Here is a 57,671-nt window from a genome sequence, read left to right as displayed (position 1 = left end):
CATTTTTTGTCAAAACTTCAGATTTGAGCGTATTTATATCATAACTTATAAACCTGAATTCTGGATTAATCTAGGTTTGGAAGTAAGTATTTACAAGGGATAGAAGATACTCTATATAATTTTTAGCAAAAAAACAAGAGTATCCCCATGAAGAAAGATATTACTGCATTATTTTGTTTTGTCGATGATTTTTGTAAAATTAGCGAGCAGTGGATTAATAAATCATTTCTACCATTAATCTCTCAGGGTTTAATTCCCCGAAGCTCTGCTTCGTGATATCATAAGAAACAACTAAAACTTTTTTAGATACCTCGTAGCTCTGCTGCGAGGAGCATCATTAACTTATCTCGAGAGAGTTTTGCTTGCTTCAGCAATCTGGCAATACGTTGTTGTTGTCTATGTTCTAACTCACGTATGGCTAACTCCTGTAGATAATCTATATATGTTTTCTTTTCTTGCTCAAAGCTTTCTGCAACTGATTTATAGCACGATGCAAAAGTAGGTAAGCAAAGGTTCTTGAGTAAATTATTTAGCGGTTGCGGAGTTATTATCTGTTTACTCATGCAACCTCCATTGTTTTAAAGCAATGTAATTGATCATATTCAGACAGTATTGGTTGATTAATTTTTACTGAACAAACAGTTTGAGTCTGGCTATTTAGTAAATCTGTAATATGATCAATTATTGGCTCAATCTTCTTTTCTAATAGCACTTCTAATGCAGTAACTACATTCAATTCTCCATACATTGTTGCTAATTGTAATATTTTAAGATATATTTTATGCCCTTTATATGGATATATAGAGATAAGCTGGTCATATACCTGACGAAATATAGCACGTGGGAATAAAGCTTCATAATATTGATATTGAACAAATGCTCCAGGTTTACGTACTAAACTATCAATAATATGTCTATAATCAATAACTATAATGGACTAATGGTATGGACCTCCTGATATAGAGAATGAAAAGCAGTTGCTAATCTTCTAGGGTTAATATTTAACATATTAAAACAACAATTAAGGAGGTCCATATGGAGGTTACTACAATTGGTATAGATATTGCAAAAAGAATTTTTCAAATTCATGGTGTAGATAAAAATGGCAAGACAGTATTAAAGAAAAAATTGATGAGAGATCAGGTTTTGACATTTATGGCTAATTTACCACAATGTTTAGTAGGGATGGAAGCTTGTGGTGGTTCTAGTTATTGGGCAAGAGAAATAACTAAATTAGGGCATGAAGTAAAACTAATGGCACCGCAATTTGTCAAACCATATGTTAAAACTAATAAAAATGATCAAGCAGATGCTGAAGCGATATGTGAAGCCGTGACAAGACCTAATATGAGATTTGTTGCAATTAAAACTATAGAGCAACAAGAAATTTTATCAATACATAGGGTAAGAGAGAGATTGGTAAAAAATCGTACAGCACTTGCTAATGAAATTAGGGGGCTACTACATGAGTTTGGTTTTATTGTTCCTCAAGGCATTAATAAGGTTATCACAAAATTAATTGAGATTTTAGATGCAGGGAAATTAAGCCAGTTAAGTTATCAAACATTTAGTGAACTAAAAGAAGAATTCTTAGATAATAACAGAAAAATAAAAGAGATAGAAAAACGATTAACAATGATAGCAAGTAACCTAACTCAATATCAACGATTAAGAGCTATACCTGGTCTTGGTTTAATTACTGCTACTGCTTTAATAGCATCAATAGGTAATGCTACAAGTTTTGAGAATGGCAGGCAATTATCGGCATGGCTAGGATTAGTGCCAAGACAACATTCAAGTGGTGGGAAGGATAAGCTGCTGGGAATTAGCAAGCGAGGTGATGTATACTTACGCACTTTATTAATTCAAGGGGCTAGAGCTGTACTAAATGCCAAGATAAGATTTACATCGGAAGAACAGAAATCTAAAAAAGATTTTAGCCAATTTACGAAATGGATGTTTAATTTATCTGAGCGAAGTAGCCATAATAAAACGACAGTTGCCATAGCTAATAAGTTGGCAAGAGTGGTGTTTGCTGTACTAAGATCAGGAGATGATTATGTAGAGAGTAAAGTTTGTAGCTAAAGAGTGTGTAGCATAGCACTTATAAGTAAAATAAATGGTGATTTATATAATGAATAGGTAAAAGCAAAACAATATGTAAGAGATTCCAACCCGAAATATGCTTGAGATAATTAATATTGATGGTAAATAAGACAAACCTTAGCTTACAAAAAAACTGCGTTTTTCAGTGGCTCTTTTAGAAGCCGATGGACTGATAAGTATATAGTTTGTAAGCCAGCGAATTCCATCAGGGCTGTAGAATAAATTAGGTTGATTTATCAGCTATAAGCCGGATACATGACTGCATTTGTTTGTTTTTATTATTGATGTTATTTTTTTCTTGCATTCTACAGGAGGTCCATACATGAAAAAATTGGACAAAAAAATGAAGGAGTGTGTTTCCGCAATAAGTTAGAATAAATAGCAATAAACTTAAGAGGAAAGATGAAGAAAAATAAAGTAAAAATTTTCAGTGCTTCAGAAAAAACGGGGATAGTATTAGAATTAATAAAAGAGGAGTCGACACTTGGTCAGTTAGCTTCAAAATATGCAATAAGTGTTAAAACAATTCAAAATTGGAAAAAACAGTTGTTAGGTAATGCGGCATTAGCTTTTGAACCAGCTAAAGTTTTGAGTGAATATCAAGAACAAATAAATCATTTACAAGAGCAAAATGATGAACTTGCTAAAGCTCTTGGTAGAATCACAGTTGAGAGGGACTGGGCCGTGGGAAAGCTCAAAAGCTTGGATTTATCAAATAAAAAGAGTCTTGTACACTCCAAGCTAAATCAACTCTCAAAATCAAGACAGTGTGAACTATTAAAGATTAGTCGATCTACAGCCTACTATAAATCCAAGGAGATGAGTATAAATAAATTAAGTATTTTAAATAGAATAGATGAAATATATACAGATAATCCTGAATTTGGTTATCGCTATATTCATCAACAGTTACTAGAAGATGGTTTTATTGTCGGTAAAGATCGAGTACTGAAATATATGAGGATGATGGGTATAGAAGCTATTTACCCACATAAGAAAAAATCTACTTCTCGAAACGATAGTGAGCATAAGATCTATAGCTACTTACTTGATCAATATTGGACTAAATCTGGCTCAACAAAGCAAGTGTATGTGCCTAATGTGAATGAGGTTTGGAGTGGTGACATTACTTACATTAGAACTAATGGTGGCTTTATGTATATGGCAGCTATTATTGGCATAGCAAGGCCATATTGAGCTATAAACTGTCAAATTCTATGGATGCATCTCTTGTAACTGATGTCTTGAAACAAGCTCTCAGTAAGTATAACGCTCCACAGATATTTAATAGTGATCAAGGTAGCCAATATACCAGTTATGACCACATAAATATTCTCAAGGAGCATGATATCCAAATTTCAATGAATGGCAAAGGTAGAAGTATTGATAATATAGTAATAGAAAGGTTTTTTAGAACTTTAAAATATAATTGTATCTTTATTAATGATTTTAACAATGTTAAAGAGTTAAAAGAGGGGATTGATCATTATCTGAATAAATATAATTATCACAGATTTCATTCAAGTATTGGTTATAAAAAGCCTATGAATGTATATCTGAATTATATGCAAAATTATCAGCAAATTGCTGCCTGATAATCGAAAAATTAGGAAAACATACTACTCATTTTTTTGTCTTGATTTTTCATGTATGGACCTCCTGTAGAATGCAAGAAAAAAATAACATCAATAATAAAAACAAACAAATGCAGTCATGTATCCGGCTTATAGCTGATAAATCAACCTAATTTATTCTACAGCCCTGATGGAATTCGCTGGCTTACAAACTATATACTTATCATGTATGGACCTCCTGTAGAATGCAAGAAAAAAATAACATCAATAATAAAAACAAACAAATGCAGTCATGTATCCGGCTTATAGCTGATAAATCAACCTAATTTATTCTACAGCCCTGATGGAATTCGCTGGCTTACAAACTATATACTTATCAGTCCATCGGCTTCTAAAAGAGCCACTGAAAAACGCAGTTTTTTTGTAAGCTAAGGTTTGTCTTATTTACCATCAATATTAATTATCTCAAGCATATTTCGGGTTGGAATCTCTTACATATTGTTTTGCTTTTACCTATTCATTATATAAATCACCATTTATTTTACTTATAAGTGCTATGCTACACACTCTTTAGCTACAAACTTTACTCTCTACATAATCATCTCCTGATCTTAGTACAGCAAACACCACTCTTGCCAACTTATTAGCTATGGCAACTGTCGTTTTATTATGGCTACTTCGCTCAGATAAATTAAACATCCATTTCGTAAATTGGCTAAAATCTTTTTTAGATTTCTGTTCTTCCGATGTAAATCTTATCTTGGCATTTAGTACAGCTCTAGCCCCTTGAATTAATAAAGTGCGTAAGTATACATCACCTCGCTTGCTAATTCCCAGCAGCTTATCCTTCCCACCACTTGAATGTTGTCTTGGCACTAATCCTAGCCATGCCGATAATTGCCTGCCATTCTCAAAACTTGTAGCATTACCTATTGATGCTATTAAAGCAGTAGCAGTAATTAAACCAAGACCAGGTATAGCTCTTAATCGTTGATATTGAGTTAGGTTACTTGCTATCATTGTTAATCGTTTTTCTATCTCTTTTATTTTTCTGTTATTATCTAAGAATTCTTCTTTTAGTTCACTAAATGTTTGATAACTTAACTGGCTTAATTTCCCTGCATCTAAAATCTCAATTAATTTTGTGATAACCTTATTAATGCCTTGAGGAACAATAAAACCAAACTCATGTAGTAGCCCCCTAATTTCATTAGCAAGTGCTGTACGATTTTTTACCAATCTCTCTCTTACCCTATGTATTGATAAAATTTCTTGTTGCTCTATAGTTTTAATTGCAACAAATCTCATATTAGGTCTTGTCACGGCTTCACATATCGCTTCAGCATCTGCTTGATCATTTTTATTAGTTTTAACATATGGTTTGACAAATTGCGGTGCCATTAGTTTTACTTCATGCCCTAATTTAGTTATTTCTCTTGCCCAATAACTAGAACCACCACAAGCTTCCATCCCTACTAAACATTGTGGTAAATTAGCCATAAATGTCAAAACCTGATCTCTCATCAATTTTTTCTTTAATACTGTCTTGCCATTTTTATCTACACCATGAATTTGAAAAATTCTTTTTGCAATATCTATACCAATTGTAGTAACCTCCATATGGACCTCCTTAATTGTTGTTTTAATATGTTAAATATTAACCCTAGAAGATTAGCAACTGCTTTTCATTCTCTATATCAGGAGGTCCATACCATTAGTCCATCGGCTTCTAAAAGAGCCACTGAAAAACGCAGTTTTTTTGTAAGCTAAGGTTTGTCTTATTTACCATCAATATTAATTATCTCAAGCATATTTCGGGTTGGAATCTCTTACATATTGTTTTGCTTTTACCTATTCATTATATAAATCACCATTTATTTTACTTATAAGTGCTATGCTACACACTCTTTAGCTACAAACTTTACTCTCTACATAATCATCTCCTGATCTTAGTACAGCAAACACCACTCTTGCCAACTTATTAGCTATGGCAACTGTCGTTTTATTATGGCTACTTCGCTCAGATAAATTAAACATCCATTTCGTAAATTGGCTAAAATCTTTTTTAGATTTCTGTTCTTCCGATGTAAATCTTATCTTGGCATTTAGTACAGCTCTAGCCCCTTGAATTAATAAAGTGCGTAAGTATACATCACCTCGCTTGCTAATTCCCAGCAGCTTATCCTTCCCACCACTTGAATGTTGTCTTGGCACTAATCCTAGCCATGCCGATAATTGCCTGCCATTCTCAAAACTTGTAGCATTACCTATTGATGCTATTAAAGCAGTAGCAGTAATTAAACCAAGACCAGGTATAGCTCTTAATCGTTGATATTGAGTTAGGTTACTTGCTATCATTGTTAATCGTTTTTCTATCTCTTTTATTTTTCTGTTATTATCTAAGAATTCTTCTTTTAGTTCACTAAATGTTTGATAACTTAACTGGCTTAATTTCCCTGCATCTAAAATCTCAATTAATCTCTCAGGGTTTAATTCCCCGAAGCTCTGCTTCGTGATATCATAAGAAACAACTAAAACTTTTTTAGATACCTCGTAGCTCTGCTGCGAGGAGCATCATTTTTGTGATAACCTTATTAATGCCTTGAGGAACAATAAAACCAAACTCATGTAGTAGCCCCCTAATTTCATTAGCAAGTGCTGTACGATTTTTTACCAATCTCTCTCTTACCCTATGTATTGATAAAATTTCTTGTTGCTCTATAGTTTTAATTGCAACAAATCTCATATTAGGTCTTGTCACGGCTTCACATATCGCTTCAGCATCTGCTTGATCATTTTTATTAGTTTTAACATATGGTTTGACAAATTGCGGTGCCATTAGTTTTACTTCATGCCCTAATTTAGTTATTTCTCTTGCCCAATAACTAGAACCACCACAAGCTTCCATCCCTACTAAACATTGTGGTAAATTAGCCATAAATGTCAAAACCTGATCTCTCATCAATTTTTTCTTTAATACTGTCTTGCCATTTTTATCTACACCATGAATTTGAAAAATTCTTTTTGCAATATCTATACCAATTGTAGTAACCTCCATATGGACCTCCTTAATTGTTGTTTTAATATGTTAAATATTAACCCTAGAAGATTAGCAACTGCTTTTCATTCTCTATATCAGGAGGTCCATACCATTAGTCCACTATCATATTAGCATATTTGACAGAAAAGTATCATGGGAATTATAATGGGAAGCAATTACGCTGTTTGCAGAAAAGGTTGAAACAATGGAGAGCTGCACATGGTAAGGATAAGACAGTAATCTTTTTACAAAATATTCTTCCTGGCAAACAGAGTCAGTCTGATTGGACCAATATGAATCAATTGGGTATTTGTATTGGTGAGTCTTTTGCAATGATTGTGTAAATTTTTGTTGAGCCTATATTAGAAGTAATTAAAAATATAGGTAACAGAAATGCAAATAGAGAAGAATAAAAAAATAAATGAAGCAATAGATTTGCTGATAGAAGGTGGAGTAGATTTAAAAACAGTACTAAGTCAGAATGGATTAATTAAGGAATTAACCAAGGGTATTTTAGAGCGAGCACTGCATGCTGAGATGTCAGAACATTTAGGTTATAGCAAGTATGATAGAGCTGAAACTGAGAATGCGAGGAATGGTAGTTTTAGTAAGAATCTGATTAGTGAGAATGGTACTATAGAGCTAAATGTTCCAAGAGACAGACAAGGTAAATTTGAACCTATAATAGTCTCAAAGAAACAAACAAGAATAGATGGCTTAGACCAAAAGATAATATCCTTATATGCGAAGGGTATGAGTGTGTCTGATATTAAAACACAATTGCAAGAATTATATGGAGCTGAGATCAGTGAGAGCCTAATCAGCAGGATTACAGATGAAGTAATAGATGAGGTCAAGATTTGGCAGAGTAGACCTCTTGAATCAGTATACCCTATAGTATATTTTGACTGTTTAGTAGTGAAAGTAAGACAAGATAAACTTATTATTAATAAATCAGTATATGTAGCTTTAGGAATAGATTTATCTGGCAGAAAGGATATTTTAGGCTTATGGATAAGTGAGAATGAAGGAGCTAAATTTTGGCTTGGTAATTTTACTGAAATGAAGAATCGAGGAGTAAAAGATATCTTAATTGCTTGTAGTGATAATCTAACTGGTATGTCTGATGCTATTGCATCAGTATATCCGAAAACTGAACATCAAATTTGTATTGTCCATCAGATCAGGAATAGCCTCAAATATGTATCATATAAAGATAGAAAGCAATTAGCAGCGGATTTGAAACTAATCTATACTTCTGCTACTGAAAAAGAAGCAGAATTAGCTCTTGAGTCATTTGATCAAAAATGGAGTAAGCAATATCCGCATATAGCTAAATCTTGGTATAATAATTGGGATAATTTGATAATTTTCTTGCAATATCCAAAGGAGATTCGTAAGATTATTTACACTACAAATGCGATAGAATCGCTGAATAGCCAATTGAGAAAAGTTACTAAGAATAAACGCATCTTTCCAAATGATGACGCAGTATTTAAGGTTTTATATCTGACAATTGATTATATTACCAAAAAATGGTCTATGCCTATCCCCAATTGGAATGAAGGGTAAATTCCAGTATTAATTAAGCCAGATTTATATTTTCTTCCCATACCTCATTGGGTGTTTTATAACCGAGCACTTTTCTTGGTAAATTATTTAAAAAATCCTCAATTTCTTGTAATTGCTTTATTGTTAATTTTTTTATATCTAGTCTATCCGCCAAAAACACTTCAAATCCTGATCATTTGTAATGGGATAGAGTTTTGACAACAAATTGCTAAGATTTTCAATAAAAATTAATAAGTTATGTTAATTTTTACTGATACATTTCTGTGTTGGTCTAATTTTGATATGGAGCTATTGTTAACGATTTTTTATCGTTCATCTAGTTTTTGCATGATGATATTTTTGATTTATGTGGAGTTAGACACGATTTGTAAATGATTTGCAATGCATCGTAAATTCAAACCAATAGCAGAGATTATTGGATTGATAATATCTCCTATCATACCTTTCAAGAAGTTTCTACCCATCCGACCATATTGCTTTAAGTGACCTATTATTGGTTCTATGGCACTGCGTCTCTTGATCATAGACTTGTCCTCTTGTAACAACTTCTTCCGCGTTTTTGGGGTATATACCTTACTCTTCTCCTTTACATTGCTACCACTATACCCAAGATCAACAAATGATTTCTTTATCTTGATTCCAGTGACACTCTCTACTGCTTCAAAGCTCTGATGCAATGTATGACCATCATAAGGATTATTATGAAACGATTTTGCGGATAAAACAAAATTTCTACGACCACTTACTACTACCGCTACTTTATTGCCAAACTCATATGGCTTGTTGCGTTTTCCCTTTCCTATACACTCTACTTCAGGGGCATGAAAACTATATAATACTTTGTTATCTTCTTTATATTGCTTTTTAGCTTCTCTTTTTAAAACAGATTGGTTATGTATTTGTTTTATTTTTTGCAATACTTCTTGATTTTTGAGAGACAAGTTTAATTGCTTATTTTTGATCTCACGCTCACATACTCTAATCAAACGACCCAGTAATATTTTTAAATGCTTCATTATTTTCCAACGCTTCTTGGCTTTACTATGTTCTTTATATTTCCATAGCTTTACTATATCGCGTTTATAGGTTCTAGCGTATGTTTCATTCAAATGTATACCCAAACTGTTGCAAAGCTTTACTATGCTAAGCCTAGCTTTATCCATTAAATAAACATCGTGTGGGTGTTTGATATTCTTAATTTGTACAGTCGTATCAGCGATGATTAATTCCAAATCTTTTTTTTTAATTGTGTTAGTTTTTATCCCAACCCTGATCAACTCCGATAATATCTCATTATATCCAGCTTCACCTAATACACTACGAAACCGTCGTATACTAGTTTCCGAGATAGCTATGTCTTTTTCTATATATTCCCACCCGCAGAAATACTGCCAATACATATTCTCTTTTAGCTCTTCCTCTGATAATGAATCTGAAAAATTATACATTGCTTGTAGCATCGTTATGCCAAGCATCACTCTATGACATTTTCTATTTCTACCAAATTTCTTAATACAAACATTTTTTGATAACCACTCTTCGAGCCTAGACCAATTTATTAATTCTCTTAATTTATATAGCTTATTATTTGGGTTTAATTCTTCTTTTAATTTATAACCAAACAGTTTCCCTTGTTCTTGCGATTTGATAATGTTGTCTATTGGCATTGACTGAAATCCATAAGGTTTATGACCATATTTTATCATTTTCTTACGGATTGTTGTATTACTTCTTGTCTTAAAACCATATTATCTATAAGGCTTGTAGAGTTTTGGCGGACGGACTATCTAAAGATTTAGAGTATACTCTGTGCACCATTGAGTTAATCTTCTCTATCAATGGTTTTTGCCATGGAGAATAAGGATTGCAAAAATATACTTTTCGTTCAGATTTTGGCAATAGTTGTTCATGATTGGTAAATTCTTTGCCATTATCTAGTCTATCCGCCAAAAACACTTCAAATCCTGATCATTTGTAATGGGATAGAGTTTTGACAACAAATTGCTAAGATTTTCAATAAAAATTAATAAGTTATGTTAATTTTTACTGATACATTTCTGTGTTGGTCTAATTTTGATATGGAGCTATTGTTAACGATTTTTTATCGTTCATCTAGTTTTTGCATGATGATATTTTTGATTTATGTGGAGTTAGACACGATTTGTAAATGATTTGCAATGCATCGTAAATTCAAACCAATAGCAGAGATTATTGGATTGATAATATCTCCTATCATACCTTTCAAGAAGTTTCTACCCATCCGACCATATTGCTTTAAGTGACCTATTATTGGTTCTATGGCACTGCGTCTCTTGATCATAGACTTGTCCTCTTGTAACAACTTCTTCCGCGTTTTTGGGGTATATACGATAGTGGACTGAAAAATCAAGACAAAAAAATGAGTAGTATGTTTTCCTAATTTTTCGATTATCAGGCAGCAATTTGCTGATAATTTTGCATATAATTCAGATATACATTCATAGGCTTTTTATAACCAATACTTGAATGAAATCTGTGATAATTATATTTATTCAGATAATGATCAATCCCCTCTTTTAACTCTTTAACATTGTTAAAATCATTAATAAAGATACAATTATATTTTAAAGTTCTAAAAAACCTTTCTATTACTATATTATCAATACTTCTACCTTGGCCATTCATTGAAATTTGGATATCATGCTCCTTGAGAATATTTATGTGGTCATAACTGGTATATTGGCTACCTTGATCACTATTAAATATCTGTGGAGCGTTATACTTACTGAGAGCTTGTTTCAAGACATCAGTTACAAGAGATGCATCCATAGAATTTGACAGTTTATAGCTCAATATGGCCTTGCTATGCCAATCTATAATAGCTGCCATATACATAAAGCCACCATTAGTTCTAATGTAAGTAATGTCACCACTCCAAACCTCATTCACATTAGGCACATACACTTGCTTTGTTGAGCCAGATTTAGTCCAATATTGATCAAGTAAGTAGCTATAGATCTTATGCTCACTATCGTTTCGAGAAGTAGATTTTTTCTTATGTGGGTAAATAGCTTCTATACCCATCATCCTCATATATTTCAGTACTCGATCTTTACCGACAATAAAACCATCTTCTAGTAACTGTTGATGAATATAGCGATAACCAAATTCAGGATTATCTGTATATATTTCATCTATTCTATTTAAAATACTTAATTTATTTATACTCATCTCCTTGGATTTATAGTAGGCTGTAGATCGACTAATCTTTAATAGTTCACACTGTCTTGATTTTGAGAGTTGATTTAGCTTGGAGTGTACAAGACTCTTTTTATTTGATAAATCCAAGCTTTTGAGCTTTCCCACGGCCCAGTCCCTCTCAACTGTGATTCTACCAAGAGCTTTAGCAAGCTCATCATTTTGCTCTTGTAAATGATTTATTTGTTCTTGATATTCACTCAAAACTTTAGCTGGTTCAAAAGCTAATGCCGCATTACCTAAAAACTGTTTTTTCCAATTTTGAATTGTTTTAACACTTATTGCATATTTTGAAGCTAACTGACCAAGTGTCGACTCCTCTTTTATTAATTCTAATACTATCCCCGTTTTTTCTGAAGCACTGAAAATTTTTACTTTATTTTTCTTCATCTTTCCTCTTAAGTTTATTGCTATTTATTCTAACTTATTGCGGAAACACACTCCTTCATTTTTTTGTCCAATTTTTTTAGTCCATTATATACCTTACTCTTCTCCTTTACATTGCTACCACTATACCCAAGATCAACAAATGATTTCTTTATCTTGATTCCAGTGACACTCTCTACTGCTTCAAAGCTCTGATGCAATGTATGACCATCATAAGGATTATTATGAAACGATTTTGCGGATAAAACAAAATTTCTACGACCACTTACTACTACCGCTACTTTATTGCCAAACTCATATGGCTTGTTGCGTTTTCCCTTTCCTATACACTCTACTTCAGGGGCATGAAAACTATATAATACTTTGTTATCTTCTTTATATTGCTTTTTAGCTTCTCTTTTTAAAACAGATTGGTTATGTATTTGTTTTATTTTTTGCAATACTTCTTGATTTTTGAGAGACAAGTTTAATTGCTTATTTTTGATCTCACGCTCACATACTCTAATCAAACGACCCAGTAATATTTTTAAATGCTTCATTATTTTCCAACGCTTCTTGGCTTTACTATGTTCTTTATATTTCCATAGCTTTACTATATCGCGTTTATAGGTTCTAGCGTATGTTTCATTCAAATGTATACCCAAACTGTTGCAAAGCTTTACTATGCTAAGCCTAGCTTTATCCATTAAATAAACATCGTGTGGGTGTTTGATATTCTTAATTTGTACAGTCGTATCAGCGATGATTAATTCCAAATCTTTTTTTTTAATTGTGTTAGTTTTTATCCCAACCCTGATCAACTCCGATAATATCTCATTATATCCAGCTTCACCTAATACACTACGAAACCGTCGTATACTAGTTTCCGAGATAGCTATGTCTTTTTCTATATATTCCCACCCGCAGAAATACTGCCAATACATATTCTCTTTTAGCTCTTCCTCTGATAATGAATCTGAAAAATTATACATTGCTTGTAGCATCGTTATGCCAAGCATCACTCTATGACATTTTCTATTTCTACCAAATTTCTTAATACAAACATTTTTTGATAACCACTCTTCGAGCCTAGACCAATTTATTAATTCTCTTAATTTATATAGCTTATTATTTGGGTTTAATTCTTCTTTTAATTTATAACCAAACAGTTTCCCTTGTTCTTGCGATTTGATAATGTTGTCTATTGGCATTGACTGAAATCCATAAGGTTTATGACCATATTTTATCATTTTCTTACGGATTGTTGTATTACTTCTTGTCTTAAAACCATATTATCTATAAGGCTTGTAGAGTTTTGGCGGACGGACTATCTAACGTTATGCTTTTGATTATATGCGACAATTGTTTAAGTTTTTTATTCATGTTACCAATCACATCTTGTGTTCTTTTTGAACGGTTTAAAGTGAGAAACACTTTTTGTGTTCTGATATCCACAAGAGCGCCTATATTACGACTTTGATTACCTTTGTTAAAAGTTAAATCACCTTCTAAATGACCTATTGCTGCTATCTTTCTATTTATCTCTGGTCTTTCAGTAATGGAAACTCGATTTGGTATTGTAATTCTTTTGTTTCTGATTCTTGTACCATGATGCAACCTATTTTTCCTTTTTCTTGCTAAAGATATAGCTAACGCGAAAAGGTTTTTACCATAGTTTTTGTATTTACTCACATATTCACCAGATCTAAATCCTATTAAACATTGCTGGACTAACTTTAAAAACTGTTTACATAAAATTATTGATCAATGCCTAAGTTTTTCCTAATATGTGGTAGAAACATTTCCGTGTTAGCTATAAATATAATTTTTGCCTTTGTGCTATAGGAGATGTATAAATAAACTGGTATATACTCTCTGTAGAAATATTGACAGTATCTCGTGATAGTTTACGTCTACCTGAAATTATATCTGGTGAAATACCCTGTGTTAACTGCTTTATTATTTCTGCTCGTAAATTATTATCAATATCTAATTTTCTTTTTCTCTTACCTTGCCTTAAACTGCAAGCAAGTGTGTTAGCCCTATCTGGTCTATAATTATGCCTCATTCTCTTGAGTTCATAACATATAGTGCTTTTATCACGGCCAATCTTTGTCCCTATATATCGCGAGCTATAACCACTCTTATTCATTTCGTATATTTTAAATCTTTCATCTATCGTTAAATGAGCCATGATATATCTATATTTAATTAATTATAGAACTTTCCAAGTAATAAAACTAAATAACTCAGAACTCTTGGTTTTAGAGCTATAAAACGAGTATATGATGGAAGAGTTACAAAGTCTGATTTATATAATTGTAGATAGGACATATAAAAATATTTAAAGTTTTTACAAGGTGATTGATGGTATAAAAGCACTATTGTTAACAGCTCAGAATAGCTTATTTCAGGCTTTCTTGTAGGGTTTTTATTAATTAACCTGAATTCTGGATTAGCTAATTTTGAGATATAGCAGGTTTGTTAGGTTTCATACAGTATGCAATTAGGGCGGATAAGATATGTACAAAGGCATTCCAAATTGATCTATGTCTTGTATGTTCGATCTCGAAAGCACCCTTCAGCACACTAAATACTGTTTCGATAATTGAGCGTTTGCGTAATAATATTTTTTCAAATAATGGCATAAGTTTATTCTTCATTTTCTTCTTTATGCCAGTTACTAACTTGATTCCTTTGCTGTATAGATCATCAAAGAGCTCCTGTTTGATATAACCCTTATCGCCAAACAATAATCCCGTGATATGTTTGGTGATTATCGAAACCGGCGCTCTATCATCTACATTACCAGGCGTTAGTTTTAGACCTTGAATCTCACCTTTTTCGTTAATAACCAAATGTAATTTTAGACCAAAAAACCAACTTTTTGTTGTTTTACCCAAAGCAGCAATACCGGCAAAGACTTTATTACGAGAGATTCTTTTTCGATGACAAACCTCTAAAGATGTGGCGTCAATATAAGAAACTCCCGTAGATTGAGCTGCCTGCATATACCATTCAAGTAATAAAACTAAATAACACAGAACTCTTGGTTTTAGAGCTATAAAACGAGTATATGATGGAAGAGTTACAAAGTCTGATTTATATAATTGTAGATAGGACATATAAAAATATTTAAAGTTTTTACAAGGTGATTGATGGTATAAAAGCACTATTGTTAACAGCTCAGAATAGCTTATTTCCGGCTTTCTTGTAGGGTTTTTATTAATTAATGGTAGAAATGATTTATTAATCCACTGCTCGCTAATTTTACAAAAATCATCGACAAAACAAAATAATGCAGTAATATCTTTCTTCATGGGGATACTCTTGTTTTTTTGCTAAAAATTATATAGAGTATCTTCTATCCCTTGTAAATACTTACTTCCAAACCTAGATTAATCCAGAATTCAGGTAATTAATGGTAGAAATGATTTATTAATCCACTGCTCGCTAATTTTACAAAAATCATCGACAAAACAAAATAATGCAGTAATATCTTTCTTCATGGGGATACTCTTGTTTTTTTGCTAAAAATTATATAGAGTATCTTCTATCCCTTGTAAATACTTACTTCCAAACCTAGATTAATCCAGAATTCAGGTTTAAAATATTACAATTAGCAAAAATGTATGGAGAATTGAATGTAGTTACTGCATTAGAAGTGCTATTAGAAAAGAAGATTGAGCCAATAATTGATCATATTACAGATTTACTAAATAGCCAGACTCAAACTGTTTGTTCAGTAAAAATTAATCAACCAATACTGTCTGAATATGATCAATTACATTGCTTTAAAACAATGGAGGTTGCATGAGTAAACAGATAATATAGCTAACACGGGAAGGTTTTGACCATTGCTGCCGTTATTGCATCACGAAAATCTTTAAAGTTTTTAATAATTTTTCTCAAGTAATTTTTAAAATTAGCCCAACAGTGTTCAATAGAATTTAAATCTGGAGAATAGACCGGTAGATAAATAAGAGTACAACCCGCTTTTTCTATTAATTCCTTTACCAACGGTGACTTATGAATACTCGCATTATCCATTATTACACATTGTCCAGGTTTTAGTGATGGGCATAATAGCTCACCTACCCACTGATTAAATAATTGCTTATCAATATAACCGGAATGCTCTAACGGAGCAATTAATTCTTTGGTGCCCTTATTATAAACCAGCAACTATATTTACTCGCTCAGTAGCAAAACCTGCTTGCTCTGAGTAAGCTCTTGTTCCTCTTTCTGACCATCCGTACAACATGGTTATATTATTACTTACCCCCATTTCGTCACAATACACAAGTTTATCAGATGCTATTTGATCAATATATTCCACAAATTGTTTTCTAGCTTCTTCATCCCTGCCTTTGTATTTTGGCTCTTTTTTTATATGTAATTTTCATTCTATGAAGCGTGTCATAAAATGTGCTCATTGGCAGCTCGGGCGCTACTGCATCTCTTATATCTATAGCTCGGCTATCAGGATTATTTGCTAAAAATTCAATTATATTCTCCTTATTAGTAAACCTAGCATCACGTCCACTTTGCAGATGTTGTCTTGAGCTGTAGTCTCCATTTTCTTTATAACGTCTAATCCAATTTGATATCGTATGACGCTCTATACCTAATAAGTCTGATATTGCTTTTATTCTATATTTAGAGGTTTTGTGAAGACTGATTACCCTATCTCTTAAATCCTGACTGTATGCTTTCATCTCTACCGTAGTTAAAATCATTATCTTACATTATTCTAAGGAATAATTCTAGTCGCGTTAGCTATATCATACTTGCTATAACCTAAATGTTCTCAGGAGTTTCGCACTTAGCAAAATTGTGTATTAGTTAGAAGCCATTTAATGTTGTTCTGAATTGATGTTTTTATAACTTCCCAAGTTTGTTGATATAAAGTAATGTTTTCATTTATCCTCCTTTTGTTCATATCAAGCCAGGCCAATACAGCAAGGCAAATATGATTTCTTTGAGCTCGACCCGTGCGTGCCTGACAGCATTCAATACCACAAGTTTGTTTCAATTCTCGATGATAAACTTCTATAGACCAACGCGCCTTAACAATTTTCTCTATTTGCTCACGTGTAGGATTCTCTAAATTAGTTGTTATGTAATCAATGCGACCATTTTTTGCCACAAACTTAAATACCGTAACCCAACCGTATCCACGTAGGTGAATTTTTAGCCCTTCATCGGGAATCTCTAAAGTTTCCAAGCTAACATTACGATTAACTTTTCTATTTTTTCTTAGGTTGGTAACCCATATCCAACCTAAATTACGTATATGTTTTAAATTATCCAAACCACTATACCAAGCATCCATAACTATAGCATCAGGCTTGATACCTCTTTCTTTAGCTAAAGTAAGCATATCACAAAAATGCTCGTTCTTTGTTTTACCATCAGTTTCTTTATCATATATTCTATAATCTACAGGAGTAGATTGATCAATTTGAGTATTGTAATGCAGTAAGTTTACCATTCCTATACCAGGTATAACATCATGTACAGCCCCAGAATATTGATAATTTACAAGCTCGATCCTCTTACTGTATTGCTTTGACAATAAGGTGTCATCTCCCACTAATAAACAAGGATCTTCCAGATCAATATATTTTGACACTTTGCTATAGATTTCGCTAGGGCGAAAATCCTTACTCTTTAACCATCGACTTGCACTATCGTGCGATAGATCTAATGGACTTACTTCAGATAATGCTTTGCTAGTATATCTTACACTACTTGCTTGTAAGAATGATTTATATAAATCTTTGCTACATTTTGATCTTGTCATTTTTATCTAAAACTATTTTTCTCTAGATTAGCATATTATTTGCTAAGTGCGAAACTCCTGGTTCTGACATCTCAGCATGCAGTGCTCGCTCTAAAATACCCTTGGTTAATTCCTTAATTAATCCATTCTGACTTAGTACTGTTTTTAAATCTACTCCACCTTCTATCAGCAAATCTATTGCTTCATTTATTTTTTTATTCTTCTCTATTTGCATTTCTGTTACCTATATTTTTAATTACTTCTAATATAGGCTCAACAAAAATTTACACAATCATTGCAAAAGACTCTCTATCCCTTGTAAATACTTACTTCCAAACCTAGATTAATCTCTCAGGGTTTAATTCCCCGAAGCTCTGCTTCGTGATATCATAAGAAACAACTAAAACTTTTTTAGATACCTCGTAGCTCTGCTGCGAGGAGCATCATTATAACCTATCCTAGAAATTTATACACTTACTGAAACAGCGCCCGGAAACTACGCCCATACCGAAAGTAACTGCAAAAATCTTTCCCCAGAATTTATATATTTCCTGATAAACAGTTTTCTCTGTTTTTAACCATAATCCCTCAATTACTGCCAAAAAGCTTGCAAGACCTATAGTAAATGCTGGAAATATGATATGAAAGCTTATGGTAAAAGCAAACTGAATTCTTGATAATAATACTTGATCAAATTCCATATATTACAAAACCATAACTAATAAATTTCTGTATTTGATTTAATTATCCACCTTTGCTATTATCAAATTCTATCTGATTAGTTTTAACAAATTTTCCTTTTTCGGAGTTCCAATTATAATGAACATTTACTATTCTTATTTCTGTAACATTAACATCACCGTTTGGCAATTGCGTAACATCATATCCTTTACGGATAGAATCAGTAATTAACAGGCTTGCTTGGCAAAGATATTTTACATCGAAGAATGGATAATTATCATCTTTCATGTCTTCTTGTTCTTCTAAAAAATTATTAGATAATTCTTTCTCTTGCATTTCTAATGATTTTGAGTTTATTTTCTGATTTTTGTAACACTATTTAATCTCTCAGGGTTTAATTCCCCGAAGCTCTGCTTCGTGATATCATAAGAAACAACTAAAACTTTTTTAGATACCTCGTAGCTCTGCTGCGAGGAGCATCATTACAAGAAGCAAGATTTTTCAATATATTTAATCCCTGTTGGGTTAAATTCCCCGTGGCTTGCCACGATTATTCTCTCAGGGTTTAATTCTCCGAAGCTCTGCTTCGTGATATACTACTTGAATGGAAGAAAGCAGTTATATACATAAGAGTCATAATGTCACAGTACTCATATATCATTTAGTAACGCCGGCAAAGTATAGAAGAGTAATATTCAATCAAGAACTAGATGATTATTTACCAATGTATAGCCCAACAAAAATAACTCAAATCATAAAAAGTATTACTTCTAAGAAAATGTTTGAGAAATATCCAAATCTTAAAGAAAAATTATTGGGAAGTGAGTTTTGGAGTAAAGGATATTTTATGAGCACAGTAGGTAAACATGGTGATGAGCAGAAATTACGTAATGATGTACAGAATCAAGGTTCAGGCAAACCTTCTTATAAAGCATTTCAACAAAAACAGTTAAAGCTTTTTGGATAGATACCTCGTAGCTCTGCTGCGAGGAGCATCATTAAAACTTTTGTGTCAAAACTTCAGTAAAATATGAGGTAACATTATAGTGATAAAATATCCTACTTTATCCAAATCGACGCTTAGTTTAGGTATTTATTTTTTAAAATTCGATAAAGTTAAAATTCTCTTATTAACTGCTAGTTGTATCATATTTGGTATGATTCCGGCAGTTGATAGTATATTATTGCAAAAGATTATCGATTTAATTGAGTCATTTAGTGACGATAATGCACATAATCTTTTATCTTCAATGATTTATTGGGCAGTATTTTATGCCCTTTGGTGGGAGGGAATTAATATCGCTTACCGCTCATACGATTATTTATATCTAAAAACCATGCCGGTTATTAAAGGAAAGATATTAAATGAGCTTTATAATTATACCCAGTATCACAGCCATAAATTCTTTCAAGACAATCTAGCAGGGCATATTAGCAATAGAATTACTGAGACTGCTAGATCATTTGAAATGATAATTTCGATATTTGGTGAGAAAATTCTCCGTAAGCTAGCAATTATTGCTTTTGCACTAGTTGCTTTATATTCGGTACATTATATTTTTGCTACCATATTTATTATCTGGATTACAGTTTTCTTAGGGCTTAGCGTTTTATTTTCAGGTAACATTAATAGATATTCGCTAAATTATGCACGAAGTCAATCGCTTGTTGCTGGTAGCATTGTTGATGCAATCAGTAATATCAATGCAGTTAGAATGTTCACCTCTCATAAATTTGAGCGTCAACATTTAGAAACAAGGGTAGAAAATGCCGTAGCTGATGAGCAAACTATGCAGTTTTTTATGTTCAAGCTGCGTTATGCTCTTGGCACTTCCTGCTCGCTAATGCTTTTTGTCATGATTTACTATCTATCAACGCTTCGTAGTGAGCTAGCTATAACCATAGGTGATTGTGTGCTAGTGTTAACCTTGTGCATAAACGTATCGGATAATATTTGGGATTTAACTCAAGAAATCGGTGATATGTTTGAACAGGTGGGAGCATTTAATCAAGGTCTATCGCTAATGGGACCACATATTATAACCGATATAGAAAACGCCTCTCCTTTAGATATAAAAGATGGCATTATTGAATTTAGAAATGTTACATTTAATTACCATCATAATAATAACTTATTCCGTAATAAATCAGTATTAATTCCAAGTAAGCAGAAAGTAGGGTTAGTTGGATTTTCCGGCTCAGGGAAAACAACTTTTATTAGCTTAATTACTAGATTACACGATATTGAAGATGGCATGATTTTAATTGATGGTCAAAATATCAAAAATGTAACGCAAGATTCTTTAAGAAAGGCTATTAGCCTTATCCCGCAAGAGCCGATACTTTTCCATCGTACTATTTTAGAAAATATTAGATATGGTCGTAAAGAAGCATCATTTGAAGAGGTAGTTGAAGCAGCAAAAGCCGCTCATATACATGAGGTGATTAGTAAGTTACCTGAAGGGTATGATACTATGTGTGGTGAGCGAGGTAACAACCTCTCAGGTGGTCAGCGTCAGAGAGTTATTATAGCAAGGGCTATCTTAAAAAATGCACCTATCCTAATTCTTGATGAAGCAACAAGTAGCCTAGATAGTGAAACAGAAAGCTTAATTCAAGAATCAATGGAATATTTAATGCAAAATAAAACTGTGATAGTTATTGCTCATAGATTATCGACTTTGCTTAATATGGATAGGATTTTAGTTTTTGATAAAGGTAGTATTACTGAAGACGGTGGTCACTCAGAGCTGTTAAAAAATAGTAAGCTTTATCAAAAATTATGGAATTCACAAGTGAAAGGCTTAATAACCTAGATTTATGGGTAACTGAAGTTTTGACAAAAAATTTTTAATGATGCTCCTCGCAGCAGAGCTACGAGGTATCTATCCAAAAAGCTTTAACTGTTTTTGTTGAAATGCTTTATAAGAAGGTTTGCCTGAACCTTGATTCTGTACATAATTACGTAATTTCTGCTCATCACCATGTTTACCTACTGTGCTCATAAAATATCCCTTACTCCAAAACTCACTTCCCCATAATTTTTCTTTAAGATTTGGATATTTCTCAAACATTTTCTTAGTAAGTAATACTTTTTATGATTTGAGTTATTTTTGTTGGGCTATACATTGGTATTGACTGTAATAAAAAATGTACGTGATCTTTATCTACTCCTATTTCTAAAAACCGGAAAGTTCTATAATTAATTAAGCCAGATATAATCAATTTTTAATCTCTCAGGGTTTAATTCCCCGAAGCTCTGCTTCGTGATATCATAAGAAACAACTAAAACTTTTTTAGATACCTCGTAGCTCTGCTGCGAGGAGCATCATTTAAATATAGATATATCATGGCTCATTTAACGATAGATGAAAGATTTAAAATATACGAAATGAATAAGAGTGGTTATAGCTCGCGATATATAGGGACAAAGATTGGCCGTGATAAAAGCACTATATGTTATGAACTCAAGAGAATGAGGCATAATTATAGACCAGATAGGGCTAACACACTTGCTTGCAGTTTAAGGCAAGGTAAGAGAAAAAGAAAATTAGATAGTCCGTCCGCCAAAACTCTAAAAGCCTTATAGGCAATAGGGTTTTAAGGCAAAAATGCATAGTAAAATCCATAAGAAAATGAAAGGTTTTATATCAAAAGCTTATGGAAATACAAAAAAATGACAATAAAAAAATGAATGCATTTTGGGAAATAGTGTGGTTTTTAATACAAAAATTTAAAATCAGCCCTCAAAATTAGAGTAATTTGCTCTAAAATCGCACTATTTTTGGAAATTAGTGACACAAGTGATATTTTTTAGAGTTTTGGCGGAGGGACTAGATATTGATAATAATTTACGAGCAGAAATAATAAAGCAGTTAACACAGGGTATTTCACCAGATATAATTTCAGGTAGACGTAAACTATCACGAGATACTGTCAATATTTCTACAGAGAGTATATACCAGTTTATTTATACATCTCCTATAGCACAAAGGCAAAAATTATATTTATCTTTAGCAAGAAAAAGGAAAAATAGGTTGCATCATGGTACAAGAATCAGAAACAAAAGAATTACAATACCAAATCGAGTTTCCATTACTGAAAGACCAGAGATAAATAGAAAGATAGCAGCAATAGGTCATTTAGAAGGTGATTTAACTTTTAACAAAGGTAATCAAAGTCGTAATATAGGCGCTCTTGTGGATATCAGAACACAAAAAGTGTTTCTCACTTTAAACCGTTCAAAAAGAACACAAGATGTGATTGGTAACATGAATAAAAAACTTAAACAATTGTCGCATATAATCAAAAGCATAACGTTAGATAATGGCAAAGAATTTACCAATCATGAACAACTATTGCCAAAATCTGAACGAAAAGTATATTTTTGCAATCCTTATTCTCCATGGCAAAAACCATTGATAGAGAAGATTAACTCAATGGTGCACAGAGTATACTCTAAATCTTTAGATATAAAAAAATTAACAATAAAGCAATTACAAGAAATTGAGGATTTTTTAAATAATTTACCAAGAAAAGTGCTCGGTTATAAAACACCCAATGAGGTATGGGAAGAAAATATAAATCTGGCTTAATTAATACTGGAATTTACCACCTAATTTCATAACGATCTTCTATGTGCTCACAAATTTTACACAAATAATCATCTCGTTCTTGATTGAATATTACTCTTCCAGGAGTTTCGCACTTAGCAAAGTTGCGAATCAGTTAAAAGCCATCTGATATTGTTTTGAATTGATGTTTTTATAACTTCCCAAGTTTGTTGATATAAAGTAATGTTTTCATTTATCCTCCTTTTATTCATATCAAGCCAGGCAAATACTGCAAGGCAAATATGATTTCTTTGAGCTCGGCCCGTGCGTGCCTGACAGCGTTCAATACCACAAGTTTGTTTTAATTCTCGATGATAAACCTCTATAGACCAACGTGCCTTAACAATTTTCTCTATTTGCTCACGTGTGGGATTTTCCAAGTTCGTTGTTATGTAATCAATGCGACCATTCTTTGCCACAAACTTAAATACCGTAACCCAACCGTATCCACGTAGGTGAATTTTTAGCCCCTCATCGGGTATCTCTAAACTTTCCAAGCTAACATTATGATTAACTTTTCTATTTTTCCTTAGGGTGGTAACCCATAGCCAGCCTAAATTACGTATATGTTTTAAATTCTCCAACCCGCTATACCAAGCATCCATGACTATGGCATCAGGATTGAGACCTCTTGCTTTAGCTAAAGTAAGCATATCACAAAAATGCTCATTCTTTGTTTTACCATCAGTGTCTTTATCATATATTCTATAATCTACGGGAGTAGATTGAGCAATTTTAGTATTGTAATGTAGTAAGTTTACCATTCCTATACCAGGTATAACATCATGTACAGCTCCAGAATATTGATAACGTACAAGCTCAATCTTCTGACTGTATTGCTTTGATAATAAGGTGTCATCCCCCACTAATAAACACGGTGCTTCCCAATCTATATATTTTGACACTTCCTTATAGATTTCGCTAGGACGAAAATCCTTACTCTTTAACCATCGACTTGCACTATCGTGAGATAGATCTACTGGACTCACTTCAGATAATGCCTTGCTAGTATATCTGACACTACTTGCTTGTAAAAATGATTTATATAAGTCCTTGCTACATTTTGTTCTTGTCATTTTTATCTAAAACTATTTTTCTCTAGATTAACATACTTTTTGCTAAGTGCGAAACTCCTGTCTTCTATACTTTGCCGGCGTTACTAAATGATATATTAGTACTGTGACATTATGACTCTTATGTATATAACTGCTTTCTTCCATTCAAGTAGTACATCACGAAGCAGAGCTTCGGGGAATTAAACCCTGAGAGATTAAAAAAAGTGGCGAGTGTATCAATCTATAATTTGTATTATATATCAAATAATTTACTTTAAATTGTAGAAATATCGCTTTTAAGCTGATAAAAGCACTAATCTTATCCGCCCTAATTGCATACTGTATGAAACCTAACAAACCTGCTATATCTCAAAATTAGCTAATCCAGAATTCAGGTTTAAAATACTTAATTTATTTATACTCATCTCCTTGGATTTATAGTAGGCTGTAGATCGACTAATCTTTAATAGTGCACACTGTCTTGATTTTGAGAGTTGATTTAGCTTGGAGTGTACAAGACTCTTTTTATTTGATAAATCCAAGCTTTTGAGCTTTCCCACGGCCCAGTCCCTCTCAACTGTGATTCTACCAAGAGCTTTAGCAAGTTCATCATTTTGCTCTTGTAAATGATTTATTTGTTCTTGATATTCACTCAAAACTTTAGCTGGTTCAAAAGCTAATGCCGCATTACCTAAAAACTGTTTTTTCCAATTTTGAATTGTTTTAACACTTATTGCATATTTTGAAGCTAACTGACCAAGTGTCGACTCCTCTTTTATTAATTCTAATACTATCCCCGTTTTTTCTGAAGCACTGAAAATTTTTACTTTATTTTTCTTCATCTTTCCTCTTAAGTTTATTGCTATTTATTCTAACTTATTGCGGAAACACACTCCTTCATTTTTTTGTCCAATTTTTTCATGTATGGACCTCCTGTAGAATGCAAGAAAAAAATAACATCAATAATAAAAACAAACAAATGCAGTCATGTATCCGGCTTATAGCTGATAAATCAACCTAATTTATTCTACAGCCCTGATGGAATTCGCTGGCTTACAAACTATATACTTATCAGTCCATCGGCTTCTAAAAGAGCCACTGAAAAACGCAGTTTTTTTGTAAGCTAAGGTTTGTCTTATTTACCATCAATATTAATTATCTCAAGCATATTTCGGGTTGGAATCTCTTACATATTGTTTTGCTTTTACCTATTCATTATATAAATCACCATTTATTTTACTTATAAGTGCTATGCTACACACTCTTTAGCTACAAACTTTACTCTCTACATAATCATCTCCTGATCTTAGTACAGCAAACACCACTCTTGCCAACTTATTAGCTATGGCAACTGTCGTTTTATTATGGCTACTTCGCTCAGATAAATTAAACATCCATTTCGTAAATTGGCTAAAATCTTTTTTAGATTTCTGTTCTTCCGATGTAAATCTTATCTTGGCATTTAGTACAGCTCTAGCCCCTTGAATTAATAAAGTGCGTAAGTATACATCACCTCGCTTGCTAATTCCCAGCAGCTTATCCTTCCCACCACTTGAATGTTGTCTTGGCACTAATCCTAGCCATGCCGATAATTGCCTGCCATTCTCAAAACTTGTAGCATTACCTATTGATGCTATTAAAGCAGTAGCAGTAATTAAACCAAGACCAGGTATAGCTCTTAATCGTTGATATTGAGTTAGGTTACTTGCTATCATTGTTAATCGTTTTTCTATCTCTTTTATTTTTCTGTTATTATCTAAGAATTCTTCTTTTAGTTCACTAAATGTTTGATAACTTAACTGGCTTAATTTCCCTGCATCTAAAATCTCAATTAATTTTGTGATAACCTTATTAATGCCTTGAGGAACAATAAAACCAAACTCATGTAGTAGCCCCCTAATTTCATTAGCAAGTGCTGTACGATTTTTTACCAATCTCTCTCTTACCCTATGTATTGATAAAATTTCTTGTTGCTCTATAGTTTTAATTGCAACAAATCTCATATTAGGTCTTGTCACGGCTTCACATATCGCTTCAGCATCTGCTTGATCATTTTTATTAGTTTTAACATATGGTTTGACAAATTGCGGTGCCATTAGTTTTACTTCATGCCCTAATTTAGTTATTTCTCTTGCCCAATAACTAGAACCACCACAAGCTTCCATCCCTACTAAACATTGTGGTAAATTAGCCATAAATGTCAAAACCTGATCTCTCATCAATTTTTTCTTTAATACTGTCTTGCCATTTTTATCTACACCATGAATTTGAAAAATTCTTTTTGCAATATCTATACCAATTGTAGTAACCTCCATATGGACCTCCTTAATTGTTGTTTTAATATGTTAAATATTAACCCTAGAAGATTAGCAACTGCTTTTCATTCTCTATATCAGGAGGTCCATACCATTAGTCCATGATATCCCACTACAAGTGAGCTAGATGACAAAAATAACGCTGTGATACCTAGTATTCTAAGGCTTCTTAGTCAATGCATGCTCTAGTACCTGATCAATATTTGAGACAGGGATAATTTCTAGACTACTTTTTATATTCGGTGGTATGTCTTTTAAATCCTTGACGTTTTCTTCAGGAATTAATACGGTTTTAATCCCTCCCCTGCTTGCGGCTAGCAGCTTTTCCTTAAGACCGCCAATCGGTAGAACATTCCCTCGTAAAGTTACCTCACCAGTCATAGCAACAGTGCGGCGTACTGGTATTTTAGTCATTAACGAAACAATGGTGGTAAACAAAGCACAACCGGCAGAAGGTCCATCTTTTGGAATAGCACCGGCGGGAACATGGATATGAACATCAAAATCTTTATAATCTTCATATTTTAAGCCAAAATCAGCCGCTCTACTTCTAAAGCAACTATATGCAGCCATTGCTGATTCTTTCATTACATCGCCAAGCTTTCCGGTAGTTTTTATTTCACCTTTACCCGGGAATGATAAAGCTTCAATAGTTAAAAGCTCGCCGCCTACCTCCGTATAAGCAAGCCCTGTGGTGCTACCTATTTGATCGTTTTTTTCTGCAAGACCAAAATTATATTTTCTAGCACCTAAAAACTCTTCTAGATTATTGCTATCTACAGAAATATGCTTAACTTTTTTATCAGCTAGAATTTGCTTTAATGCCTTTCTGGTTAATGCTCCTATTTCACGCTCTAATGATCTTACGCCTGACTCTTTAGTGTAATATCTAATTAAATCTAAAATAGCATCATCGAAGATAGTAATTTCATCCTTTTTAATTTTATGCATTTTAAGCTGCTTAGGAACTAGATAATTCTTAGCAATTTGAATTTTTTCCTCTTCTACATAACCTGAAATATCGATAATTTCCATTCTATCGATTAAAGCTCTAGGTAAATTATAAGAGTTAGCAGTTGCAATAAATATTACATTTGATAAATCATATTCCACTTCTAAATAATGATCAACAAAATGGCTATTTTGTTCAGGATCTAACACCTCAAGCAATGCTGATGCAGGATCACCTCTAAAGTCCGAACCCATTTTATCTATTTCATCAAGTAACATAACCGGGTTACTTGTCTTAACTTTCTTAAGCTGAGTAAGGATTTTACCAGGCATTGAGCCAAGATAAGTTTTTCTATGCCCTCTAATTTCAGCCTCATCTCGAACACCACCTAAGGCAAACTTGGTATATTTTCTACCCATCCCCTCGGCAATAGATTTTATTAAAGATGTTTTACCAACGCCAGGAGGACCGATTAAGCATAATATAGGACCTCTAATTTTACTGGAACGCTGTAATACTGCTAAATATTCTATTATTCGCTCTTTAACTTTCTCTAAGCCAAAATGATCGCGATTTAAAATTTTTTCAGCTTGGTTAATATCGATTTTACTATTATCATATTTACCCCAAGGCAGGCTAAGTAGTGTTTCAAGATAATTACGTGTTACTCCGGATTCTGCTGACATCTGATTCATAGTGCGGAGCTTTTTAAGTTCAGCTTCGGCTTTTTCTCTAGCTTCTTTCGATAGTTTTGCAGCTTTAATTTTTTTATCAAATTCAGCAAGATCTGATTTATCTTCATCAAGCTCTTTCTGAATCGCTTTCATCTGCTCATGCAAATAATAATCACGCTGGGTTTTCTCTATTTGTTTTTTCACCCTTTGTTGCAAAGCTTGTTCGGTTTCTGAATTAACTATATTGGATGTAAGAATGTTAATAATTGTACTGATACGCTTAAAAGGACTTGTTTCCTCAAGTAAGCGTTGTTTTTCTTCAAGCGAAGTAATCAGATGTGAAGCTAAAATATTTATAATATTTATAAAATTACTAGTCTCACTTATTTCTTTATTTATAGTTTCAATAATTTCTGCATTGATTTTTTTATCACTACCGGCATATTTAGCAAATAATTGCACAGCATTATCAACTAATGACCGCATATTATTAGCATCGAATATTTCTTCATCAGGGATAATTTCGTAACTTGCTTCAAATGCTTCATCACCTTTAATATTACTTATCTTTACTCTTGCTATTGCTTCTACTAATATTTTTGCAGTAGTGTTAGGTAATTTTACTATTTGCATAACCTTAGCAAGTATACCAACATCGTAAAGCTCGTTTTTATTTGGGTTTTCTTGATCAAATTTTTTCTGCAATGTTACTAAAATGTACTTGCTATTATCTTCTTCAGAAAGTGTTGTATTAGAAAGAGCATGCAGGGATTTTTGCCTACCTACAAATACAGGAGCAATTACACCAGGAAATACTACTATATCTCGCAGTGCCATTAATGGCAGTGATTTTTTCTTCATCAATTAAAACCTTTGAAATTTGACGGGTATTAATTATATAATATAGTATTAAGACTATTTCAAGCTACCATTATTATTTATGAATTTATTACTTCAAAATCCTAAAAATGTAGCAACTGCACATAACAGGATTAAACAATATCTGCATTTAACTCCGATGGTTCATTCCGAAAGCTTAAACGAGATGCTTGGACATGAGGTTTTTTTTAAGGTTGAATCACTGCAAAAAACTGGTGCATTTAAAGTAAGAGGCGTATTAAATCATTTATTAGAATTAAAAGAACGAGGAAAGCTACCTGAAAAAATAGTTGGTTATAGCACAGGTAATCATGGAATCGGACTTGCTTATGCCGGTAAAATACTTGGTATTAAAGCAAGAATTTATTTGCCGTTAAATACTTCTCGTGTAAAACAGCAAGCAGTAATTCATTATGGTGGGGAAGTTATATATACCGATACTCGGCAAGAAGCAGAAGAAAAAGCAAAGCTAGATGAAATGCAAGGCTTTTACTATATGCACCCATCCGATAGCGATTCTACGATAGCGGGAGCTGGTACGTTATGTTATGAGGCTTTGCAACAGCTTGGATTTAGCCCTGATGCTATTTTTGCCTCTTGCGGTGGTGGCGGACTGATCTCAGGCTCTTACCTTGCGAAAGAATTAATATCACCAACTAGCTTGTTGATAGGTTCAGAACCGCTATCGGCTAATGATGCTTATTTATCAGTTAAGAATAATGAAATATTTAGGTTTAAGGATTCACCTAATACTATTGCCGACGGTCTTAAAACTCTAAGTGTTTCGGCTCGTACTTTTGAGTATTTAAAAAAACTTGATCATTTTTATTTAGCAGATGAATATGAAATATATTATTGGACGGCTTGGCTTACCCATTTGCTTAAAGTAATATGTGAGCCATCAAGTAGTATAAATATGGCTTCAGTGGTAAACTGGTTAAAAACACAAACAACTCCTAAAAAGCTGCTTGTGCTAATATCCGGCGGTAATATCGACCCTATCCTTTATAACGAGCTATGGAAAGAAGAATATTTAACCGTGCCGCCTAACATATAGCTAACGCGGAAAGGTTTTTACCATAGTTTTTGTATTTACTCACATATTCACCAGATCTAAATCCTATTAAACATTGCTGGACTAACTTTAAAAACTGTTTACGTAAAATTATTGATCAATGCCTAAGTTTTTCCTAATCTGTGGTAGAAACATTTCCGTGTTAGCTATATCTGCTTAAAAATTCGTTTAATTCGTATAATTTTCCGGAAAACTAAAACAAGTAAGAAAGCAAAAATTTTAGAAATTTCATATAAAAATGCGAAAATCCATCCTACTGAAGTTTTGACACAATCCTTTCCATACGGAGAAATGTATTCCAATTTTTTTATACTTTTTTAACGCCAATTTAGGATAAGAGAAGTTGTTCTGGAGCTAAAGCATCAAGTTTTATACGAGATTTAGTGATAGCATAAGAAGTAACACAAGCTAGAATATGCACCAAGAAATTAACAGGAGATCTATGCCTTGTATGCTCTAGGTTCATTCTATTTTTTAGTATATTAAAAAAATCTATCATAACTCAACATTAATCTTCTTTAAACCCTTTATCTATAAGCTTTCTATCTATCCCTTATCCTAAATTAGCGTTTTTAGTAATAACAAAATTTATTTATTCTATTTGGATACATAATGTATCAAAAACTGTAGCAATTTTGTCTAATATTGCTGGTTTATACTCACTAATATTATTGGGTAATGCTAGCTTTTTAATGATGCTCCTCGCAGCAGAGCTACGAGGTATCTAAAAAAGTTTTAGTTGTTTCTTATGATATCACGAAGCAGAGCTTCGGGGAATTAAACCCTGAGAGATTAAATGAGGTTTTGGTAATTTGATTACTTCCATCAAAACTTGATTTTATTGTAATTTCCAACTTACCATGTTTATTACTTTTGCGTATTACTGGTGCAAATGGTTTGACCTGATGATTATTTCTAATATTTCTATGATCTGGTATCCCTCTGGATATAGAGATAGTGGACTAATGGTATGGACCTCCTGATATAGAGAATGAAAAGCAGTTGCTAATCTTCTAGGGTTAATATTTAACATATTAAAACAACAATTAAGGAGGTCCATATGGAGGTTACTACAATTGGTATAGATATTGCAAAAAGAATTTTTCAAATTCATGGTGTAGATAAAAATGGCAAGACAGTATTAAAGAAAAAATTGATGAGAGATCAGGTTTTGACATTTATGGCTAATTTACCACAATGTTTAGTAGGGATGGAAGCTTGTGGTGGTTCTAGTTATTGGGCAAGAGAAATAACTAAATTAGGGCATGAAGTAAAACTAATGGCACCGCAATTTGTCAAACCATATGTTAAAACTAATAAAAATGATCAAGCAGATGCTGAAGCGATATGTGAAGCCGTGACAAGACCTAATATGAGATTTGTTGCAATTAAAACTATAGAGCAACAAGAAATTTTATCAATACATAGGGTAAGAGAGAGATTGGTAAAAAATCGTACAGCACTTGCTAATGAAATTAGGGGGCTACTACATGAGTTTGGTTTTATTGTTCCTCAAGGCATTAATAAGGTTATCACAAAATTAATTGAGATTTTAGATGCAGGGAAATTAAGCCAGTTAAGTTATCAAACATTTAGTGAACTAAAAGAAGAATTCTTAGATAATAACAGAAAAATAAAAGAGATAGAAAAACGATTAACAATGATAGCAAGTAACCTAACTCAATATCAACGATTAAGAGCTATACCTGGTCTTGGTTTAATTACTGCTACTGCTTTAATAGCATCAATAGGTAATGCTACAAGTTTTGAGAATGGCAGGCAATTATCGGCATGGCTAGGATTAGTGCCAAGACAACATTCAAGTGGTGGGAAGGATAAGCTGCTGGGAATTAGCAAGCGAGGTGATGTATACTTACGCACTTTATTAATTCAAGGGGCTAGAGCTGTACTAAATGCCAAGATAAGATTTACATCGGAAGAACAGAAATCTAAAAAAGATTTTAGCCAATTTACGAAATGGATGTTTAATTTATCTGAGCGAAGTAGCCATAATAAAACGACAGTTGCCATAGCTAATAAGTTGGCAAGAGTGGTGTTTGCTGTACTAAGATCAGGAGATGATTATGTAGAGAGTAAAGTTTGTAGCTAAAGAGTGTGTAGCATAGCACTTATAAGTAAAATAAATGGTGATTTATATAATGAATAGGTAAAAGCAAAACAATATGTAAGAGATTCCAACCCGAAATATGCTTGAGATAATTAATATTGATGGTAAATAAGACAAACCTTAGCTTACAAAAAAACTGCGTTTTTCAGTGGCTCTTTTAGAAGCCGATGGACTGATAAGTATATAGTTTGTAAGCCAGCGAATTCCATCAGGGCTGTAGAATAAATTAGGTTGATTTATCAGCTATAAGCCGGATACATGACTGCATTTGTTTGTTTTTATTATTGATGTTATTTTTTTCTTGCATTCTACAGGAGGTCCATACATGAAAAATCAAGACAAAAAAATGAGTAGTAGGCTCTGTCTCATCAATTGTGTAAATTTCGTGAACTATAATGGACTAATGGTATGGACCTCCTGATATAGAGAATGAAAAGCAGTTGCTAATCTTCTAGGGTTAATATTTAACATATTAAAACAACAATTAAGGAGGTCCATATGGAGGTTACTACAATTGGTATAGATATTGCAAAAAGAATTTTTCAAATTCATGGTGTAGATAAAAATGGCAAGACAGTATTAAAGAAAAAATTGATGAGAGATCAGGTTTTGACATTTATGGCTAATTTACCACAATGTTTAGTAGGGATGGAAGCTTGTGGTGGTTCTAGTTATTGGGCAAGAGAAATAACTAAATTAGGGCATGAAGTAAAACTAATGGCACCGCAATTTGTCAAACCATATGTTAAAACTAATAAAAATGATCAAGCAGATGCTGAAGCGATATGTGAAGCCGTGACAAGACCTAATATGAGATTTGTTGCAATTAAAACTATATAGCTAACGCGAAAAGGTTTTTACCATAGTTTTTGTATTTACTCACATATTCACCAGATCTAAATCCTATTAAACATTGCTGGACTAACTTTAAAAACTGTTTACATAAAATTATTGATCAATGCCTAAGTTTTTCCTAATATGTGGTAGAAACATTTCCGTGTTAGCTATAGAGCAACAAGAAATTTTATCAATACATAGGGTAAGAGAGAGATTGGTAAAAAATCGTACAGCACTTGCTAATGAAATTAGGGGGCTACTACATGAGTTTGGTTTTATTGTTCCTCAAGGCATTAATAAGGTTATCACAAAATTAATTGAGATTTTAGATGCAGGGAAATTAAGCCAGTTAAGTTATCAAACATTTAGTGAACTAAAAGAAGAATTCTTAGATAATAACAGAAAAATAAAAGAGATAGAAAAACGATTAACAATGATAGCAAGTAACCTAACTCAATATCAACGATTAAGAGCTATACCTGGTCTTGGTTTAATTACTGCTACTGCTTTAATAGCATCAATAGGTAATGCTACAAGTTTTGAGAATGGCAGGCAATTATCGGCATGGCTAGGATTAGTGCCAAGACAACATTCAAGTGGTGGGAAGGATAAGCTGCTGGGAATTAGCAAGCGAGGTGATGTATACTTACGCACTTTATTAATTCAAGGGGCTAGAGCTGTACTAAATGCCAAGATAAGATTTACATCGGAAGAACAGAAATCTAAAAAAGATTTTAGCCAATTTACGAAATGGATGTTTAATTTATCTGAGCGAAGTAGCCATAATAAAACGACAGTTGCCATAGCTAATAAGTTGGCAAGAGTGGTGTTTGCTGTACTAAGATCAGGAGATGATTATGTAGAGAGTAAAGTTTGTAGCTAAAGAGTGTGTAGCATAGCACTTATAAGTAAAATAAATGGTGATTTATATAATGAATAGGTAAAAGCAAAACAATATGTAAGAGATTCCAACCCGAAATATGCTTGAGATAATTAATATTGATGGTAAATAAGACAAACCTTAGCTTACAAAAAAACTGCGTTTTTCAGTGGCTCTTTTAGAAGCCGATGGACTGATAAGTATATAGTTTGTAAGCCAGCGAATTCCATCAGGGCTGTAGAATAAATTAGGTTGATTTATCAGCTATAAGCCGGATACATGACTGCATTTGTTTGTTTTTATTATTGATGTTATTTTTTTCTTGCATTCTACAGGAGGTCCATACATGAAAAAATTGGACAAAAAAATGAAGGAGTGTGTTTCCGCAATAAGTTAGAATAAATAGCAATAAACTTAAGAGGAAAGATGAAGAAAAATAAAGTAAAAATTTTCAGTGCTTCAGAAAAAACGGGGATAGTATTAGAATTAATCTCTCAGGGTTTAATTCCCCGAAGCTCTGCTTCGTGATATCATAAGAAACAACTAAAACTTTTTTAGATACCTCGTAGCTCTGCTGCGAGGAGCATCATTTACAAACCTGAATTCTGGATTAATCTAGGTTTGGAAGTAAGTATTTACAAGGGATAGAAGATACTCTATATAATTTTTAGCAAAAAAACAAGAGTATCCCCATGAAGAAAGATATTACTGCATTATTTTGTTTTGTCGATGATTTTTGTAAAATTAGCGAGCAGTGGATTAATAAATTATTTCTACCATTAATATTATTCTATCATGAATTTCAATTATACTAGTTTACAAAGCAATAATTTAACCTTAGCTTGGCTTAAGCTTGGTATAATATCTTTAGGGTTTGCTGGTTTATATTCGGTTGTTCTGGTAGTACTTCGCACGCCGCAACTAGCTAGCTTTTTCCCCAATCCTCATATTTTCAAATCTGCATTAATTATTCACGTTGATTTATCGGTATTAATTTGGCTACTATCTATTATAGCAAGTGTTTGGGGTAGTGGAACGTCATTGCGAGAAGCGAAGCGACGTGGCAATCTTGTCAAACATTCTGAGATTGCCACGCTCCTTTTAGTCGCTCGCAATGACACGTTCCGCCTCTACCCCAAACTCGCTTTCTTTGCTACCATCCTTATAGCCATTTCCCCTATAGCTGGACATAATCCGGTCATGAATAATTATATACCGATGCTTGAGAATATAATATTCGTCTTAGGTCTTAGCTTATTCGGTATTACTTTACTTCTATATGCTATTAATATTCTATATTTTTTCAACTGGGCAAACTGGAGTAATTTAATTAACTTCACTATTTTATCGACTATAATAATGTATATCTTGAGTTGGGTTTGTTTTTGGTGTTCTTATAGTGATTTACAAAATGTTATCCAAATTATTCCTATCGAGATAGAATTTTATTATGAGTTGCTTTTTTGGAGCGGCGGTCATTTACTGCAATTTATATATACTCAAATAGCAATGTTTATTTGGATTATGTTATTTGAGAAGCTAATAGGCAGAGAATCAAAATTCCAAAAATTCTATCTGTTCTTGCTATATTTAAATTTTGTTTTCAGCACTCTGATTATTTGGGGGCATATCTCTTACGATATTATTGATGGTAATTTTAAAGAATTTTATACCAACCATATGAAATATCTAGGTGGAATAGCACCCGGATTATGTGTGGTCGTTATGTTGCTGGAATGGGTTTTATGCTATAGTCGTCATTGCGAGCAACTAAAAGGAGCGTGGCAATCTCATGAGAATTTCCTGAGATTGCTTCGGCGCTACGCTCCTCGCAATGACGAAAAAATAGAGCCATACAATAATATCACTCTCACTACAGCCTCTATAACTAAATCCACCCTCCTCTGTTCCATTACTTTATTCCTACTCGGTGGTTTGATAGCCATAAATATATCCGGCATAAATGTAGTGATCCCTGCACATTATCATGGCTCTATTGTGGGAATAAGCATCGCTTGTATGGGGTATTGTTATTTGAGTGTTAAACGTCATTGCGAGGAGCGTAGGGCGTTGTTGCATGGATCGAAAAACGCGTTCGGTGTCATACCGTGGCTTTACCACGGTATCCAAAAAATAAATAAAAATATCAATAATATTGATATTTTTAACTGGATCCCGCGATCAAGTCGCGGGATGACAATAACAACCACACTCTACCTCCTTACCTTTGGGCAGATTCTACACATATTAGGGCTTGCTTTTGCCGGTGGTTATGGCGTTATGCGTAAAGACCCAAATACTGTAATGCCGCTATCTGCTAAGCTATTAATGGGTATGATGGGCGGCGGCGGGCTTATGGCTATAGTAGGTGGCTTGATGTTTGTCTTTATTTGTGGTAAAATAATCTTTTTGAAAAATAAACAAAATTATGACGAATGATGCTCCTCGCAGCAGAGCTACGAGGTATCTAAAACAGTTTTAGTTGTTTCTTATGATATCACGAAGCAGAGCTTCGGGGAATTAAACCCTGAGAGATTAAGATTTATCGGTGAGGATCCCAATCGTGAAGGATTATTTAAAACTCCGGATAGAGTAATCAAAAGCTATGAAGAAATCTTTTCACTGAAGTTTTGACAAAAAATTTTTATTAAAAAAAGTGGCGAGTGTATCAATCTATAATTTGTATTATATATCAAATAATTTACTTTAAATTGTAGAAATATCGCTTTTAAGCTGATAAAAGCACTAAATATTTAACTTTAAATATAAATTTTTACTTTAGTCAGAAAAATTAGAATTTTTGTCAAAACTTCAGTTTTCAGGATATGGCAAAAATATTGAGGAAATATTAGAAACAAAATTTAGCGACACCGGTAATTTTCAAGATTTTATTTCATTAGAAGGTATAAAATTCACCTCTTTTTGTGAACATCATATGTTACCTTTTAGCGGTACAGTACATATAGCTTATATTCCAGATAATTGTATTGTCGGTATAAGTAAGCTTGCACGAATAGTAAACGCTTTTGCTAAGAGATTGCAAATTCAAGAAAAAATGACAGTACAAATAGCTGAAAGCGTGCAGGAAAATTTAAAGCCACTTGGTGTTGCAGTTAAAATATCAGCTTTACATAGCTGTATGTCAATGCGTGGTGTAATGCAAGATAACAGCATTATGAACACTATGCATTATACGGGAATATTCGCCGAACAACAAAAATATCGTCATGAATTCTTAAACCTTACTTCGAAAAAATAATATGTTACTATCCAAATATTTCTTACCTGTTTTAAAAGAAGACCCAAGTGAAGCCCAAATAACTTCTCATAAGCTAATGCTTAGAAGTGGAATGATTAGGCAACAAGCTGCCGGTATTTATAGCTGGTTACCACTCGGTTTAAAAGTGCTTAAAAATATTGAGAATATTGTACGCTCAAATATGGATAAAGCTGGTTGTCTAGAAGTCTTAATGCCTTGTATACAACCAGCACATTTATGGGTAGAATCCGGACGTTTTGATAATTACGGCAAAGAGATGTTAAAGTTTCAAGATCGTCATGATAATACTTTGTTATTTGGTCCAACTAATGAAGATATGGTGACGGATATTTTCCGTAATAATATTAAATCATATAAGGATTTACCAAAAAACCTTTACCATATTCAATGGAAGTTTCGTGACGAAATTAGACCACGATTTGGTGTTATGAGAGGTCGAGAATTTCTAATGAAAGATGCCTATTCTTTCGATATTGATGAAGAAAGTGCGGTTAAGACTTACAATCAGATGTATAAGGCTTATATTAATACTTTCAGAGATTTAGGCGTATTTGCTGTTCCGGTTATTGCCGATAATGGTCCGATAGGCGGAAAATTAAGCCATGAGTTTCATATTATTGCCGAAACCGGTGAAAGCAATATTTATTACGATAAAAGATTTAAGACACTAAAAGATAACCCCGATATTGATATTGAAGAAATAAAAAGCTGGTATGCAGCTGCTGAAGAGAAACACGATGCAAGTAAATTATCGTCTGATAAAGAAATAACTAGTAGCAAAGGTATAGAGGTTGGACATATTTTCTATATTGGCACAAAATACTCCGTTAACATGAATGCCCTTATTAATGATGAGCATGGCAAATTAACACCGATAGAAATGAGTTCATACGGCATAGGTATTTCAAGGCTAGTTGCAGCTATCATAGAAGCAAATAGTGATGCAAAAGGTATTATATGGCCTACCGCTGTTGCACCTTTTAAAATTTCATTAATTAACCTAAATATTCATGATAGCAAATGCTTAGAGCTTGCAGAAAGAGTTTATAATGAGCTACTTGCTCAAAATATTGAGGTGTTATACGATGACACTGACGTAAGAGCCGGAAGTAAATTTGCAACGCATGATCTTATCGGCTCACCTTACCAAATAATAATTGGTCCTAAAAAAGCTGCAAATAATATTGTCGAGCTTAAAAACCGCAAAAATGGCGAAATAGAAGATATTGATTTAAATAAAAGAGCTTTAAACTCATACTTAACGAGTCTTTTGTAATGATTGTGTAAATTTTTGTTGAGCCTATATTAGAAGTAATTAAAAATATAGGTAACAGAAATGCAAATAGAGAAGAATAAAAAAATAAATGAAGCAATAGATTTGCTGATAAAAGGCGGAGTAGATTGGTAAATTCCAGTATTAATTAAGCCAGATTTATATTTTCTTCCCATACCTCATTGGGTGTTTTATAACCGAGCACTTTTCTTGGTAAATTATTTAGTCTATCCGCCAAAAACACTTCAAATCCTGATCATTTGTAATGGGATAGAGTTTTGACAACAAATTGCTAAGATTTTCAATAAAAATTAATAAGTTATGTTAATTTTTACTGATACATTTCTGTGTTGGTCTAATTTTGATATGGAGCTATTGTTAACGATTTTTTATCGTTCATCTAGTTTTTGCATGATGATATTTTTGATTTATGTGGAGTTAGACACGATTTGTAAATGATTTGCAATGCATCGTAAATTCAAACCAATAGCAGAGATTATTGGATTGATAATATCTCCTATCATACCTTTCAAGAAGTTTCTACCCATCCGACCATATTGCTTTAAGTGACCTATTATTGGTTCTATGGCACTGCGTCTCTTGATCATAGACTTGTCCTCTTGTAACAACTTCTTCCGCGTTTTTGGGGTATATACCTTACTCTTCTCCTTTACATTGCTACCACTATACCCAAGATCAACAAATGATTTCTTTATCTTGATTCCAGTGACACTCTCTACTGCTTCAAAGCTCTGATGCAATGTATGACCATCATAAGGATTATTATGAAACGATTTTGCGGATAAAACAAAATTTCTACGACCACTTACTACTACCGCTACTTTATTGCCAAACTCATATGGCTTGTTGCGTTTTCCCTTTCCTATACACTCTACTTCAGGGGCATGAAAACTATATAATACTTTGTTATCTTCTTTATATTGCTTTTTAGCTTCTCTTTTTAAAACAGATTGGTTATGTATTTGTTTTATTTTTTGCAATACTTCTTGATTTTTGAGAGACAAGTTTAATTGCTTATTTTTGATCTCACGCTCACATACTCTAATCAAACGACCCAGTAATATTTTTAAATGCTTCATTATTTTCCAACGCTTCTTGGCTTTACTATGTTCTTTATATTTCCATAGCTTTACTATATCGCGTTTATAGGTTCTAGCGTATGTTTCATTCAAATGTATACCCAAACTGTTGCAAAGCTTTACTATGCTAAGCCTAGCTTTATCCATTAAATAAACATCGTGTGGGTGTTTGATATTCTTAATTTGTACAGTCGTATCAGCGATGATTAATTCCAAATCTTTTTTTTTAATTGTGTTAGTTTTTATCCCAACCCTGATCAACTCCGATAATATCTCATTATATCCAGCTTCACCTAATACACTACGAAACCGTCGTATACTAGTTTCCGAGATAGCTATGTCTTTTTCTATATATTCCCACCCGCAGAAATACTGCCAATACATATTCTCTTTTAGCTCTTCCTCTGATAATGAATCTGAAAAATTATACATTGCTTGTAGCATCGTTATGCCAAGCATCACTCTATGACATTTTCTATTTCTACCAAATTTCTTAATACAAACATTTTTTGATAACCACTCTTCGAGCCTAGACCAATTTATTAATTCTCTTAATTTATATAGCTTATTATTTGGGTTTAATTCTTCTTTTAATTTATAACCAAACAGTTTCCCTTGTTCTTGCGATTTGATAATGTTGTCTATTGGCATTGACTGAAATCCATAAGGTTTATGACCATATTTTATCATTTTCTTACGGATTGTTGTATTACTTCTTGTCTTAAAACCATATTATCTATAAGGCTTGTAGAGTTTTGGCGGACGGACTATTTAAAAAATCCTCAATTTCTTGTAATTGCTTTATTGTTAATTTTTTTATATCTAAAGATTTAGAGTATACTCTGTGCACCATTGAGTTAATCTTCTCTATCAATGGTTTTTGCCATGGAGAATAAGGATTGCAAAAATATACTTTTCGTTCAGATTTTGGCAATAGTTGTTCATGATTGGTAAATTCTTTGCCATTATCTAACGTTATGCTTTTGATTATATGCGACAATTGTTTAAGTTTTTTATTCATGTTACCAATCACATCTTGTGTTCTTTTTGAACGGTTTAAAGTGAGAAACACTTTTTGTGTTCTGATATCCACAAGAGCGCCTATATTACGACTTTGATTACCTTTGTTAAAAGTTAAATCACCTTCTAAATGACCTATTGCTGCTATCTTTCTATTTATCTCTGGTCTTTCAGTAATGGAAACTCGATTTGGTATTGTAATTCTTTTGTTTCTGATTCTTGTACCATGATGCAACCTATTTTTCCTTTTTCTTGCTAAAGATAAATATAATTTTTGCCTTTGTGCTATAGGAGATGTATAAATAAACTGGTATATACTCTCTGTAGAAATATTGACAGTATCTCGTGATAGTTTACGTCTACCTGAAATTATATCTGGTGAAATACCCTGTGTTAACTGCTTTATTATTTCTGCTCGTAAATTATTATCAATATCTAATTTTCTTTTTCTCTTACCTTGCCTTAAACTGCAAGCAAGTGTGTTAGCCCTATCTGGTCTATAATTATGCCTCATTCTCTTGAGTTCATAACATATAGTGCTTTTATCACGGCCAATCTTTGTCCCTATATATCGCGAGCTATAACCACTCTTATTCATTTCGTATATTTTAAATCTTTCATCTATCGTTAAATGAGCCATGATATATCTATATTTAAATGATGCTCCTCGCAGCAGAGCTACGAGGTATCTAAAAAAGTTTTAGTTGTTTCTTATGATATCACGAAGCAGAGCTTCGGGGAATTAAACCCTGAGAGATTAAATACTGATGCAATTAATGATCGTTTACGTAACATAGCTTTATCTTCTAATGCTAGTAAATAATTCTTCATATCCTTGCGAATATTAGTTATCATTCTTAAATTTCTAGAATAGAGTTTAAACCATAACTCTTTACAAATATACGCTTTATCACCAAATACCTTACCTGTTATCTTCTGAGTTATAGATTCAAGAACAGATAAATCAGCTCTATTTGCTTTTGTTATTTTAACAGCTATAATCTCTGATTAATGATTAAATGTCATTTAAATCCCATAAACCAACCATAACTAGTCCGTCCGCCAAAACTCTAAAAAATATCACTTGTGTCACTAATTTCCAAAAATAGTGCGATTTTAGAGCAAATTACTCTAATTTTGAGGGCTAATTTTAAATTTTTCTATGAAAAAACACACTATTTCTCAAAATGTACTCAATGTTCTCATTGCCATTTTTTCGTATTTCCATAAGCTTTTCATATAAAACCTTTCATTTTCTTATGGATTTTACTATGCATTTTTGCCTTAAAACCCTATTGCCTATAAGGCTTTTAGAGTTTTGGCGGAGAGACTAACTACTCATCCCAACTTTGGCCATTTTACCAAAAACTCTATTACTAGAAGTGCGCTTAGCATGACAAATAGATAGTTTTGTTGAATCAATAAAATATATTCCCGTATCTTCACCTCGTAGTAATTGCAACATTATTGACAATGGCAATATTAACCTTGGCCATAATTGTACTATTCTACTATAACATGGTAAATTAAAGTAACCCTTATATTTATGCGGTAAGTAGTATAAATAATAGTTTTTAAAGTCCTTGCAAGGCGATAGATAAAAATATATGACTATTGTCATCAATTCTGCAAGACTTAATTTTCCTATTCTATGCCTTTGCTGATTTGTTGATAATAGACGGTGTTCTATCCATTCTTCATATATTTTACAAAAATTATCTACTAAATAATATACAGTTATGATACATCTTTTCATGTTGAGTTACTGATCTTTTATTAAAAAAATCTATCATAACTCAACATTAATCTCCTTTAAACCCTTTATCTATAAGCTTTCTATCTATCCCTTATCCTAAATTAGCGTTAGAAGACTCGAACCTAAAGTTTGTTAATAGAATTAAGGACTGTTTCTAAGATCATACTAGCTGCTACTGCGTCATCATTATTATTACGCTCTTTTCGTTTAATACCGAATGATTTGAGAAAATTATTTGCGGCTTTTGTAGTGAGTCGTTCGTCTTGTAGATATATAGGTAAATTTATAGATTTTGTCAATTCTTCGGCAAATTTTATTACTATAGCTGATTGCTCTGTCTGCATTCCGCTCATATCAATCGGCAAGCCTATTACAATACCGCAAGCTTTATACTGTTCAATTTTCTCCAGCAAAGAGGCTATAATCGCTTTTTTACTTGCTTCAGTGATAATATTTAGTGGCATGGCTATGTTACGTTCTTGATTAGATATAGCAATGCCTATTTTTTTACTGCCGTAATCAATAGAGATTAGAGGTGCATTTGGTAATAAAAGCCGATAAAATTCTTGAAGATTATTTATGATCATGATAGGTTGTGTGTACAAAATTTACATAATTATTGTATTATATGCTAAAAAATATCCAAAAACATTTAGATATTAAATTAATTAAATTATCGGCAATTTTAGCCTTTATTTACTGCTTATTATTTAATAGTGCAATATTAATTTATAAATTTGATTATTATAAAGCAACAATCTTCAGAGGAATATTAGAACTATCAAAAGATTTCTGCTATGTTTATATATTTTCTTTTATAGCATTTTTTGGTCTTAGCGTACATAGATTAGCATTAAAAATTGGTTCATGCTTTTTATTTATCACTTCTGCAATAGCTAGCTATTATATTTATTTCTTTAAAATAACCCCTGCTAAGCAAGTAATTGGTAGTTTTTTCTCAACAGATTTAAACGAAGTTTATGAACTTACAAGTATTAAATTAATAATATGGATAATTTTTAGTTTATTTACTTGTCTTTACACACTCAGAACTTGCGCTACTTCTGATACTAAATCTTTCATCACAAAACTATTATCAGCAGCTTGCTTACTTATCTTTTTATATAATATCATTACTCCATCTTTTAAAATATTAAAAAATTACTTTCCTGTTCAGTATTTACATAATACTTATCTTAATTTTGCTGGAAGTCTAGGAGGTAAAAATCATGCTCAAATAGATATCAGTAAGCAGTATAATTGCGCAGATAATTCCGATAATGATATTATCGGTGTTTTAGTCATAGGAGAGTCCGCAAGATTTGATCATTTCGGTATTAACGGTTATATGCGTGATACAACACCTCGATTGAAAAATATTGAAAATCTTACTTCCTTTAAAGCTAAATCCGCATCAAACTGAACTTATATTTCTATACCCTCCAAGACTTACGCTATTAACCCACTCATTAAATACCTGACATAATAATTGCAAATACTAAGTTACTGAAGTTTTGACAAAAAATTTTTATTAAAAAAAGTGGCGAGTGTATCAATCTATAATTTGTATTATATATCAAATCATTTACTTTAAATTGTAGAAATATCGCTTTTAAGCTGATAAAAGCACTAAATATTTAACTTTAAATATAAATTTTTACTTTAGTCAGAAAAATTAGAATTTTTGTCAAAACTTCAGATAACTGTATATTATTTAGTAGATAATTTTTGTAAAATATATGAAGAATGGATAGAACACCGTCTATTATCAACAAATCAGCAAAGGCATAGAATAGGAAAAATGATGCTCCTCGCAGCAGAGCTACGAGGTATCTAAAAAAGTTTTAGTTGTTTCTTATGATATCACGAAGCAGAGCTTCGGGGAATTAAACCCTGAGAGATTAAGTCTTGCAGAATTGATGACAATAGTCATATATTTTTATCTATCGCCTTGCAAGGACTTTAAAAACTATTATTTATACTACTTACCGCATAAATATAAGGGTTACTTTAATTTACCATGTTATAGTAGAATAGTACAATTATGGCCAAGGTTAATATTGCCATTGTCAATAATGTTGCAATTACTACGAGGTGAAGATACAGGAATATATTTTATTGATTCAACAAAACTATCTATTTGTCATGCTAAGCGCACTTGACTAACGAATATTAGAATTACCCTCAACGCACATTAAAATTACCTATAAAAAAGAAGTAACTATGGACAGTAAAATCGAATAAAAATTTATTTTTAAATATTTAAATATTATTCGAGAATTACTGATGACATGTACAAATAACCAAGTAGGTAGTCCCTCCGCCAAAACTCTAAAAAATATCACTTGTGTCACTAATTTCCAAAAATAGTGCGATTTTAGAGCAAATTACTCTAATTTTGAGGGCTGATTTTAAATTTTTGTATTAAAAACCACACTATTTCCCAAAATGCATTCATTTTTTTATTGTCATTTTTTTGTATTTCCATAAGCTTTTGATATAAAACCTTTCATTTTCTTATGGATTTTACTATGCATTTTTGCCTTAAAACCCTATTGCCTATAAGGCTTTTAGAGTTTTGGCGGACGGACTAGGTATTTTAATGCAAAAGATCAAAAAATATAATCAGATAATTTCTGCTGCAAAAGTAGGTATGAGTGTAAAAACGGCACGTAAGTATTTACGTATTAATAAGTATCCAAGCGAATTACGCACAATACGTAAATATAGCAGGAGTTTCGCACTTAGCAAAGTTGCGAATCAGTTAAAAGCCATCTGATATTGTTTTGAATTGATGTTTTTATAACTTCCCAAGTTTGTTGATATAAAGTAATGTTTTCATTTATCCTCCTTTTATTCATATCAAGCCAGGCAAATACTGCAAGGCAAATATGATTTCTTTGAGCTCGGCCCGTGCGTGCCTGACAGCGTTCAATACCACAAGTTTGTTTTAATTCTCGATGATAAACCTCTATAGACCAACGTGCCTTAACAATTTTCTCTATTTGCTCACGTGTGGGATTTTCCAAGTTCGTTGTTATGTAATCAATGCGACCATTCTTTGCCACAAACTTAAATACCGTAACCCAACCGTATCCACGTAGGTGAATTTTTAGCCCCTCATCGGGTATCTCTAAACTTTCCAAGCTAACATTATGATTAACTTTTCTATTTTTCCTTAGGGTGGTAACCCATAGCCAGCCTAAATTACGTATATGTTTTAAATTCTCCAACCCGCTATACCAAGCATCCATGACTATGGCATCAGGATTGAGACCTCTTTCTTTAGCTAAAGTAAGCATATCACAAAAATGCTCATTCTTTGTTTTACCATCAGTGTCTTTATCATATATTCTATAATCTACGGGAGTAGATTGAGCAATTTTAGTATTGTAATGTAGTAAGTTTACCATTCCTATACCAGGTATAACATCATGTACAGCTCCAGAATATTGATAACGTACAAGCTCAATCTTCTGACTGTATTGCTTTGATAATAAGGTGTCATCCCCCACTAATAAACACGGTGCTTCCCAATCTATATATTTTGACACTTCCTTATAGATTTCGCTAGGACGAAAATCCTTACTCTTTAACCATCGACTTGCACTATCGTGAGATAGATCTACTGGACTCACTTCAGATAATGCCTTGCTAGTATATCTGACACTACTTGCTTGTAAAAATGATTTATATAAGTCCTTGCTACATTTTGTTCTTGTCATTTTTATCTAAAACTATTTTTCTCTAGATTAACATACTTTTTGCTAAGTGCGAAACTCCTGTATAGGACACGTAAGGATCCATTTGTGAAGCACTGGGATGAAATAGAATCAATGCTAGAATCAGCACCGGAGTTGCAAGCAACTACCATATTAGCATATTTGACAGAAAAGTATCATGGGAATTATAATGGGAAGCAATTACGCTGTTTGCAGAAAAGGTTGAAACAATGGAGAGCTGCACATGGTAAGGATAAGACAGTAATCTTTTTACAAAATATTCTTCCTTTCCTGGCAAACAGAGTCAGTCTGATTGGACCAATATGAATCAATTGGGTATTTGTATTGGTGGGCAACCATATCCTCACTTACTATTTCATTTTATGTTGCCTTATTCATGTTGGGAAACTTTTAGCATATGCCATAGTGAAAGTTTTGATACATTAGCATCAGGGTTTGAAAAAGCTGTATGGGAGTTAGGTGGAGTTTTACCAGAGCATCGTACAGATAATTTAAGTGCAGCTACCAAGCAATGTGGTAATAGTAGACAATTTACAGAAAGATGGCAAGAATTGCTTGGGAGTCTTTTGCAATGATTGTGTAAATTTTTGTTGAGCCTATATTAGAAGTAATTAAAAATATAGGTAACAGAAATGCAAATAGAGAAGAATAAAAAAATAAATGAAGCAATAGATTTGCTGATAGAAGGCGGAGTAGATTTAAAAACAGTACTAAGTCAGAATGGATTAATTAAGGAATTAACCAAGGGTATTTTAGAGCGAGCACTGCATGCTGAGATGTCAGAACATTTAGGTTATAGCAAGTATGATAGAGCTGAAACTGAGAATGCGAGGAATGGTAGTTTTAGTAAGAATCTGATTAGTGAGAATGGTACTATAGAGATAAATGTTCCAAGAGACAGACAAGGTAAATTTGAACCTATAATAGTCTCAAAGAAACAAACAAGAATAGATGGCTTAGACCAAAAGATAATATCCTTATATGCGAAGGGTATGAGTGTGTCTGATATTAAAACACAATTGCAAGAATTATATGGAGCTGAGATCAGTGAGAGCCTAATCAGCAGGATTACAGATGAAGTAATAGATGAGGTCAAGATTTGGCAGAGTAGACCTCTTGAATCAGTATACCCTATAGTATATTTTGACTGTTTAGTAGTGAAAGTAAGACAAGATAAACTTATTATTAATAAATCAGTATATGTAGCTTTAGGAATAGATTTATCTGGCAGAAAGGATATTTTAGGCTTATGGATAAGTGAGAATGAAGGAGCTAAATTTTGGCTTGGTAATTTTACTGAAATGAAGAATCGAGGAGTAAAAGATATCTTAATTGCTTGTAGTGATAATCTAACTGGTATGTCTGATGCTATTGCATCAGTATATCCGAAAACTGAACATCAAATTTGTATTGTCCATCAGATCAGGAATAGCCTCAAATATGTATCATATAAAGATAGAAAGCAATTAGCAGCGGATTTGAAACTAATCTATACTTCTGCTACTGAAAAAGAAGCAGAATTAGCTCTTGAGTCATTTGATCAAAAATGGAGTAAGCAATATCCGCATATAGCTAAATCTTGGTATAATAATTGGGATAATTTGATAATTTTCTTGCAATATCCAAAGGAGATTCGTAAGATTATTTACACTACAAATGCGATAGAATCGCTGAATAGCCAATTGAGAAAAGTTACTAAGAATAAACGCATCTTTCCAAATGATGACGCAGTATTTAAAGTTTTATATCTGACAATTGATTATATTACCAAAAAATGGTCTATGCCTATCCCCAATTGGAATGAAGCTATGGCTCATTTTATGATCAAATTTGATGGTAGAATTTAATCTCTCAGGGTTTAATTCCCCGAAGCTCTGCTTCGTGATATCATAAGAAACAACTAAAACTTTTTTAGATACCTCGTAGCTCTGCTGCGAGGAGCATCATTTAAATATAGATATATCATGGCTCATTTAACGATAGATGAAAGATTTAAAATATACGAAATGAATAAGAGTGGTTATAGCTCGCGATATATAGGGACAAAGATTGGCCGTGATAAAAGCACTATATGTTATGAACTCAAGAGAATGAGGCATAATTATAGACCAGATAGGGCTAACACACTTGCTTGCAGTTTAAGGCAAGGTAAGAGAAAAAGAAAATTAGATATTGATAATAATTTACGAGCAGAAATAATAAAGCAGTTAACACAGGGTATTTCACCAGATATAATTTCAGGTAGACGTAAACTATCACGAGATACTGTCAATATTTCTACAGAGAGTATATACCAGTTTATTTATACATCTCCTATAGCACAAAGGCAAAAATTATATTTATCTTTAGCAAGAAAAAGGAAAAATAGGTTGCATCATGGTACAAGAATCAGAAACAAAAGAATTACAATACCAAATCGAGTTTCCATTACTGAAAGACCAGAGATAAATAGAAAGATAGCAGCAATAGGTCATTTAGAAGGTGATTTAACTTTTAACAAAGGTAATCAAAGTCGTAATATAGGCGCTCTTGTGGATATCAGAACACAAAAAGTGTTTCTCACTTTAAACCGTTCAAAAAGAACACAAGATGTGATTGGTAACATGAATAAAAAACTTAAACAATTGTCGCATATAATCAAAAGCATAACGTTAGATAATGGCAAAGAATTTACCAATCATGAACAACTATTGCCAAAATCTGAACGAAAAGTATATTTTTGCAATCCTTATTCTCCATGGCAAAAACCATTGATAGAGAAGATTAACTCAATGGTGCACAGAGTATACTCTAAATCTTTAGATATAAAAAAATTAACAATAAAGCAATTACAAGAAATTGAGGATTTTTTAAATAATTTACCAAGAAAAGTGCTCGGTTATAAAACACCCAATGAGGTATGGGAAGAAAATATAAATCTGGCTTAATTAATACTGGAATTTACCCTCTACAAATCTTATTTATGCAACAAAGCCCTGCTGCGTAATGCGTAAGGTGAGTAATTTATCACTTTTTTAATTATAGCATAAGTTTTGGTTTGTTGGATACCTGATTTTGTTAATTATTACTTGCTTTGCATTACAAATTTTTATTTAATTATTGTAATATATGTCGAGTGGTTTTGACATAGTCTTAATTTTATTAGTACTAAAAAATGAAATTTTATCAAACAGTAAGTTATTATAAGATAGGGTTACGAATTATAATATTGGTATTTTTATCAATATTACACGTTGATACACTAGTAATGGCTTCAGATCATGACGATGGTTATGTGACAGTAACAAGCAAAAAGAGCAAAAGAAAACAGGGAACACTAGATCAAAAAGTAGCAAAGTCACAAGTAAGCGTTGATGTTCAAATACAAGCGATGCAGGCTCAAAATAAAGTTCAAGCAGATGCAGTAGCTGAACAGCAAAAACTACAAGCAGAACGTGAAGCTAATGAAAGAGCTGAACAGCAAAAACTACAAGCAGAACGTGAAGCTAATGAAAGAGCTGAACAGCAAAAACTGCAAGCAGAATGTGAAGCTAATGAAAGAGCTGAACAGCAAAAACTGCAAGCAGAACGTGAAGCTAATGAAAGAGCTGAACAGCAAAAACTGCAAGCAGAACGTGAAGCTAATGAAAGAGCTGAACAGCAAAAACTGCAAGCAGAACGTGAAGCTAATGAAAGAGCTGAACAGCAAAAACTGCAAGCAGAACGTGAAGCTAATGAAAGAGCTGAACAGCAAAAACTACAAGCAGAACGTGAAGCTAATGAAAGAGCTGAACAGCAAAAACTGCAAGCAGAACGTGAAGCTAATGAAAGAGCTGAACAGCAAAAACTGCAAGCAGAACGTGAAGCTAATGAAAGAGCTGAACAGCAAAAACTGCAAGCAGAACGTGAAGCTAATGAAAGAGCTGAACAGCAAAAACTGCAAGCAGAGTATCAGCAATGTCAAACTAACTCAATAAGAGTAGACGAGGAATATGTTAAAAAACCTGAGTCACAACAATTAGCTGAGGCAATCAATAATATGATCGTTGGACATACGGAAAATGCTTTTGTATCGGCAGCGCAAAAAGAAGTGATCCGAGAAAAATCTACACTTGTTATAAAAAATCCTGAAAAATATGCGGTAGAACTGGCTCAAGAATTAGTAAAGAATAAAGCTGAACTAAAAGAAGTGATTAAAATAGCTAATTATGATGCTTTTGTAGTGGGTAAAACACAACAAGAGCAAGCTTTATTATTTGCAACAAATTTAGCTCAGGTTGCACCTGATAATATAAAAAAAGTAGTAGAGCATTTAACCGAGCAAGGAACAAGAGCGGTTAATGTAGCAAATATGATGTATAAAGTAGTCACTTCTAACATTAATAATCACCTATCAGGTGGTACTATGGTAGCAGTTGCAGCGGGTGATCAAGAAAGCCCTATAGTTACTAAAAAAGGATTATGGGTTATCGGTACTTTTGGTTCAAGTAATCAAGATGCACATCAAGGTAATCCTAGCTATAAAGGCACTGTATCCGGCGGTATTATCGGTGGTGATATTTATATCGGGGAAAATAGTCTTGTCGGTATTGCATATAGCCGTATGAACGCTGACTTTAGGTTTAAAGATCCAAGCACTGGTGATAAACTGTCGGCAGAAAGCGATATTATTTCTCTATACGGCCAACAACAATTTAGTATCGGTCTTATATTACAAGAAATATTTTCAGCAAGTAACAGTAAAATTAACACCAAGAATTTAAGACAAGTTGGACCTAATAGGTATAAGACTGCTAGCGGTAAATATACAAGCAAAGCTTACGGTTTTGAGGGTAATATCGGTTATCAATTCTCTGTCATGGACGGTATAAATTTAATGCCTAATATTGGTATTAGATATAATACGTATAAAGATACTTCTTATATCGAAACCGGTACAGGCGTGAATAATATGTATATCGCAGGTACGTCGGGTAACTTAACTACCGGTATTCTAGGTATAAAAATAACTACTCCTAAGAGAGTATCAAACGATGCTCAAATAGTACCGGGATTACATGCTTCCATAGAAAATAGTTTGAGCAATAAGCAACCTAAGGTGAAAGCTAGATTTATTTGGGCAGATAATTACTTTGAGAAGACTACAAGCAATAGCACACCAAAAGTCAGCTATACTGTAGGTGCAAATTTACTTGCATCTTATAAGAATATTGAGCTACTTGCAACGTATCACTGTAATTTACGTAACAAATATACTAGTCATCAAGGTTCATTAAAGTTAAAGATATTGTTCTAATAATGTAAATCTTTAGACCTGAAGTTTTGACAAAACTTCAGTTAGACGGGTTATTGAAAAAATGGCTAGGTTGGCGTCGGTTACAATTGAAAATTCAAGGACTAAGGAGAACAAAACCTGGCTCTGTTTCATCAATTGTGTAAATTTCGTGAGCCATTAAATCCTACCATCAAATTTGATCATAAAATGAGCCATAGCTTCATTCCAGTTGGGGATAGGCATAGACCATTTTTTGGTAATATAATCAATTGTCAGATATAAAACCTTAAATACTGCGTCATCATTTGGAAAGATGCGTTTATTCTTAGTAACTTTTCTCAATTGGCTATTCAGCGATTCTATCGCATTTGTAGTGTAAATAATCTTACGAATCTCCTTTGGATATTGCAAGAAAATTATCAAATTATCCCAATTATTATACCAAGATTTAGCTATATACGGATATTGCTTACTCCATTTTTGATCAAATGACTCAAGAGCTAATTCTGCTTCTTTTTCAGTAGCAGAAGTATAGATTAGTTTCAAATCCGCGAGTCTTTTGCAATGATTGTGTAAATTTTTGTTGAGCCTATATTAGAAGTAATTAAAAATATAGGTAGTCCGTCCGCCAAAACTCTACAAGCCTTATAGATAATATGGTTTTAAGACAAGAAGTAATACAACAATCCGTAAGAAAATGATAAAATATGGTCATAAACCTTATGGATTTCAGTCAATGCCAATAGACAACATTATCAAATCGCAAGAACAAGGGAAACTGTTTGGTTATAAATTAAAAGAAGAATTAAACCCAAATAATAAGCTATATAAATTAAGAGAATTAATAAATTGGTCTAGGCTCGAAGAGTGGTTATCAAAAAATGTTTGTATTAAGAAATTTGGTAGAAATAGAAAATGTCATAGAGTGATGCTTGGCATAACGATGCTACAAGCAATGTATAATTTTTCAGATTCATTATCAGAGGAAGAGCTAAAAGAGAATATGTATTGGCAGTATTTCTGCGGGTGGGAATATATAGAAAAAGACATAGCTATCTCGGAAACTAGTATACGACGGTTTCGTAGTGTATTAGGTGAAGCTGGATATAATGAGATATTATCGGAGTTGATCAGGGTTGGGATAAAAACTAACACAATTAAAAAAAAAGATTTGGAATTAATCATCGCTGATACGACTGTACAAATTAAGAATATCAAACACCCACACGATGTTTATTTAATGGATAAAGCTAGGCTTAGCATAGTAAAGCTTTGCAACAGTTTGGGTATACATTTGAATGAAACATACGCTAGAACCTATAAACGCGATATAGTAAAGCTATGGAAATATAAAGAACATAGTAAAGCCAAGAAGCGTTGGAAAATAATGAAGCATTTAAAAATATTACTGGGTCGTTTGATTAGAGTATGTGAGCGTGAGATCAAAAATAAGCAATTAAACTTGTCTCTCAAAAATCAAGAAGTATTGCAAAAAATAAAACAAATACATAACCAATCTGTTTTAAAAAGAGAAGCTAAAAAGCAATATAAAGAAGATAACAAAGTATTATATAGTTTTCATGCCCCTGAAGTAGAGTGTATAGGAAAGGGAAAACGCAACAAGCCATATGAGTTTGGCAATAAAGTAGCGGTAGTAGTAAGTGGTCGTAGAAATTTTGTTTTATCCGCAAAATCGTTTCATAATAATCCTTATGATGGTCATACATTGCATCAGAGCTTTGAAGCAGTAGAGAGTGTCACTGGAATCAAGATAAAGAAATCATTTGTTGATCTTGGGTATAGTGGTAGCAATGTAAAGGAGAAGAGTAAGGTATATACCCCAAAAACGCGGAAGAAGTTGTTACAAGAGGACAAGTCTATGATCAAGAGACGCAGTGCCATAGAACCAATAATAGGTCACTTAAAGCAATATGGTCGGATGGGTAGAAACTTCTTGAAAGGTATGATAGGAGATATTATCAATCCAATAATCTCTGCTATTGGTTTGAATTTACGATGCATTGCAAATCATTTACAAATCGTGTCTAACTCCACATAAATCAAAAATATCATCATGCAAAAACTAGATGAACGATAAAAAATCGTTAACAATAGCTCCATATCAAAATTAGACCAACACAGAAATGTATCAGTAAAAATTAACATAACTTATTAATTTTTATTGAAAATCTTAGCAATTTGTTGTCAAAACTCTATCCCATTACAAATGATCAGGATTTGAAGTGTTTTTGGCGGATAGACTAGGTAACAGAAATGCAAATAGAGAAGAATAAAAAAATAAATGAAGCAATAGATTTGCTGATAAAAGGCGGAGTAGATTTAAAAACAGTACTAAGTCAGAATGGATTAATCTCTCAGGGTTTAATTCCCCGAAGCTCTGCTTCGTGATATCATAAGAAACAACTAAAACTTTTTTAGATACCTCGTAGCTCTGCTGCGAGGAGCATCATTTAAGGAATTAACCAAGGGTATTTTAGAGCGAGCACTGCATGCTGAGATGTCAGAACATTTAGGTTATAGCAAGTATGATAGAGCTGAAACTGAGAATGCGAGGAATGGTAGTTTTAGTAAGAATCTGATTAGTGAGAATGGTACTATAGAGCTAAATGTTCCAAGAGACAGACAAGGTAAATTTGAACCTATAATAGTCTCAAAGAAACAAACAAGAATAGATGGCTTAGACCAAAAGATAATATCCTTATATGCGAAGGGTATGAGTGTGTCTGATATTAAAACACAATTGCAAGAATTATATGGAGCTGAGATCAGTGAGAGCCTAATCAGCAGGATTACAGATGAAGTAATAGATGAGGTCAAGATTTGGCAGAGTAGACCGCTTGAATCAGTATACCCTATAGTATATTTTGACTGTTTAGTAGTGAAAGTAAGACAAGATAAACTTATTATTAATAAATCAGTATATGTAGCTTTAGGAATAGATTTATCTGGCAGAAAGGATATTTTAGGCTTATGGATAAGTGAGAATGAAGGAGCTAAATTTTGGCTTGGTAATTTTACTGAGATGAAAAATAGAGGAGTAAAAGATATCTTAATTGCTTGTAGTGATAATCTAACTGGTATGTCTGATGCTATTGCATCAGTATACCCGAAAACTGAACATCAAATTTGTATTGTCCATCAGATCAGGAATAGCCTCAAATATGTATCATATAAAGATAGAAAGCAATTAGCAGCGGATTTGAAACTAATCTATACTTCTGCTACTGAAAAAGAAGCAGAATTAGCTCTTGAGTCATTTGATCAAAAATGGAGTAAGCAATATCCGCATATAGCTAAATCTTGGTATAATAATTGGGATAATTTGATAATTTTCTTGCAATATCCAAAGGAGATTCGTAAGATTATTTACACTACAAATGCGATAGAATCGCTGAATAGCCAATTGAGAAAAGTTACTAAGAATAAACGCATCTTTCCAAATGATGACGCAGTATTTAAGGTTTTATATCTGACAATTGATTATATTACCAAAAAATGGTCTATGCCTATCCCCAAATTGGAATGAAGCTATGGCTCATTTTATGATCAAATTTGATGGTAGAATTTTGACTAACGAATATTAGAATTACCCTCAACGAACATTAAAATTACCTATAAAAAAGAAGTAACTATGGACAGTAAAATCGAATAAAAATTTATTTTTAAATATTTAAATATTATTCGAGAATTACTGATGACATGTACAAATAACCAAGTAGGTATTTTAATGCAAAAGATCAAAAAATATAATCAGATAATTTCTGCTGCAAAAGCAGGTATGAGTGTAAAAACGGCACGTAAGTATTTACGTATTAATAAGTATCCAAGCGAATTACGCACAATACGTAAATATAGGACACGTAAGGATCCATTTGTGAAGCACTGGGATGAAATAGAATCAATGCTAGAATCAGCACCGGAGTTGCAAGCAACTACCATATTAGCATATTTGACAGAAAAGTATCATGGGAATTATAATGGGAAGCAATTACGCTGTTTGCAGAAAAGGTTGATAGTGGACTAATGGTATGGACCTCCTGATATAGAGAATGAAAAGCAGTTGCTAATCTTCTAGGGTTAATATTTAACATATTAAAACAACAATTAAGGAGGTCCATATGGAGGTTACTACAATTGGTATAGATATTGCAAAAAGAATTTTTCAAATTCATGGTGTAGATAAAAATGGCAAGACAGTATTAAAGAAAAAATTGATGAGAGATCAGGTTTTGACATTTATGGCTAATTTACCACAATGTTTAGTAGGGATGGAAGCTTGTGGTGGTTCGGTAAATTCCAGTATTAATTAAGCCAGATTTATATTTTCTTCCCATACCTCATTGGGTGTTTTATAACCGAGCACTTTTCTTGGTAAATTATTTAAAAAATCCTCAATTTCTTGTAATTGCTTTATTGTTAATTTTTTTATATCTAAAGATTTAGAGTATACTCTGTGCACCATTGAGTTAATCTTCTCTATCAATGGTTTTTGCCATGGAGAATAAGGATTGCAAAAATATACTTTTCGTTCAGATTTTGGCAATAGTTGTTCATGATTGGTAAATTCTTTGCCATTATCTAACGTTATGCTTTTGATTATATGCGACAATTGTTTAAGTTTTTTATTCATGTTACCAATCACATCTTGTGTTCTTTTTGAACGGTTTAAAGTGAGAAACACTTTTTGTGTTCTGATATCCACAAGAGCGCCTATATTACGACTTTGATTACCTTTGTTAAAAGTTAAATCACCTTCTAAATGACCTATTGCTGCTATCTTTCTATTTATCTCTGGTCTTTCAGTAATGGAAACTCGATTTGGTATTGTAATTCTTTTGTTTCTGATTCTTGTACCATGATGCAACCTATTTTTCCTTTTTCTTGCTAAAGATAAATATAATTTTTGCCTTTGTGCTATAGGAGATGTATAAATAAACTGGTATATACTCTCTGTAGAAATATTGACAGTATCTCGTGATAGTTTACGTCTACCTGAAATTATATCTGGTGAAATACCCTGTGTTAACTGCTTTATTATTTCTGCTCGTAAATTATTATCAATATCTAATTTTCTTTTTCTCTTACCTTGCCTTAAACTGCAAGCAAGTGTGTTAGCCCTATCTGGTCTATAATTATGCCTCATTCTCTTGAGTTCATAACATATAGTGCTTTTATCACGGCCAATCTTTGTCCCTATATATCGCGAGCTATAACCACTCTTATTCATTTCGTATATTTTAAATCTTTCATCTATCGTTAAATGAGCCATGATATATCTATATTTAATTAAAAATTGATTATATCTGGCTTAATTAATTATAGAACTTTCCGTTCTAGTTATTGGGCAAGAGAAATAACTAAATTAGGGCATGAAGTAAAACTAATGGCACCGCAATTTGTCAAACCATATGTTAAAACTAATAAAAATGATCAAGCAGATGCTGAAGCGATATGTGAAGCCGTGACAAGACCTAATATGAGATTTGTTGCAATTAAAACTATAGAGCAACAAGAAATTTTATCAATACATAGGGTAAGAGAGAGATTGGTAAAAAATCGTACAGCACTTGCTAATGAAATTAGGGGGCTACTACATGAGTTTGGTTTTATTGTTCCTCAAGGCATTAATAAGGTTATCACAAAATTAATTGAGATTTTAGATGCAGGGAAATTAAGCCAGTTAAGTTATCAAACATTTAGTGAACTAAAAGAAGAATTCTTAGATAATAACAGAAAAATAAAAGAGATAGAAAAACGATTAACAATGATAGCAAGTAACCTAACTCAATATCAACGATTAAGAGCTATACCTGGTCTTGGTTTAATTACTGCTACTGCTTTAATAGCATCAATAGGTAATGCTACAAGTTTTGAGAATGGCAGGCAATTATCGGCATGGCTAGGATTAGTGCCAAGACAACATTCAAGTGGTGGGAAGGATAAGCTGCTGGGAATTAGCAAGCGAGGTGATGTATACTTACGCACTTTATTAATTCAAGGGGCTAGAGCTGTACTAAATGCCAAGATAAGATTTACATCGGAAGAACAGAAATCTAAAAAAGATTTTAGCCAATTTACGAAATGGATGTTTAATTTATCTGAGCGAAGTAGCCATAATAAAACGACAGTTGCCATAGCTAATAAGTTGGCAAGAGTGGTGTTTGCTGTACTAAGATCAGGAGATGATTATGTAGAGAGTAAAGTTTGTAGCTAAAGAGTGTGTAGCATAGCACTTATAAGTAAAATAAATGGTGATTTATATAATGAATAGGTAAAAGCAAAACAATATGTAAGAGATTCCAACCCGAAATATGCTTGAGATAATTAATATTGATGGTAAATAAGACAAACCTTAGCTTACAAAAAAACTGCGTTTTTCAGTGGCTCTTTTAGAAGCCGATGGACTGATAAGTATATAGTTTGTAAGCCAGCGAATTCCATCAGGGCTGTAGAAT

General features: G+C 32.8%; 45 protein-coding genes and 25 pseudogenes. 33 read left to right on the top strand and 37 right to left on the bottom strand.

The genetic code is table 11. From position 1 onward, the window contains the following. Positions 1 to 147: 147 nt before the first annotated feature. Positions 148 to 246, top strand: a pseudogene (locus AAHI98_RS18730) (IS982 family transposase); the annotation flags it as partial. A 56-nt stretch (positions 247 to 302) separates the two neighbouring features. Here AAHI98_RS18730 and AAHI98_RS12025 read toward each other — a convergent pair. Beyond that, complete coding sequence (locus AAHI98_RS12025) at positions 303 to 563, bottom strand: hypothetical protein (RefSeq protein ID WP_342225965.1); 261 nt, start codon at positions 561 to 563, stop codon at positions 303 to 305. Then, positions 560 to 736: a hypothetical protein gene (locus AAHI98_RS12020; RefSeq protein WP_342224661.1), complete on the bottom strand. Its 177-nt coding sequence runs from the start codon at positions 734 to 736 to the stop codon at positions 560 to 562. The genes AAHI98_RS12025 and AAHI98_RS12020 overlap by 4 nt, the downstream gene beginning before the upstream one ends. Positions 737 to 1,035: 299 nt before the next feature. Here AAHI98_RS12020 and AAHI98_RS12015 point away from each other — a divergent pair, with 299 nt between their 5' ends. Both AAHI98_RS12015 and AAHI98_RS12010 read left to right on the top strand, forming a co-directional pair. Beyond that, a complete protein-coding gene (locus AAHI98_RS12015; protein ID WP_342224642.1) occupies positions 1,036 to 2,085 on the top strand; it encodes an IS110 family RNA-guided transposase in 1,050 nt (349 codons plus the stop codon). Between the two features lie 423 nt (positions 2,086 to 2,508). Then, positions 2,509 to 3,701 (top strand): annotated as a pseudogene (locus AAHI98_RS12010) (IS3 family transposase). A 549-nt stretch (positions 3,702 to 4,250) separates the two neighbouring features. On the opposite strand, the gene AAHI98_RS12005 reads toward AAHI98_RS12010, so the two are convergent. Beyond that, positions 4,251 to 5,300: an IS110 family RNA-guided transposase gene (locus AAHI98_RS12005; protein WP_342224642.1), complete on the bottom strand. Its 1,050-nt coding sequence runs from the start codon at positions 5,298 to 5,300 to the stop codon at positions 4,251 to 4,253. 288 nt (positions 5,301 to 5,588) lie between these two features. Beyond that, positions 5,589 to 6,738 (bottom strand): annotated as a pseudogene (locus AAHI98_RS12000) (IS110 family RNA-guided transposase). A gap of 119 nt (positions 6,739 to 6,857) precedes the next feature. Between AAHI98_RS12000 and AAHI98_RS11995 the strand changes: the two are divergent. Further along, the gene (locus AAHI98_RS11995) at positions 6,858 to 7,064 is read left to right on the top strand and encodes a hypothetical protein (RefSeq protein ID WP_342225964.1); all 207 of its coding nucleotides are present in this window, start codon (positions 6,858 to 6,860) and stop codon (positions 7,062 to 7,064) included. A 49-nt stretch (positions 7,065 to 7,113) separates the two neighbouring features. Beyond that, entirely contained in the window at positions 7,114 to 8,292 is a 1,179-nt protein-coding gene (locus AAHI98_RS11990) for an IS256 family transposase (RefSeq protein ID WP_342225963.1), read from the top strand. A 13-nt stretch (positions 8,293 to 8,305) separates the two neighbouring features. Here AAHI98_RS11990 and AAHI98_RS11985 read toward each other — a convergent pair. The 11 genes and pseudogenes from AAHI98_RS11985 to AAHI98_RS18725 form a co-directional block, all read right to left on the bottom strand. Beyond that, positions 8,306 to 8,434, bottom strand: a pseudogene (locus AAHI98_RS11985) (IS30 family transposase); the annotation flags it as partial. A gap of 202 nt (positions 8,435 to 8,636) precedes the next feature. Continuing rightward, on the bottom strand, positions 8,637 to 9,998 hold the full coding sequence (locus AAHI98_RS11980) for an IS5 family transposase (protein WP_342224717.1): 1,362 nt from the start codon (positions 9,996 to 9,998) through the stop codon (positions 8,637 to 8,639). A 79-nt stretch (positions 9,999 to 10,077) separates the two neighbouring features. Beyond that, positions 10,078 to 10,230: pseudogene (locus AAHI98_RS11975) on the bottom strand (IS30 family transposase); the annotation flags it as partial. 202 nt (positions 10,231 to 10,432) lie between these two features. Continuing rightward, on the bottom strand, positions 10,433 to 10,681 hold the full coding sequence (locus AAHI98_RS11970; protein WP_410526236.1) for a hypothetical protein: 249 nt from the start codon (positions 10,679 to 10,681) through the stop codon (positions 10,433 to 10,435). A gap of 41 nt (positions 10,682 to 10,722) precedes the next feature. Beyond that, on the bottom strand, positions 10,723 to 11,919 hold the full coding sequence (locus tag AAHI98_RS11965) for an IS3 family transposase (protein WP_342224752.1): 1,197 nt from the start codon (positions 11,917 to 11,919) through the stop codon (positions 10,723 to 10,725). Between the two features lie 29 nt (positions 11,920 to 11,948). Then, positions 11,949 to 13,145: an IS5 family transposase gene (locus tag AAHI98_RS11960; protein ID WP_342225960.1), complete on the bottom strand. Its 1,197-nt coding sequence runs from the start codon at positions 13,143 to 13,145 to the stop codon at positions 11,949 to 11,951. Positions 13,146 to 13,221: 76 nt separating this feature from the next. Further along, positions 13,222 to 13,539 (bottom strand): annotated as a pseudogene (locus tag AAHI98_RS11955) (IS30 family transposase); the annotation flags it as partial. Positions 13,540 to 13,711: 172 nt separating this feature from the next. Continuing rightward, a pseudogene (locus tag AAHI98_RS11950) lies at positions 13,712 to 14,089 on the bottom strand (transposase); the annotation flags it as partial. Between the two features lie 35 nt (positions 14,090 to 14,124). Continuing rightward, positions 14,125 to 14,328: pseudogene (locus AAHI98_RS11945) on the bottom strand (IS982 family transposase); the annotation flags it as partial. A 26-nt stretch (positions 14,329 to 14,354) separates the two neighbouring features. Further along, on the bottom strand, positions 14,355 to 15,215 hold the full coding sequence (locus AAHI98_RS11940; RefSeq protein ID WP_342225957.1) for an IS982 family transposase: 861 nt from the start codon (positions 15,213 to 15,215) through the stop codon (positions 14,355 to 14,357). Between the two features lie 96 nt (positions 15,216 to 15,311). Continuing rightward, positions 15,312 to 15,404: pseudogene (locus tag AAHI98_RS18725) on the bottom strand (IS982 family transposase); the annotation flags it as partial. Between the two features lie 131 nt (positions 15,405 to 15,535). Here AAHI98_RS18725 and AAHI98_RS11935 point away from each other — a divergent pair. Next, complete coding sequence (locus AAHI98_RS11935; protein WP_342224661.1) at positions 15,536 to 15,712, top strand: hypothetical protein; 177 nt, start codon at positions 15,536 to 15,538, stop codon at positions 15,710 to 15,712. A gap of 17 nt (positions 15,713 to 15,729) precedes the next feature. Here the strand turns inward: AAHI98_RS11935 and AAHI98_RS11930 are convergent, their stop codons facing one another. From AAHI98_RS11930 to AAHI98_RS11905, 6 genes and pseudogenes are all read right to left on the bottom strand, one after another. Then, on the bottom strand, positions 15,730 to 16,080 hold the full coding sequence (locus AAHI98_RS11930) for a transposase (protein ID WP_342225956.1): 351 nt from the start codon (positions 16,078 to 16,080) through the stop codon (positions 15,730 to 15,732). 173 nt (positions 16,081 to 16,253) lie between these two features. Beyond that, positions 16,254 to 16,634 (bottom strand): IS630 transposase-related protein, encoded by a 381-nt coding sequence (locus tag AAHI98_RS11925; protein WP_342224696.1) that lies wholly within the window; start codon positions 16,632 to 16,634, stop codon positions 16,254 to 16,256. 86 nt (positions 16,635 to 16,720) lie between these two features. Continuing rightward, entirely contained in the window at positions 16,721 to 17,701 is a 981-nt protein-coding gene (locus AAHI98_RS11920; protein ID WP_342224656.1) for an IS701 family transposase, read from the bottom strand. A gap of 22 nt (positions 17,702 to 17,723) precedes the next feature. Beyond that, positions 17,724 to 17,915 carry a hypothetical protein gene (locus AAHI98_RS11915; RefSeq protein ID WP_342225955.1) on the bottom strand — a complete coding sequence of 64 codons (192 nt, stop codon included), beginning with the start codon at positions 17,913 to 17,915 and terminating at the stop codon, positions 17,724 to 17,726. Between the two features lie 253 nt (positions 17,916 to 18,168). Continuing rightward, positions 18,169 to 18,381, bottom strand: a pseudogene (locus AAHI98_RS11910) (cytochrome ubiquinol oxidase subunit I); the annotation flags it as partial. A 43-nt stretch (positions 18,382 to 18,424) separates the two neighbouring features. Continuing rightward, positions 18,425 to 18,697, bottom strand: a complete 273-nt coding sequence (locus AAHI98_RS11905; RefSeq protein WP_342225954.1) for a DUF2671 domain-containing protein — start codon at positions 18,695 to 18,697, stop codon at positions 18,425 to 18,427. Between the two features lie 268 nt (positions 18,698 to 18,965). Between AAHI98_RS11905 and AAHI98_RS11900 the strand changes: the two genes are divergently transcribed. Both AAHI98_RS11900 and AAHI98_RS11895 read left to right on the top strand, forming a co-directional pair. Then, positions 18,966 to 19,328 (top strand): transposase, encoded by a 363-nt coding sequence (locus AAHI98_RS11900; protein WP_342225953.1) that lies wholly within the window; start codon positions 18,966 to 18,968, stop codon positions 19,326 to 19,328. Between the two features lie 79 nt (positions 19,329 to 19,407). Further along, complete coding sequence (locus AAHI98_RS11895; protein ID WP_342225952.1) at positions 19,408 to 21,177, top strand: ABC transporter ATP-binding protein; 1,770 nt, start codon at positions 19,408 to 19,410, stop codon at positions 21,175 to 21,177. Positions 21,178 to 21,246: 69 nt separating this feature from the next. On the opposite strand, the gene AAHI98_RS11890 is transcribed toward AAHI98_RS11895, so the two are convergent. Continuing rightward, the gene (locus tag AAHI98_RS11890; RefSeq protein WP_342225951.1) at positions 21,247 to 21,435 is read right to left on the bottom strand and encodes a transposase; all 189 of its coding nucleotides are present in this window, start codon (positions 21,433 to 21,435) and stop codon (positions 21,247 to 21,249) included. A 4-nt stretch (positions 21,436 to 21,439) separates the two neighbouring features. Next, the gene (locus tag AAHI98_RS11885; RefSeq protein ID WP_342225950.1) at positions 21,440 to 21,586 is read right to left on the bottom strand and encodes a transposase; all 147 of its coding nucleotides are present in this window, start codon (positions 21,584 to 21,586) and stop codon (positions 21,440 to 21,442) included. 124 nt (positions 21,587 to 21,710) lie between these two features. Here AAHI98_RS11885 and AAHI98_RS11880 point away from each other — a divergent pair, with 124 nt between their 5' ends. Together AAHI98_RS11880 and AAHI98_RS11875 are read left to right on the top strand one after the other, a co-directional pair. Next, the gene (locus AAHI98_RS11880) at positions 21,711 to 21,950 is read left to right on the top strand and encodes a helix-turn-helix domain-containing protein (protein WP_342225949.1); all 240 of its coding nucleotides are present in this window, start codon (positions 21,711 to 21,713) and stop codon (positions 21,948 to 21,950) included. A 244-nt stretch (positions 21,951 to 22,194) separates the two neighbouring features. Beyond that, a pseudogene (locus tag AAHI98_RS11875) lies at positions 22,195 to 22,956 on the top strand (IS30 family transposase); the annotation flags it as partial. Between the two features lie 113 nt (positions 22,957 to 23,069). On the opposite strand, the gene AAHI98_RS11870 reads toward AAHI98_RS11875, so the two are convergent. From AAHI98_RS11870 to lon, 5 genes and pseudogenes are all read right to left on the bottom strand, one after another. Continuing rightward, positions 23,070 to 24,050, bottom strand: coding sequence for an IS701 family transposase (locus tag AAHI98_RS11870; RefSeq protein ID WP_342225548.1), 981 nt, complete (start codon positions 24,048 to 24,050; stop codon positions 23,070 to 23,072). A gap of 51 nt (positions 24,051 to 24,101) precedes the next feature. Next, positions 24,102 to 24,194 (bottom strand): annotated as a pseudogene (locus tag AAHI98_RS18225) (IS200/IS605 family transposase); the annotation flags it as partial. Between the two features lie 197 nt (positions 24,195 to 24,391). Then, complete coding sequence (locus AAHI98_RS11865; protein WP_342225947.1) at positions 24,392 to 24,871, bottom strand: transposase; 480 nt, start codon at positions 24,869 to 24,871, stop codon at positions 24,392 to 24,394. 423 nt (positions 24,872 to 25,294) lie between these two features. Further along, positions 25,295 to 26,344: an IS110 family RNA-guided transposase gene (locus AAHI98_RS11860; protein WP_342224642.1), complete on the bottom strand. Its 1,050-nt coding sequence runs from the start codon at positions 26,342 to 26,344 to the stop codon at positions 25,295 to 25,297. Positions 26,345 to 26,503: 159 nt separating this feature from the next. Next, positions 26,504 to 28,831, bottom strand: a complete 2,328-nt coding sequence (gene lon, locus AAHI98_RS11855; RefSeq protein ID WP_342225946.1) for an endopeptidase La — start codon at positions 28,829 to 28,831, stop codon at positions 26,504 to 26,506. 79 nt (positions 28,832 to 28,910) lie between these two features. On the opposite strand from lon, the gene AAHI98_RS11850 reads away from it, so the two are divergent. Next, a complete protein-coding gene (locus AAHI98_RS11850) occupies positions 28,911 to 29,906 on the top strand; it encodes a serine/threonine dehydratase (protein ID WP_342225945.1) in 996 nt (331 codons plus the stop codon). A gap of 346 nt (positions 29,907 to 30,252) precedes the next feature. Here the strand turns inward: AAHI98_RS11850 and AAHI98_RS18720 are convergent. Continuing rightward, a pseudogene (locus AAHI98_RS18720) lies at positions 30,253 to 30,411 on the bottom strand (IS982 family transposase); the annotation flags it as partial. 573 nt (positions 30,412 to 30,984) lie between these two features. On the opposite strand from AAHI98_RS18720, the gene AAHI98_RS11845 reads away from it, so the two are divergent. The 8 genes and pseudogenes from AAHI98_RS11845 (at position 30,985) to proS (ending at position 38,325) form a co-directional block, all read left to right on the top strand. Beyond that, positions 30,985 to 32,034 (top strand): IS110 family RNA-guided transposase, encoded by a 1,050-nt coding sequence (locus AAHI98_RS11845; RefSeq protein WP_342224642.1) that lies wholly within the window; start codon positions 30,985 to 30,987, stop codon positions 32,032 to 32,034. Positions 32,035 to 32,550: 516 nt separating this feature from the next. After that, a pseudogene (locus AAHI98_RS11840) lies at positions 32,551 to 32,886 on the top strand (IS110 family transposase); the annotation flags it as partial. A gap of 190 nt (positions 32,887 to 33,076) precedes the next feature. Then, positions 33,077 to 33,772: pseudogene (locus AAHI98_RS11835) on the top strand (IS110 family RNA-guided transposase); the annotation flags it as partial. 689 nt (positions 33,773 to 34,461) lie between these two features. Beyond that, a pseudogene (locus AAHI98_RS18715) lies at positions 34,462 to 34,554 on the top strand (IS982 family transposase); the annotation flags it as partial. 343 nt (positions 34,555 to 34,897) lie between these two features. Then, positions 34,898 to 36,208 (top strand): annotated as a pseudogene (locus tag AAHI98_RS18220) (hypothetical protein); the annotation flags it as partial. A 57-nt stretch (positions 36,209 to 36,265) separates the two neighbouring features. Further along, positions 36,266 to 36,403, top strand: a complete 138-nt coding sequence (locus AAHI98_RS11825; protein ID WP_410526253.1) for a GTP cyclohydrolase I — start codon at positions 36,266 to 36,268, stop codon at positions 36,401 to 36,403. 181 nt (positions 36,404 to 36,584) lie between these two features. Beyond that, positions 36,585 to 37,028: pseudogene (gene folE / locus AAHI98_RS11820) on the top strand (GTP cyclohydrolase I); the annotation flags it as partial. Position 37,029: 1 nt separating this feature from the next. Continuing rightward, entirely contained in the window at positions 37,030 to 38,325 is a 1,296-nt protein-coding gene (proS, locus tag AAHI98_RS11815; RefSeq protein WP_342225943.1) for a proline--tRNA ligase, read from the top strand. Between the two features lie 425 nt (positions 38,326 to 38,750). On the opposite strand, the gene AAHI98_RS11810 is transcribed toward proS, so the two are convergent. The 5 genes and pseudogenes from AAHI98_RS11810 to ruvX form a co-directional block, all read right to left on the bottom strand. Then, positions 38,751 to 40,112 carry an IS5 family transposase gene (locus tag AAHI98_RS11810; RefSeq protein ID WP_342224717.1) on the bottom strand — a complete coding sequence of 454 codons (1,362 nt, stop codon included), beginning with the start codon at positions 40,110 to 40,112 and terminating at the stop codon, positions 38,751 to 38,753. 46 nt (positions 40,113 to 40,158) lie between these two features. Beyond that, a complete protein-coding gene (locus AAHI98_RS11805; RefSeq protein WP_342224957.1) occupies positions 40,159 to 41,082 on the bottom strand; it encodes an IS30 family transposase in 924 nt (307 codons plus the stop codon). A gap of 71 nt (positions 41,083 to 41,153) precedes the next feature. Next, positions 41,154 to 41,441, bottom strand: a complete 288-nt coding sequence (locus tag AAHI98_RS11800) for a transposase (RefSeq protein ID WP_458693698.1) — start codon at positions 41,439 to 41,441, stop codon at positions 41,154 to 41,156. 334 nt (positions 41,442 to 41,775) lie between these two features. Further along, positions 41,776 to 42,198: pseudogene (locus tag AAHI98_RS11795) on the bottom strand (transposase); the annotation flags it as partial. A 122-nt stretch (positions 42,199 to 42,320) separates the two neighbouring features. After that, complete coding sequence (gene ruvX, locus AAHI98_RS11790; RefSeq protein ID WP_011477475.1) at positions 42,321 to 42,785, bottom strand: Holliday junction resolvase RuvX; 465 nt, start codon at positions 42,783 to 42,785, stop codon at positions 42,321 to 42,323. 41 nt (positions 42,786 to 42,826) lie between these two features. Between ruvX and AAHI98_RS11785 the strand changes: the two are divergent. From AAHI98_RS11785 to AAHI98_RS11780, 3 genes and pseudogenes are all read left to right on the top strand, one after another. Then, a pseudogene (locus AAHI98_RS11785) lies at positions 42,827 to 43,618 on the top strand (phosphoethanolamine transferase domain-containing protein); the annotation flags it as partial. A gap of 484 nt (positions 43,619 to 44,102) precedes the next feature. After that, positions 44,103 to 44,357 (top strand): annotated as a pseudogene (locus AAHI98_RS18215) (IS982 family transposase); the annotation flags it as partial. 419 nt (positions 44,358 to 44,776) lie between these two features. After that, positions 44,777 to 44,977, top strand: a complete 201-nt coding sequence (locus AAHI98_RS11780; protein WP_342225942.1) for a hypothetical protein — start codon at positions 44,777 to 44,779, stop codon at positions 44,975 to 44,977. On the opposite strand, the gene AAHI98_RS11775 is transcribed toward AAHI98_RS11780, so the two are convergent. Then, positions 44,943 to 45,923, bottom strand: a complete 981-nt coding sequence (locus AAHI98_RS11775; protein WP_342224659.1) for an IS701 family transposase — start codon at positions 45,921 to 45,923, stop codon at positions 44,943 to 44,945. The genes AAHI98_RS11780 and AAHI98_RS11775 overlap by 35 nt on opposite strands. 39 nt (positions 45,924 to 45,962) lie before the next feature. Here AAHI98_RS11775 and AAHI98_RS11770 point away from each other — a divergent pair, with 39 nt between their 5' ends. The 5 genes from AAHI98_RS11770 (at position 45,963) to AAHI98_RS11750 (ending at position 51,216) form a co-directional block, all read left to right on the top strand. Next, positions 45,963 to 46,247, top strand: coding sequence for a hypothetical protein (locus tag AAHI98_RS11770; protein ID WP_342225941.1), 285 nt, complete (start codon positions 45,963 to 45,965; stop codon positions 46,245 to 46,247). Continuing rightward, the gene (locus AAHI98_RS11765; RefSeq protein ID WP_342225940.1) at positions 46,244 to 46,516 is read left to right on the top strand and encodes a hypothetical protein; all 273 of its coding nucleotides are present in this window, start codon (positions 46,244 to 46,246) and stop codon (positions 46,514 to 46,516) included. The genes AAHI98_RS11770 and AAHI98_RS11765 overlap by 4 nt, the downstream gene beginning before the upstream one ends. 57 nt (positions 46,517 to 46,573) lie before the next feature. Further along, complete coding sequence (locus tag AAHI98_RS11760; protein WP_342224684.1) at positions 46,574 to 47,788, top strand: IS256 family transposase; 1,215 nt, start codon at positions 46,574 to 46,576, stop codon at positions 47,786 to 47,788. A 117-nt stretch (positions 47,789 to 47,905) separates the two neighbouring features. Continuing rightward, positions 47,906 to 48,868, top strand: coding sequence for an IS30 family transposase (locus AAHI98_RS11755; protein ID WP_342224646.1), 963 nt, complete (start codon positions 47,906 to 47,908; stop codon positions 48,866 to 48,868). Between the two features lie 227 nt (positions 48,869 to 49,095). Beyond that, positions 49,096 to 51,216, top strand: a complete 2,121-nt coding sequence (locus AAHI98_RS11750; RefSeq protein WP_342225939.1) for an autotransporter domain-containing protein — start codon at positions 49,096 to 49,098, stop codon at positions 51,214 to 51,216. A 156-nt stretch (positions 51,217 to 51,372) separates the two neighbouring features. On the opposite strand, the pseudogene AAHI98_RS11745 reads toward AAHI98_RS11750, so the two are convergent. Further along, positions 51,373 to 51,747: pseudogene (locus AAHI98_RS11745) on the bottom strand (transposase); the annotation flags it as partial. 145 nt (positions 51,748 to 51,892) lie between these two features. On the opposite strand from AAHI98_RS11745, the gene AAHI98_RS11740 reads away from it, so the two are divergent. From AAHI98_RS11740 to AAHI98_RS11720, 5 genes and pseudogenes are all read left to right on the top strand, one after another. After that, positions 51,893 to 53,254 (top strand): IS5 family transposase, encoded by a 1,362-nt coding sequence (locus AAHI98_RS11740; RefSeq protein ID WP_342224717.1) that lies wholly within the window; start codon positions 51,893 to 51,895, stop codon positions 53,252 to 53,254. Between the two features lie 215 nt (positions 53,255 to 53,469). Continuing rightward, positions 53,470 to 53,604 (top strand): hypothetical protein, encoded by a 135-nt coding sequence (locus AAHI98_RS11735; RefSeq protein WP_342224747.1) that lies wholly within the window; start codon positions 53,470 to 53,472, stop codon positions 53,602 to 53,604. A gap of 64 nt (positions 53,605 to 53,668) precedes the next feature. Continuing rightward, a pseudogene (locus tag AAHI98_RS11730) lies at positions 53,669 to 54,800 on the top strand (IS256 family transposase); the annotation flags it as partial. Positions 54,801 to 54,910: 110 nt separating this feature from the next. Further along, the gene (locus AAHI98_RS11725; protein WP_342224746.1) at positions 54,911 to 55,240 is read left to right on the top strand and encodes a hypothetical protein; all 330 of its coding nucleotides are present in this window, start codon (positions 54,911 to 54,913) and stop codon (positions 55,238 to 55,240) included. Between the two features lie 94 nt (positions 55,241 to 55,334). Then, positions 55,335 to 55,505 (top strand): annotated as a pseudogene (locus AAHI98_RS11720) (IS110 family transposase); the annotation flags it as partial. Between the two features lie 17 nt (positions 55,506 to 55,522). Here AAHI98_RS11720 and AAHI98_RS11715 read toward each other — a convergent pair. Then, a complete protein-coding gene (locus AAHI98_RS11715) occupies positions 55,523 to 56,485 on the bottom strand; it encodes an IS30 family transposase (RefSeq protein WP_342224646.1) in 963 nt (320 codons plus the stop codon). A 69-nt stretch (positions 56,486 to 56,554) separates the two neighbouring features. Between AAHI98_RS11715 and AAHI98_RS11710 the strand changes: the two are divergent. Next, positions 56,555 to 57,430, top strand: a pseudogene (locus tag AAHI98_RS11710) (IS110 family RNA-guided transposase); the annotation flags it as partial. Positions 57,431 to 57,671: the final 241 nt, after the last annotated feature.

Origin of the sequence: Rickettsia endosymbiont of Urophora cardui, assembly GCF_964030725.1 — a bacterium.
Taxonomy (GTDB): domain Bacteria; phylum Pseudomonadota; class Alphaproteobacteria; order Rickettsiales; family Rickettsiaceae; genus Rickettsia.
This window is presented reverse-complemented; position numbering and strand designations above follow the sequence as displayed.

Bases quoted from the DNA above. Each gene is read 5' to 3' on its own strand.
- lon (WP_342225946.1), bottom strand. From the start codon at position 28,831: ATGAAGAAAAAATCACTGCCATTAATGGCACTGCGAGATATAGTAGTA.
- AAHI98_RS11925 (WP_342224696.1), bottom strand. From the start codon at position 16,634: ATGATTTTAACTACGGTAGAGATGAAAGCATACAGTCAGGATTTAAGA.
- AAHI98_RS11775 (WP_342224659.1), bottom strand. From the start codon at position 45,923: ATGACAAGAACAAAATGTAGCAAGGACTTATATAAATCATTTTTACAA.
- AAHI98_RS11735 (WP_342224747.1), top strand. From the start codon at position 53,470: ATGCAAATAGAGAAGAATAAAAAAATAAATGAAGCAATAGATTTGCTG.
- AAHI98_RS11920 (WP_342224656.1), bottom strand. From the start codon at position 17,701: ATGACAAGATCAAAATGTAGCAAAGATTTATATAAATCATTCTTACAA.
- AAHI98_RS11865 (WP_342225947.1), bottom strand. From the start codon at position 24,871: ATGAAGAAAAATAAAGTAAAAATTTTCAGTGCTTCAGAAAAAACGGGG.
- AAHI98_RS11905 (WP_342225954.1), bottom strand. From the start codon at position 18,697: ATGCAAGAGAAAGAATTATCTAATAATTTTTTAGAAGAACAAGAAGAC.
- AAHI98_RS11810 (WP_342224717.1), bottom strand. From the start codon at position 40,112: ATGATAAAATATGGTCATAAACCTTATGGATTTCAGTCAATGCCAATA.
- AAHI98_RS11965 (WP_342224752.1), bottom strand. From the start codon at position 11,919: ATGAAGAAAAATAAAGTAAAAATTTTCAGTGCTTCAGAAAAAACGGGG.
- AAHI98_RS12005 (WP_342224642.1), bottom strand. From the start codon at position 5,300: ATGGAGGTTACTACAATTGGTATAGATATTGCAAAAAGAATTTTTCAA.
- AAHI98_RS11890 (WP_342225951.1), bottom strand. From the start codon at position 21,435: ATGTTTGAGAAATATCCAAATCTTAAAGAAAAATTATGGGGAAGTGAG.
- AAHI98_RS12015 (WP_342224642.1), top strand. From the start codon at position 1,036: ATGGAGGTTACTACAATTGGTATAGATATTGCAAAAAGAATTTTTCAA.
- AAHI98_RS11750 (WP_342225939.1), top strand. From the start codon at position 49,096: ATGAAATTTTATCAAACAGTAAGTTATTATAAGATAGGGTTACGAATT.
- AAHI98_RS11900 (WP_342225953.1), top strand. From the start codon at position 18,966: ATGGAAGAAAGCAGTTATATACATAAGAGTCATAATGTCACAGTACTC.
- AAHI98_RS11990 (WP_342225963.1), top strand. From the start codon at position 7,114: ATGCAAATAGAGAAGAATAAAAAAATAAATGAAGCAATAGATTTGCTG.
- AAHI98_RS11715 (WP_342224646.1), bottom strand. From the start codon at position 56,485: ATGGCTCATTTAACGATAGATGAAAGATTTAAAATATACGAAATGAAT.
- AAHI98_RS11845 (WP_342224642.1), top strand. From the start codon at position 30,985: ATGGAGGTTACTACAATTGGTATAGATATTGCAAAAAGAATTTTTCAA.
- AAHI98_RS11725 (WP_342224746.1), top strand. From the start codon at position 54,911: ATGACATGTACAAATAACCAAGTAGGTATTTTAATGCAAAAGATCAAA.
- AAHI98_RS11870 (WP_342225548.1), bottom strand. From the start codon at position 24,050: ATGACAAGAACAAAATGTAGCAAGGACTTATATAAATCATTTTTACAA.
- ruvX (WP_011477475.1), bottom strand. From the start codon at position 42,785: ATGATCATAAATAATCTTCAAGAATTTTATCGGCTTTTATTACCAAAT.
- AAHI98_RS11760 (WP_342224684.1), top strand. From the start codon at position 46,574: ATGCAAATAGAGAAGAATAAAAAAATAAATGAAGCAATAGATTTGCTG.
- AAHI98_RS11860 (WP_342224642.1), bottom strand. From the start codon at position 26,344: ATGGAGGTTACTACAATTGGTATAGATATTGCAAAAAGAATTTTTCAA.
- AAHI98_RS11960 (WP_342225960.1), bottom strand. From the start codon at position 13,145: ATGATAAAATATGGTCATAAACCTTATGGATTTCAGTCAATGCCAATA.
- AAHI98_RS11740 (WP_342224717.1), top strand. From the start codon at position 51,893: ATGATAAAATATGGTCATAAACCTTATGGATTTCAGTCAATGCCAATA.
- AAHI98_RS11915 (WP_342225955.1), bottom strand. From the start codon at position 17,915: ATGCAAATAGAGAAGAATAAAAAAATAAATGAAGCAATAGATTTGCTG.
- AAHI98_RS11850 (WP_342225945.1), top strand. From the start codon at position 28,911: ATGAATTTATTACTTCAAAATCCTAAAAATGTAGCAACTGCACATAAC.
- AAHI98_RS11980 (WP_342224717.1), bottom strand. From the start codon at position 9,998: ATGATAAAATATGGTCATAAACCTTATGGATTTCAGTCAATGCCAATA.
- proS (WP_342225943.1), top strand. From the start codon at position 37,030: ATGTTACTATCCAAATATTTCTTACCTGTTTTAAAAGAAGACCCAAGT.
- AAHI98_RS11765 (WP_342225940.1), top strand. From the start codon at position 46,244: ATGAATCAATTGGGTATTTGTATTGGTGGGCAACCATATCCTCACTTA.
- AAHI98_RS11805 (WP_342224957.1), bottom strand. From the start codon at position 41,082: ATGGCTCATTTAACGATAGATGAAAGATTTAAAATATACGAAATGAAT.
- AAHI98_RS11880 (WP_342225949.1), top strand. From the start codon at position 21,711: ATGGCTCATTTAACGATAGATGAAAGATTTAAAATATACGAAATGAAT.
- AAHI98_RS12025 (WP_342225965.1), bottom strand. From the start codon at position 563: ATGAGTAAACAGATAATAACTCCGCAACCGCTAAATAATTTACTCAAG.
- AAHI98_RS11755 (WP_342224646.1), top strand. From the start codon at position 47,906: ATGGCTCATTTAACGATAGATGAAAGATTTAAAATATACGAAATGAAT.
- AAHI98_RS11940 (WP_342225957.1), bottom strand. From the start codon at position 15,215: ATGAAGAAAGATATTACTGCATTATTTTGTTTTGTCGATGATTTTTGT.